Source organism: Alkalimonas sp. NCh-2, from assembly GCF_039631345.1.
GTDB classification, from domain to species: Bacteria; Pseudomonadota; Gammaproteobacteria; order Enterobacterales; family Alteromonadaceae; genus Alkalimonas; species Alkalimonas mucilaginosa.
The window spans coordinates 747,382-805,052 of record NZ_JBDIUV010000002.1 but is presented as its reverse complement, the minus strand read 5'-3'; the positions used below and the strand labels follow the sequence as shown (position 1 = coordinate 805,052).

Below are 57,671 nucleotides of genomic sequence, written 5' to 3'. Positions count from 1 at the left end.
TTGTTCATATTGCTCATATCGTTTCAACGCCGCTATATCTACCTCAAGCTTGGTAGGACTCCACGATAAACAAGCATCAAGCGATTCACATAAATACACTCGGCCATCACTGTTTAAACTTAACACACCTATCATATCGACATTTATATTATCAAGCGTTTCTGCACTCATCTGCAACTGGCTAAATGTTAGCCGGTTCATATAAATTGGTTCAAGAGACGCGGTAGCCGTTGCCGCATAGCAAAACAACACTGCAAATATGGCTTTTTTCATAAACAAAACCCCTGTATACATTTTACATACTTGATGGCTATCGACTCTGGCAATTCCACCGCTGGTGATGGCGTGCCACCAAATTCATCCCAAGCTGCTATACCGTCATAATACTTCAATGATGTGCCATATAGCGCAAAAGGCCCTCGCTGGTAACTGACAAATCGATGTAAATTATATTGATAGTCTCCAAGAGAAAAACCATCAGAGCCTACATTTGGGTGAGTATGCCAGTCTGCATGAAGCACAGCATCAGGAGGTGACTTGAAAGGCAATGAACCAAGCTGATCATGCCCTTTTACTTTGGCGGTATGATAGCTGGTAACTACCTTGCCGATGGAAAATTTGGTGTTGCTATCATGCTGAAAAATCCGCGCTGATATTTCTGCACCATGCCTTTGCGTTAAAAACCAGCCATGCTCATGCAACCACTTGGCCGCATCTTCTGCGGTATCAAAATAGTCCAGTTCACTTACCAGCTGGTTAAAGTGATCTAACTCCTGCTTTAACGCTGCTTTTTCTTCATCGTTAAGCTCTCTGTTCTCCCATTCTGGTGGGTCGAGGCTTGGCGGCTTGTTATCACAAACATCATCCAAGGTTTGCGCCGCCCAAACATACATAGTCCCCGAAGCCTTTTGGGTGGCACTGGCCGGGCTGATTGGGCAACTGCCGCCACCTCCGCCAGGTGGTAAAAACCAACCACCGCCAGCTCCTCCACCGGGACCACTGCCCCAGCCCCCTCCTACAGCGCCACCACCTGAACCATCTCCGCCACCTGAGCCCCCTCCACTTCCACCGCCTGAGCCTACGCCCGGGCCACTGCCCCAGCCTCCCCCTGGTATTCCAGGCTCTGCACTGTTGTAATTGCCTAAGCCTCTTGGCTCTGCCGCGGCAATCACTGCATTGTCTGCAGCCTAAGGTATCCCCACAAATGAGCTAGAGAAAACAAAAAGTTAGGCGAGAAGGGAACATTCATGGCCGTTCACGATCTGATCGTTCGCCAAAACTAAACCAAGCCACTAACAGCCATGAATGTGAAAACTATGCTCGCTCATTTTCTCTCTTTTGTCACCCCTGAAAGGATGCATAAGACCAGATTTTCATCACTACTTGCAGCAACACAAAGCTTGCTGCAGCATCAGCGTTGTACGGTTACCGCAATTGGCCGGGGCATAGACAGCGATACCTGCGAAAAACACAGCATCAAACGGGCAGACCGGCTGCTCAGCAACAACAAACTCCTGGCTGAAATGCCTTGCATCTATGCATTGATGACCAGAGCCATTCTGGCAAACAGCAAGCACCCTATCATCCTGGTGGACTGGAGCAATGCCGACACCAGGAAGCAGAACCACATATTAAGAGCCAGTCTTGCCTTGGAAGGTCGCTCACTGACCTTGCTGCAAATGGTCGCCCCCACCGATGATTACAACAGTCCACGGGTACACCGTCAGTTCCTGAAGCGCCTGAAACTTATGCTTCCTAGTGACTGCAAGCCAGTGATTGTCACCGATGCAGGCTTTAAAGTCCCGTGGTTCAAAGAGGTGCGCAAGCACAGTTGGCACTTCATCGGCCGGGTTCGCGGCAATCAGCATGTGAAATTGCCAGAGCACGATGAATTTATCAGTGTGCAGGAGCTGTACAAAAAAGCCCGCTGCAATCCGAATCACCTGGGGTGCATTGAGCTCACCAAAGCCAAGTGCTATCAAGCTCAGGCGGTACTGGTTGGCACCGGCTGGAAACTCAGAAAACGGGACAAAAAGCGCAAATACAAAGAACCTTGGCTGCTGGTGTCATCCCTGCCAAAGTGCATGAACTATGCCGATAAAGTCGCAACCTGTTACGGCAAGCGCATGCAAATCGAAGCCAGCTTCCGGGACCAGAAAAGCAGTATTTATGGGCTGGGCAGCAATGCGCATGGCACCACGGAGCCAACGCGTTTGGCGCTCCTTATTTTACTGGCCGCTCTGGCGAACTGGCTGCATTACATGCCGGGAGTTGCTACAGAGATGGCGGGCCTACACCGGCAGTTTCAGGCCAATACGGTGCGAGACAGGAGGGTGCTATCCTTCAATTATCTGGGCATGCGGCAATGCAAGTTCGAGCGGCTCCGGCTAAGTGCTGCACAGATAGCCGCCGCCATAGAGCAAATCATGCTCTGGGTTGGCGAGTTGGATTGGGCTGTGATCAAATTGGAAAAGAGCTGATACTATGGGCTTTAAATTCGTGGGGATCCCTCAGATTAATCTCACTCTGCCACCTAAATCGGTTATCTATAGCCAAACCAAGTTGCTTCCGGTAATTGATGTCATAAACATGAACGATTTCATGACCAACAATTGAGGCCAAATGACGTGCTTCTAATAAGTTATCTGGCCCAGTTAACATATCAACATTTACAAGGATTGTATCCGGATCTGTTGATGTCACTTGCATTGAACCTGAGATGCTGTTATCTACTTTAAAACGAATCGTTTTACCATCAGGGAAGTAACTTTCAAACATCTGCAGAACGCCAAAATCTTCAACCACTGTTTTAATAAAGTCCAGCTCATCACTTAGATAAACAGCCTTGACTAGCGGTTCTTCAGGCTCAGTGCAATCAGCTGCGCCATCGCTAACCGCCCACACATAGTTCGTTCCCGAAGCCTTTTTGGCGGCTCTGGCCGGGCTGATTGGGCACATGCCGCCACCGCCGAAGCTACCACCACCGGCGTAGTAATCACCCAGTCCCAAATCCCGGCCGGCCGCATTGCGTGCCCGGCTGGCGTAGCTTTGCGCCAAAGCCAGTGTACCGCCACTTTCCTGGCCCGCCCATTCCTGCGTTATCGCCGCTACCAGGCTGCGCTGTACACCACCAAAATACTTAAAAGCGGTTATCGCGCTTATCGCCACCACCGCCACGATAATCGCATATTCCGTCATGCCCCTGGCCTAAAACCAATGCACGCCCTCTTAATCCCTGCACCCAGCCCCAAAAAAGAAACATGTCATTAGTGCTTGATATAATAATAAAAACCAAACGCAAATAAAAATTGAATTTATCGCGCATCAGCCATCATCCAAAATGGCATGGCCCACCAGCAATGCTGTGAACATATGCTACTCCCTACTATTGAATTGTACGTGTTGGTTGGTTGCCGTTTAGAAAAGCACCTTTCTCAAGCAGACTTTTATTCACATAAAAGAAGATAGATACTTTAATCAGACAGCACCGACCAAACACGGAATGCATTTGGCCGCATGCTGTATGCGCTGTGGGGCATGCTTAGCAGCCCTGTGGCAGATACACCCAGTTCGACTGAATATCCTGCTCTATCAGAGTCCGGGGTGTTTGTACCCGCACACCAAATAAATCAAACTTGATACGCTTCAGCTTGTCTGGCTGAATATCAAAGTAATCGTATAAATTCACCCGAATAGTCACCGATTCAGCCGGTGCCAGTTCCAGCATGTCCATGGCTTTATTCCAGCTATACAGGTATTTTTGCTGGCCAGTAAACAGCGCCAGACTGTCGTCCTGGTTCTGCACAATAAAATGGTTTACGACATAGCGGCCATCTTCGGCAAACTTATGGGCCGGTAGCCATAAGCTAGAAATAAACTGCGGATGCTCTTTAGCTTCAATATGGGTGGCATTCATCACCTCTACCTCGGCAATCAGTCGCTTGCCTGGCTCCTCGCACTGCACGCTCAGTGTCGATGGCAGGTAATAAGCATAAATCAACGTTCGCTCTGCTGTTGTAGATGCAGATGCAGAGCCAAACACCAAACACAGTATCCATATCAGCTTCATTGGTTTTGCTCCCTGATGCAGTAGTCTTCAAACTTCATGAAATCTGACTCCAATCTTATCCAACGCGTACTACCATCCGCAAATTGGACATCCTCCCAATAGCTACTAAACCGAATACCGCTAAACCCATCTTTTGGGATAATAAATTGCTCATCCAGGTTAATAATGCTTTGTAAAACCCCGCCCGCTGGCAGCACTACGTAAATATCCTCCAGCACCCGGTTTTCATAATGGATACTATTAACCCTATCCCGCCTCGCACGTCCGTTATGTGTGTCAATCTTAAATTCATAAGAATTCCAATAACCTGCTGGGTCAACTCGTATAAGTCGCCCCCGTAGCGGTTCATGAATGCGGTTGTAAAAACGTACAGTCGCTACATAAGGCCGCTGGCAGGTGAACTCCAGCTCCACAGCAACAATATTATCCAGTGCTGGCGCAACGTCATTATTGGCCGCCACCAAAGGCGCAAACACCAGCAGTAATAGATACCAAAGTCGCATCTGACCTCCTACCATTCCCGAGCTAACAACTCTTCTAAAAAATAGAGTTCGTCAATATTATCTTTCAATGCAGCCTTACGCCCAGGATCCCCAAAACCCATATAAAACACCAAAACCCGATCTCTCTCAACATGAGCTCGTGTGAACCCCTCTTTGTGATCCATCCCCACCTTATGCGCATACTCATGCACTATGGTTAATGCTTGCTCTTTAGGGTTATCTTTCCAAAAGTCTTCTGTCAGATAAATATTGCCATTCAGTCTATAATAACCACCCTTAATATTTTTTGCGCTGGCCCTGAATACCTTGGAGGAATCCTCCCTTGCATGTTTCAACTCTGCTTCAATCGCCCGCATATTGGGTAACAAGGTACTTTGCAAAAAACCAAAAAGCGGATCACTACTTCCATGCAAACCGTAGAGTAATGCTATCCTGTCTCGTAAGGCTCTTTGTTCAGCAGTTAAGGTCGCGGCATCAGCCGATAGCGCGGTAATCAGCTCAGCCAATCGCGGCAGTGCTGTTGTAATTCTATCATCAAACAACGTTTTTTCGCTGCTGATCAAAGGGGATACCTGAATTCGAAGGCTAAACTCTTCGTGAATGCCCCACTCCCGACACTCCTCTTCACTTTGCGCCGCCCACACATACTGGGTCACAGGCTCTTTGGGAGCTGCCCACACATAGTTCGTCCCCGAAGCCTTTTGGGTGGCACTGGCCGGGCTGATTGGGCAACTGCCGCCACCTCCGCCAGGTGGTAAAAACCAACCACCGCCAGCTCCTCCACCGGGACCACTGCCCCAGCCCCCTCCTACAGCGCCACCACCTGAACCATCTCCGCCACCTGAGCCCCCTCCACTTCCACCGCCTGAGCCTACGCCCGGGCCACTGCCCCAGCCTCCCCCTGGTATTCCAGGCTCTGCACTGTTGTAATTGCCTAAGCCTCTTGGCTCTGCCGCGGCAATCACTGCATTGTCTGCAGCTCTTCTCGCCCTGGCTATGGAAGATGCGGAGCCTTGACCCGCGACCTCATGGCTTAATGCAGCAACCTGATGCCGTTGAGTACCACCAAAAAAACTAAATACTGTCAATGCTGCTACCGCTAATAGCGTTACAATAATGACGTACTCTGTGATGCTCTGCCCCCGAATCCGTCTCCCTTGCATCAATACCATCATCCATTCGCCCTGTATTTTTATTGTTGGCCACTTAGAAACATTCAAAGCCAAATAGTAACAAGAGCCCCAGGTGCAGACAACTTATTTTACAGCAATGAAACAGAGAAGATGGAATGAATTCAAGCCTAATAACACCCAATTCAACCCTTAGCAGCCCTATTGCAGATACACCCAGTTCGACTGAATATCAATTGCCCGAACGCCACGATTAGACAGCAGCATCACATCAAACATATTAAACTTGATACGCTTCAATTTCTCAGGCTTGATATCAAAGAAATCGTATACATTGTTACGAAAAGCTGCACCGGCTCAGCCGTCGGCCGGCCAATTAGGGCCAGCGTTCAAGAAACGCTTGGTATTCTTGAAGCAACTCACATAACGGCTTAATGCTCAGATCATCTGGCCTTGCGGGGCAAATTTCTTTCAGTATTTTCATGCTCTGTTCGAAAAAGCCATCTAAACCACACAGTTCTTTAACAGACGAAATGCATTGATCTTCTTCATCGTAAATTAAAACCAATAGCTTCCAAAAAATCTCTCCACGTTCTTCATTCTTTTGCAGGCGCTTTGCCTCCGCTTCTTGCTCGGCTACAGTGCGGAACGCAACTGGTGTTATATCTGTGATATGACGACCATTTGCTTTTAACTCTCCCCAGATAAAAGTACTTTGAGCTGGCTGGTGCTGCCGCCATGATGTAAAGTCGCCGGATACCTCAATAAATCGAGGCTGGCCCCAGGCGTCTAACTCTCGTATTCGTCTTGCAGAATGTTCTAACCGAATAGCATTGTCTACATTACCTGCCAGGCAATCTGAGCGGGTTAAAAACAATCCTCCCTCACCATTGGTAAGGCAATACCAGCCTTGTACAAAAATCTCATAGCTTTCAACCTGACCTCCTTGGATCAAAAACAACAAGTTGCGGCTTTTACTGGGTAGCGAGGTAAAAGGCAATTCCTGCGCCAGACTTTTTGTAGCCGATAACATGACAAGGAAAATACATAACCAGCGCATAGGTTATTCCTTTTCCTTAATTGGCCCGAAAGCTCCCTGAAAGCGTTGGTTGCCCGCAGCCATGTCTTTGACAAGCATCTCCCCGGATTTAAAAGGTGACTCCATGGATATCACATTGTGCCAGGAAAAATAATCACCTCTTAACGTCACCAACTGGCCTGAGAGCTCCCGCAGTTGCGCTACCTGCTCCCGGTTAATTTTTAATGTAATGCCATTGCTGTAGTTGAATTCACGATCTTCCTTTTCATTTATTTCCACAACAGGGCAGTCTTCCTTGGTAAGAAATAAACCTTTAGTGAACAAGTTCAAGGTAATAAAGTTCTCAAGATCGTGCGTGCTGTCGTTAAACTCAAACGTATAAGCCTCTTGTTCTTTTATTGAGGCAGTACACAGCCACCCCACCACCACAATATTTTCCATAAATCTTGGCTCGTCAAAATAAGCCAGTAACTCCGTTAAGTGCCGTTGTGTTGGCGCCACAACCGATGGTGTGCTCACGTCAGCAGCAGCTAATTTAAACGTCACGGCAAGAGTAAATAGCGCCGCTATTGTAAAATGCAATTTCATACATATCCCCTTGAGCATTGCCTGTTAGTTTGTTCTGCGTCGTCGGTTAGCTTTATGTAGTGTACAGCGCCACCACCTGAGCCACCGTAATAACGGCTATCGCTGGCATAGTCATAACGCTGCGCCTTATATCTCGGACAATCGTATTGCATGCCCGGCTAGCGTAGCTTTGAGCCTGGGTTACCTATCGTTTTATGGACACCAAAAACCTGCCAATGCCCAATCATCAGCGCTAAAATAGCACTATCCAAGAGCAACAAAGGAGCCAAACGGCCCCGTTGTTGCTTACAGTCCATCATGTTGACACTCTATGGATTAACTTCGCGCACCAGGCGAATGGCGCTCCTATCTTTATTTCTGCTATCTGCAATAAACCCAGTATCAAAAAATACCGTCCAGTATGTTCTATCACTGTTGCGCCACAAGCTACTGCTCCAAAACGGCATCAATTGAGTACCGCCCCAGGCTACATCCTTATCAAAGGCTTCCAGCATTAAGGTTGGCACCTGATAGTCCCCCAGGCATTCACCACCATAGCCGCTTGGATAAATCCGGTTACGCTGCCCGCTGCTACAGTACACCAAGCCGGCAAGCTCTTCTATCTGCGGTAACCGCCAGTCGCTGTAGCCTGCTACGCTGTTATGGTTGGCCCACTTTACTTGCACTTCCGCCTCCTGGTAGGGTACGACCAGGGCTTCACCTTCGCACCGGCCTTCGCGCCATTCCCTTCCTACTGCACATCGTTGCCACATTAAACCCGTGGTTCTATCCGTTACCGTACCATCGTTGTTGTCCTGATAACGGCTGGCTTCTGCGACCGGCAACACTAAACCAGCATGGGCTGGGGGTAATTCGTCGAGACCCGCTAAGCTGTGATAGCCATTTAGAATCACATCGCTTGGACGGACCCTTTTAAAGTAAACACCAATTCCTTGTTGACTGTAACGGCGACTACCCAGAAATCGACGCACTCCCTGTTTTACATGAAACTCAACCACATCAAACTCTGTGTTTAAATCAGACACAACACGCTTATAGTTAGCTGAGTCTGGCATAATAAATGGTGCTTCACCATTACGTCCCAATGCGTAAATCTCTTCGGTGCGATTCTCCAGCTCACAAACCCAGCTCAGCTCATATCCCCCGGCCGGTTCTCTTGTTACTAACCCTAAATCACCTTGAACAAAACCGATACTGCTATGCTTTCCACCTACCCAAACTGAAATATGGTCTACTTCAACAGGCAATGGCTCTTGGCTATACTCCATATAAGCCGACTCACACACATCAATGTAACGCTCAATTTGCGGAAGCTGAGGCCATACGCCTGCTACAGTTGCCAACAATGCAATTAACATACCCCCTCCTAACTATTGAACTTCGCGTGTTGCTTCATTGCCAAATCGTCCTATGCCTCTCATGCAAGCAGAGCTGTGTTCACATATGCCTATCTTAACATCCCCTCCTTGCAGTGCACCGACATACAAATGATTATTGGAGTCAGCAACCCATTCTGCATCAGAGCCTGTGGGGTTGGTAATCGTATTCGAAAACAGCAGGGTACCAGTCGGATGCGTATGGTAGCCAATCTGGCCAGTTACAGGCAGAGCCACACTTCGCCTCTCACCCACCATCGGCTTGGTATACTGATAATAAGCCGTACCGTTAGGTGCTGTCAGTTTGTTGATATAACCACCTATCTCTAACTGCGCCTGATGGGCCAAAGCGGTTAACGCATTCAAGACTTCTTTGGCTGCATTATCTGCGCCATTTGGGCCGGAGAATATATTTGTTTCCTTTAACACTGGCTCACACTTGGGTTTCTCTGGTTGATTATGGCAAAACAGCAAATCTATTTGTGCTTGTAGCCAGGCTTTATCCTGCTCTAGCTTTTCTCGTTCAGCTTTCTCCGCATCACAACCTTCATCCGAGGTTTGTGCTGCCCACACATAGTTCGTCCCCGACGCTTTTTGTGCGGCACTAGCCGGGCTGATTGGGCAACTGCCGCCACCGCCACCAGGTGGTAAAAACCAACCACCGCCAGCTCCTCCACCTGGACCACTGCCCCAGCCGCCTCCTACAGCGCCACCACCTGAGCCCCCTCCACTTCCACCGCCAGAGCCAGAGCCAGAGCCTCCGCCCGGGCCACTGCCCCAGCCTCCCCCTGGTATTCCAGGCTCTGCACTGTTGTAATTGCCTAAGCCTCTTGGCTCTGCCGCGGCAATCACTGCATTGTCTGCAGCTCTTCTCGCCCTGGCTATGGAAGATGCGGAGCCTTGACCCGCGACCTCATGGTTTAATGGGCAACCTGTTGCCAACCTCTCCTGCTGGCAAAACCTTACAATTTACTTACAGCAAGCAATGAAATACGTTATCATCTTTGGCCAGAAAAGGCTGGCCAGGCGCTTCGCAAGTAAAGCCACATTGCCGGCATGAAAAACCCCAAGCTTACGAGCTGCCATAAAAGCCCGATATGACTGAACCAACAGATATCCCCAAAAATCATCTGCCAGCTACAGAGCGTGCTCAGCGCTGGAGGCAGCTACAACGCATTTCAGCCAATAATGGCCATGACCACGGGGAGCCCTAAATGCCCCAAGCAAACAGTGTGGATGATCCTCTGGAACAGGCTTTTCGGCGAAATAACGACCAAAGCCTGACCAATGCGCTGCTGAAAACAGAATACAAACGATTCTTTGGCAAACTGCGCTTTAAAAAAGCTCGGTCAAACGCCGACGCCACGTTAACAGAGCAACTGCCCGCTATTTGCAGTAAAGACATAACCCGGCTGGAGCAGCAGCGCCAACAGCTGCTACTTTCAACCCGCCCTCTTCGCATGTTTTGTTTCCCAGGCTTGCTGATCATCAGCCTGACACTTGCCGTAGTGGCTTTTCAAAGCACAAGCCCACTCCCGACCACGCTGCTGGTCTTACTGGCGGCCTGGATTTTCATACCACGCCAAGTGGTGAAAGAAACACTGCTGGACGACTATCAAGCACTTGATAATGACTACCGCAGCACCTTGCTACCGGCAGTGCTGCACAACTTCGGGGATATTCGGTATCAACGCCAAGGAGCTATGGCGCTGGACCATCTGAAAAAACAGCTGCATTTTGGCACCAGCCATATTCAAGTGTCTCAAGTTATTCGCAGAATAGAGCAAAGCGATCATTTTTATGGGCACTATCGTGACTGCCCCTGGGTGCTGCAACAAGTGCGATTTTACAATCACAAACAGCAAACTTTATTCCGTGGTCATATACTGCTGGTGCAGTTACCGCAAAGCTTTGCCGGTACCACCACCTTAAATATGTTTTGCACCGCGCCCGGTGCATCCAGGGTGCACCTGGAGAAAAGCCATTTCAGTGAAACAACCCGGGTTGAAAGCACCGATCAGATTGCTGCCAGAGCCTGGCTTACCCCTGCCGTGATGGAGCGGCTGACACACATTCGAACCTTGTGCCCCGGTATCATGCGAGCCCATTTAACAGGCTCAACTTTATTGCTGTTGCTGCCAGGCATGGCTTTTGCCAGCCCTTTGGACATCAATACCCCCATCACCCACAACCTGGCCGATGTTCCCCTGTTAAAAGAAGTACAGCAGCTGTATTTGCTGCTGGACGCCATGTTAAAACAATTTCCTACAAGGCCGGAGCAACCTAGATGAAAACCTTGTCTCAACCCAGTGTATTCAATGCCAGAACTGCACTTAGCACCATCTTGCTGTTGCTTACCATACTCTGCTGGAACATGACGATGAAACAGCTTGCATCCAGCCTAGCGGATGTTCGAGATACCGAAGTCAGCCTAGGTGTGATTATTGATGTCCAGATTGAGGGCAGTGCCGTCTATCGACGAAACAGAAAGCTAACCAGCAAACCAGTGATCCGCTACAGCACAGCTAATGGTCAACACATTGAGCAAGCATTCGATCGACGACGGTTTACCAGTATCTGGGATAAAGGTAACACCATTCAGGTACGCTATAAAACACAGCAACCGGAACAGGCCGTAGTACAGGAGTTCAGTACCCTCTGGGCGGAAGGCGTTGCTTCATTACTTTTTGCTATTGGCTTGACCCTGCTTTGCATCCGGCGATTTTGGCAAGAACCAGCCCAATCATCCCGGCAAGTCAAAGAAAATAAAAGCCTTTGCCTGATAGCGGGTGTTTTGCTGTTGCTGGCAGGATTTTTGGTGATGATGCTGTAAGTTTTTCTGATAACTTGGAAATAAACAAAGTACCATGAGCAATCCGATGGAAACAACACAATGCCAACCGATGGCTGCAGAGTTAAAACTATCGCGCGCTCAGCGCTGGAGATTTTTAGCAGCCCTGTATGCCGGAGAGCTTCAGTGGCTATACCGTGCCCTGGCCCGCCGCCCGGCTTTGAAGCCCACCAGCAGCGAACTCTCACCAGAGCAAGAACAGTACCTGGCTCAGAACCATCAGGAGGTATTGCAGCAACTGGAACAGCAGCGCCAGCAACTGGTACGCAACTGCTGGCCCATCCGCAAGGTCGCCTTTCCCGTGTTAGCCATCTTTAGCCTGGTGTGCATGCTTTTGTTCGCTCATGGCGCGGGGACAGTGGTTATTGTCATTTTGCTGCTCTGGTGCTGGTTTCATTTGCCAAAACATATGTTAGATGAAGGGATCCTGCCCGGCTATGCCCGCTTAAATCATCAGTTTCTTACCTACTTATTGCCTGCCATTGGCAGCAAATATGGCAGTTTTCATTACCAGGCCGGGCAAAGCATTGCGCTAAGCCGCTTTCAAACCCGGCTGTACTTTGGTACCCGCCACCTTAACCTGAGAATCCGCCAGACCGAGCAAGCCAACTACTTTCATGGGAACTACCGCGGCTGCGACTGGGAGCTGGAACAGGTTAAGTTGTATGGCCCCCATAAACAAAAAGGAACTACGGTGCACTTTGAGGGCCATATGCTAATCCTACAGCTGCCCCAAAGCTTTAAAGGCATCACCACTTTAAACCTGGCCTGCCCTTTAGCCAGTGCAGCTAGGGTGCATTTGGAGCAAAGCCGGTTTAGTGACCGCTTTCGGGTCGAAAGTACCGACCAGGTAGCTGCCAGAGCCTGGCTGACACCTGCGGTGATGGAACGACTTAGCACCATCAGCCCAAACAGCTTAAGCCCTGTGCATGCACATTTGGAAGGATCCAGCCTGATACTGCTGATCCCAGGGCTGCGCTTTGCCAGCCCTTTGGCGCTCGATACGCCCATTGCCAGCTGTTTGGCAGGCCAACCTTGCATCCAGGAGCTGGAGCAGCTTTTTGCCTTACTGGATACCTTGCTGGGACAGTTTTCGAGCTTGCCCGCCCCGAGGAAATAAAATGAAGCGTATCCTGTTGTTTCTGATGCTGGCGATCCCTTTTTGGTATGCTGCGCTGTCGACAGCAAAAAGCTCGGTCAGCTTTCTTACCCAAGGCGAAACTGCTAGCGGAGTGATTACCAGCAGGGTGCTGGAAAGCGGTTGTCGTAGCCCTAGCGGCAAAGGTTGTACTATTGAATTGACCGTGGCCTTTGAAACAGCGGACGGGCAAAGACTGCAACAAAGGTTTAGCAGTCAAGCTGCCTATTACAGGGATTATCAAACAGGCGACCCACTGCCTATACGCTATAACACCTCGGAGCCAACGCAAGCCATGATCATAAACTGGCAGAGGATTTTGAGGGACATACTTTTCTATGGCAGTGCAGTGATAAGTTTTTCGCTGATCTTAATCCGGCGACTGATGCCGTCAGCAAAAAAATGCAGCCAGGCGACCCTGGATACCAGGCTGCTGCTACTTATTCCGACTTACCTTTTTGGTTTACTGGCACTTTTTATCCTTATGACAACTTAGGGCCTGCAAACAGCATAAGAATGATAACGGCAAAGAAACCTTAATGCCGCAACAGCGCGATTGATACCTTGGAACAAGCTTTATCATTCTTCTTTTTTACATAACTGGTTCGTTAAACAACCAATTACCAAGACCATCAAAGTCGAAAAATGAACAACCTGTATGAATTACTTTTGTTGGAGTTTCAGTACTGTGACTTACATAACTTAAAACAGCATAACGCTTCGTATTGTACATGCTCACATAATCTGGAACATCAGCTTTTTCAAAAATACGCACCTCGCTAAGCTCATAGCTCATATGACCATAACTTGCCCAATTCCGCTGATGCCTTTTTGTAAAGTCTCCCAACCATTGCTCCAGCGCGGCAGTTTTTTGTTCTTCTGACCAGTCTGTTGGTGCTCTCTGCTCAAGATGTTGCTGATAGAAAGAGCGAAGTAAGTTAATATCCTGGTTGTTGTAAGCTGCCCAACTAACTTCACACATCTCAACCAATCTTGCCTGCTCCTCTGCCAATGCTGGTATGGCGGTCAGTAACATGGCTGCGTATACAAATTGTTTCATAGTGCTCCCGGAATGCAACCCACAGCAGATTACTGCTGTGGGTGGTTGAAATTAATGCATGGTCTCAGACTGAAGGTTCTCAAGATACCATTGCACCTGGTTTTGATCAGGCTCACCAGCAGGACCAACCTCGATGTAGTAGGTTTTAATATCTGTTGGCAACAGATCACGCCCTTCCAGCTCATCACCACTCACTGAAACAACATCTCCGCCAAAATCAATGTAGTAGGTACCAACACCATCGTCAGCTTCAACACCCACCAACTGCACAATATGCTGACCAGCAGTTAACGCTACTTCAATAGGGCCTATCTTTCGCTGTGGTGATGGGTCATTACGGATAATCTGGCCATTTAATCGTAACTGGAACACATCATCCAGCAAGTTGCCATTATCACCATAAGTGATATACACCAGATAAGGCACCGTAAAGTTTACCGCATTACTGAGCTCTCCATATACCTCCACCATCACATCACCTGTACGAACTCCGTTAGGTACAATTACCTCCAGGCTTTGCGCTGAAGCACTTAGTACGCCGGCGCTAATTCGCTCGCCATGAGCACCGGCAAAAGTGACAATATTATCGGACGCCTTTGCAGCAAAGCCGATGCCTTCAAGCAAAATCACATCGCCAGGCTTACCTTCCTCAGGAGTAATGTCACTGATAACAACCCCATCAGCAACTACTATATCCTTCGCTGATCTTACCTCTTCACCATCGTAACTCAGATAGACTTCGATGGTACCTTCGGTACTTTCAATAAAGCTGCCAGGTAAAGTCACAACCGCTTGAGTGCCTTCAAAGTTCACGCTTATTTTATCTATAGTATTGAAAATGACATTATGTCCAGGGTTGGCTGAATCCACAAATTTAATGTGGGGAATTAAATCACTTCCCCAAAAGCGAGAAACGCGAGGAAAACCAGAACCATACACAGTAATTTGTACATCGCCCTGCTCTCTTGACACTACACCTGGACGTACATCAGCAATTTGCAAACCCCACGTTATGGTAAAGTCGACTTTTGGTGGAACTTGAGCAAACTCGTAAATAACTATACCAATTGAAGCGACAGCATCAATTACTTTTGCAGCTTCATAAGCTGTTTTTATTTGCCCCCAAACAGGTACAATTTTCTGTGCATGATTAGTGACTAATTTAGTCATTGCATCTTCAATTTCTATATCATGAAGCTCAAGTATATCCCGTGTTATTGGGCCTATTGAAGGGGTTGGAGATAACAAAGGCTGCACCTCCATATCCCATACAATTCCACCTAAGGTATGTATAGAACGATATATATCATCAAGCGTTATATTCTCATCACCAACTATTTTTTCAGCAATTTCATCCAAATGCGTGATGGATTCAACGATGAGCTTCGACATAATAGTCATTATGGCTTGGTCATAGGCTTTAATACCCATTTGGTCAAAAATCAGCATAAACTTACGAATAACAATTCCATCCACAATCGCACGAATTGCTAAGTGTTTTTTTGCATCTCTGGCTTGCTTATTGTAGTCTTCTGAACCATGTGGATTATATGGACTTATTCCAATATCAACATTTCTTACACCGGGCGTAATGATCTGATAAAGGCAATTTCTATAGATACACTGGGTTGGATCAAACAACGTATCATTAGACCAGACCGGGATACCGAGGAAGGTTGACGCTACAGGACCAATGATGTCTTTATGATACGATCTCGTGATATGGTTACGTATTGGATTATTAAGCCCGTCCAATGACAGATCTAGCTCTCCCTTTGCATCAAGAGGATAAATGCGAGCGCTTAGATATAATTGAGTTCTATTTTGCAACTCAGCGCAGCCGTTATAGCTTAAAAGCCCCCAAAAACCACCACTCTTACAATTGTGCGATATGTTTGAATAGCCTGCCATCTGCCAATTCTTCAAGGCTTGCATCGTCATAGTGAAGTAACCATCCAGATAGTCAATAACAATTGGCTCAGCCGTGTTGTTTGCTTCTTCTGCCTGTATAGAAACCTGACCAGACTGCTGCAAAATCTGATATATTTGTTTACTTACAGCTGAGTAGTCAACTGCTGCAGCTTTGGAGTAATCAGCATAAGATACTGCAGCCTGCGGGTTGGAAGATAACTCTTGCCATTGTTCGTAGCTAATACTAAACAACCCCTGCTGGATCAAATCCTGGTACACCTGAGTTGTTTCTGTCGAAATCTCAACGCTCTGCTGACCAGCAAATCGAATAGCTGAAGCCAACTGCTGCAGCTCTCCATTGCTATCATACTGATACAAATGCAACGATTTATTTTGCGCAGAAGATAAAGGCACTACCATATGTTGGCTGAATGGTTGTAATGTATCGGTTCGAACACCACTGCCGATATAAAGTTCTCCGCCAAACTCTGCTGTCGCCGATACACTCACCGTGCTGTTGATATCGTAACTGATTTTATTGCTGACGCCATTTGGCCCGGCAACATGAAATTCACCGGCATCAAGATCCTGGGGTACCCGAACACGAATCATATCTGGGCGTACACTAACAACCGGGTAAGCTTTACCATCAAAAATAACTTCAGAACCTGTTGTAAAACCAGCACCATAAATAGTCAGCTCTTCGCCTGCTACCAGGGTACGGAAAGTACTGCCGACAATCACTGGTGAATCGGCCGGCTGAATGTTCAAGCTATAATGCTCTGTTCTTTTATTATCAATCACCACAAACAGATGCGAATGCTCAACTTCTGGCATTCTGAACAGCAAGCCATCATTCAGAATCAGCTCTGGCCGCAGGTTGATAGGAGTTCCGCCTCCGGCTAAAGCAATAATGATATCATTTTGAGCACCTTGTAACCCCCGTCCAGTGATCTTGACCATATCGCCAGCACGATAATGAAATGGAGCCACTCCACGATCGTAAAAACCGGATAAGCTAAGAATAAACCTGGCATCTGGCCCACTAAAAGGAGCTTCCGCAATAGGGGTAAGGCGATCATTATCCCAGGTATCCAGCAAACCATCGCCATCATCGTCCAGATCTAAAAAGTCCGGAATACCATTGCGGTTGGTATCCACTGGTCGCAGCGGGTCCGGCCCAACCTCAATGCTATCTGGTATACCATTGCCATCACTGTCAAAGTCCAGGAAGTTAGGCACCCCATCGCCATCAGCATCGCCAATGCCTTTGATCCGATCAGGAATACCATCGCCATTGCTGTCGGTATCCAGAATATTTGGAATGCCATCACCATCGAAGTCCAGTTCATCACAGGTGGTAGCAAAAGCGACTTTCCACAAATCCAGAATGCCGTCGCCACTGGAGCTTTGCACACTGGGCTCTACCCCCATGGCCCGCATTTGCTGGTCATCCACACCATTGGAATTAGAGTCCAGAAATACCTTCACGCTATAGCCAAAGTCCGGGCCACCCTTAGAGTTTTGATCGGCAATAAGCAAAAACAACTCCCGATCTTCGCGAACAACGTAATTAATCACCACAATCCCATAATGCGCCGGAGCGCCTCGGCTAAGGGGAACGAAGTTCAAGGCATTACCATCTAAGCCGGCAAAGCTCAGCAAAGGCTCAAAGGCTGAATCCAGATCAGTTTTCCGAAGTACCGCTGTAACCGATTGCCCTTGCCTGGCGGCAAAACGGAACATATCAGCATTGTCCGAATCTGATGAGATAGCCCCGGAGATCCTAAAACCCGGATTTGCCAGACTTAACTGATGGTTGGTATTAACCGCCAAAGCCGGGTTATCATTGGGTTCTGTATCGGCATACTCCGGATAACGACTACGGGTAGGGTCAAATGGAAAATCATCCATGCAATCCGGTACGCCATCACCATCCTCATCTTTATTCAGCCAGGTACCAAGAATGATCTCTGGATCAGCTGGCTCGCCGGGGTTGACCGGATTTGGGTTGCCAGGATTTGGAGTACCCACATCGTTCTCGTTTAACTCGCTGTTACAGGCTGTCATTGATAACACTGCTGTTAACAGTAAAGCCATGCTGAACGGTTTAAGTTTCATGTTTAAATCCCTGCCATGATTTACAAACTAAATTACATTCTGGGTCAATCGTGCATCTGTTCGAATACTTAAACATTCGTTTGGAATGGTAAGCACTCCCTTTTGCTTCAGCACCTTAAGGAATCAACTGCCAGTTTCCAGAATCCTTGCGCTCAAAGCCACAGCTGATGCCTATATGGCCATTTTCAAAGGTATAATCGACATTCACATTTGCGATATGCTCTGCTGTTACACCAGGCTTCGATAACGCTACTTGCCGGGAGACCAAGCCAGCTGTTGAAGTAATTCGCTGCTGCCGACTTACCATGTCATCGAGCAAAGCTTCCAATGCTTGAGAGTGCTGTTTTACTACTTGGGGATCAAAAAAACCGAGTAATTGCTCCCTGTCATTTTGTTCCAATGCCAACAACCACACTTTGCATTTTTCTACAAATATCTCCTGGCTGTTATCCTGTGCATGAAATTGGAAGTTGGGTTCGGATGCCATTGCCAATGAGCTACTAAACAAGAACAAACACACAATTTTTCTATATAAACCTGACATTATTTATACCCCACTTTGTCTTGCCATAACTCAATAGACTGCCCGGTGTTGCTATCGAAAAACTCGCAATTTAACACCCCTTGATTTGGCTCTGCTTTCACATGAATCAGCAGGTGCGTGCTAAACTGATCACCTTCATCAAAATCAACACTGGCTGATGGCTCCCCTCGAACAACCTCAACATTCGACGACAAACAAATGTAGTAAGTGGCACGGTTATCAGGAACCGTGATTCCAATAAGACTTAGTTCTCGTTGGCCTGGCTCAGTCGGCACAGTAACCCTATGGTTACGCCTGCTGGTATCAGACTCACTGACAACCCGGCCATCTAAAACAACCTGGAAACTATCATCGAGCAGGTTACCATTGTCACCATAGCTTATGGTGATCTCAACCCGGGCAACTTCCACATCAAACTCAGCTAAAGAGCCATCGACCTCCAGTCTCAATATGCCGCTGGCTGCATTATCCGGAACAATGACCGTCAATTGCTGCGAGGTAGCACGCCTTACCAAAGCGCTGACCCTACCACCATTTTCTGCAACAAAAGTTACATTGTTATCCGAGGGAATTGCAGAAAAACCATTGCCATTTAGCACCAACTCTTGGCCTGTAAACACAGGATCAGGAGTCACGTTATCAATACTTAAGCCCTGACCAACAGTGATGTAATTAGGAGAAGTATCATGCTCCACAGAGTTAGCACTTTGATGAGAGCCAAAAATTAAATCAACCGAAACCCTGGAGTCAGGCTGTAAACTCAACCAAAACTGTCCTGGAATATAAACGGATGCTTCATTGCAGGCTGCATTGTATGAGTAATGCCTGAAAAGCTCGCCACGATTATTCATTTCATGTTCGTAACGGGCCCCGTGAACAATGTCGGTTAGGACGACAGTAGGATAAGTATCACGGAAGACTCCTTTAATAGGGCATAAGCCAGTTCCTTTAAACTCAAGACTAACCGTATGATTTGATATTTCTACAACTGGTGGCGTCATTTCAAGCAAACGCAAACCCCAGGTGACTTTAAAATGATAGTACTGTTCCAGATGCCACAATTCATACCAGGAACGACCGATATTAGCCCCCCGGCTAATTGCTTCTAACACCTGAATGCTGTTCAGAATGACATTCAGCCCAGGCACAAACGAGCTGGCAACACGCTGAACTACAGCAATACCTACTGCACGCAAATATCCTGCAATATCAAATCCCATGGCTGCGTAAATCGCACGCACTAAGGGTCCTGGATTTAATGTTAAAATGCCTTGCCGTTCATTTTCCAGAATGTTTTCCAGCTCTTGCATAATATCTGTCATTTCAGCTTCCGATACATACCCATCTTCGAAAGCCACTTCTATCGCATTAAACAGAGGTGGTAATGCAGAAATTACTAAGTCTGTAATATGCATCCCTGTTTCAAAACCATTTCGGTCTTTAATATAACCCCGCGGCGAAAAGCCTCCTTGAGTAGGCCCTAAACCACCAGTCAGTGCATCATGGGTCAATTGAATGGTTGGCCAGATTGCCCGGTCAATCAAATTTCGGATAAAAAGCTTTTTCCGCACAGCTATCTTTTCGCTGTCCGTCAACTCAAGGCCTTTGTTGCCGGGAGTTATTACTTCGACTAAGCAATCGCTATATGGGCAGACCTTTAGCAGCTTATCGGACGACCAGATAGGAAATGAAAATGCAGCAAAAGATACTGGTGAATTCATGTCTCGATCGACATAAGAGTTGATATGGCGATAAACCTTTTGTTGACCTTCAATATTAGGCTCAAAACCAACCGCCGGAGAGCTGCTGATGCGCTCAATAGCATTATCATATTCAATATCATACACAGCTGTACTCAAATACATCTGTGTACTATTTTTTAGTTCGGTATAGCCGTCATATCGGAATAAACCCATTATGCCGCTTCTGGTAGGTTCAAGGTTGATGCGATCTTGTGAATCACCGGGAGTGATGATTGGACGCTGACTATCAGGATCTGCGGCTACTCTCACACGCTCAACTTTCATTTGTTGCAAACGGCCCAGTTGCTGCCGGCTCAATTGAGATTTAGACGACGCAAAAGCATTGATACTTTGTGTTAAAGCCTGTTCTAACTGTTGTTGTAACTGAAAAACCTGCTGTCGTAACGCCACATTAGAAAAAGACGAAAAACTTGGGTCGTTCAAGACGCCAGTAGAAAAATATTCTTTAAAATCTGTATACTCTTCAAGCGCGGCGAGCGCAGCTCGTAACTCGTTTCCTTTCACTAAAGACAACGACTGAAACAAGCCATGCAACACAACCGTTTCGGCCGTGGTTTCAAGATCCAGAGTCAATTCACTGTTTTGCTCATCGTAAATACCAGACAATATCTCGATAAGTTCCGCACCGGACCACCAGTACACTGAAACTGCTCCTAACTGACCGGCTTTAACCTGCAATGTGACACTTGCATCGAGCTGTGTTGGGCTTAAAGGAATTTCTTCATCAGATGCATCACTGACCAACAGTAAAACATCATCAGCAAAAACAGCCTGTAATGCTGGCGGCAGCGCAACCGATACATCCAAGCTACGCCGCGCGGCTATCTGGAGCTCGTTACTCTGACCAAATTCGTTCGCCAGGTAAATGGCACCAGAAGCAACATCACTTGGCGCAACAAAAGAAGCCTCGGATGAACTCAAGCGGTTAAGGCGAACTCGACTATTACTAAATACAATATAAGTAGTACTGCTTATGTTCCGACCGGTGACATAGACTGTTTCGCCACTTAAAATGCTCGTTCTGTCCAGCTCAAATAGCTCAGGTGCTTTACGATCAAGAAGATTTAACTCAATGGTTCGCGTAGCTTTTCCGTCGACTACAATAAATGCCAGTAACTTTGTGCCGCCCACTGGGATATGGATATAATCAGGCACAGTAAACTCAGCCGTATTTTCTGAAAGGACGTTCAATGGAATATTGATCAGGTTTTCAGATAAGATATCGCCCGCTTTTCTTAGTACTAACACGGTGTTGTCCGGAACAAAACCTTGCCCTTCAACGCGCGCTGCAGTAGCGGGCGAAACACTAAAAGCTAGCTCAATACCATTTTCTAGAGTCTTGTAAACTCTATCAAAGCGTACAGCATTTGGAGCTCCCTCGTCATGAGTTAATAATACGCTAAGTGGTTCACTGTCATAGATATCCAGTAAACCATCACCATCATCATCAATATCAGCATAATCTGGGATGCCATTACCACTGGTATCAAGCAAATGAGTGCCGGCAGCCAGGTGCTGACTATCGGGCACTCCATCACCATCACTATCTAGATCAACAAAGTTAGGGAGCCCATCACCATCCATATCAAGCAGCCCCTCAATAGCATCGGCAATACCATCGCCGTCGCTATCCAGATCCAACCAATTTGGAACTCCGTCTGAGTCTACATCATGGTTCAAAACACCATTGATAAAAACCCAGTATTCATTACCATCCACAATACCATCACCGTCCATATCAGGATTTGTGGGGTCCATGCCTAAAGCTAACTCTTTGATGTCATCAACACCATCCATGTCGTTGTCAACAAAGGCTTCGAGTGTATAACTGAAGTCAGCAGAAAAGTTATTATATTTGTCAGCAACACTGATATTGTAATGCCCAGGCGCATCAGGTTTAAAAGATAATGTTTCCGCTACCCTACCAACAGGAGTCATTAAAGTAGGTACCGTCTGGATAACCTGGCCGCCATTCGTCAGCAAAGTCAAACGAGGCATAAATCGCACAGAGTCCCTGAAAATAATAAACGTAAAGCGCTTGTTTTCTGCAATATCGTCGGCAGTTATTTCAAATCTGAAAGTGTCAATATCCAACTCAGTATCAATAGCACCAGCTATACGGACAGGTAAGGTGCCAACAAAATTGGCTTGTGCGATATTGTTGTTAAACTCTTCCTCTACAAAAGTCACCAATGCCGATCTGTCTGGGTCGAAAGGGAAATCATCATAAATATCCGGAACGCCATCACCATCTTCATCTTTATTTTCCCAGGTACCTACCCATGTATCGGGCTCTTCATCCGGCTCATCTGGTTCGCTTGGTGGTGGCACTGGATTAACCGGGCTTACAGGGTTAGTAGGCGTTGAGTCGTTACTTTCGAGCTCACTATTACAGGCTGTGAGACCAACAAAAGCAGTTACCAAAATTGCCAGGCTTAGATATTTAAACTTCACGCTTAGATCCCTGTAGTGATATTCAATCATAAAATTACATTCTAAAAGGGGTTTGCATTCGCATGGTTGCTTCCGAAACCACAGCCAGATAGACATTGCCATCTGCCTGGCCAATGGCATTGCATGCCAGTTGTTCTGGTGATGGGTTCAGCTGAAAGGTTGTTAAAATACCTCTCATAATATGGTTAGCAATTGGCACTATTAATCTGGCACACCAACGAACTTCGATATGCAATAAGTTCGCATCTTGCAGATTCATCGCTCTGCCATCGCCCAAGCTCTTTAACTGCGGGCTGCGATACATCAAGTTGTTGTTTGGGATTTCAAAAACCTGTGCACCATCGTAAATAACCCGGTGTTTAAAGGCATCGAATACCTCAGTGTTCGGATTCAAGACCCTAATTTGACTTAACAATGCAGTATCCGCCATTGACCGGGCTAACGAACTAGCAGCATCCGTAGCAGTGGTGTTTCGACTGTATAAAGGACGCATCGCATGGGCCAGTGATTCCTGCATTTGTGGCATACCGCCATGGTGCAGTGCCCCTGTGCGTACCGCCTGGACAGTGGCCGCATCCAGAGTACTCTTAGTGATAAAGATAAAGCCCCACTGCACCACCAGCATCACCCCAAGCAACACAAGGGGCACCATAAAAGGCAGAGCCAGATTAAACTCAACCATGCTTTGGCCACGCTGCAGCTTTATCATAACTAGTTGGAATCCGTCGGGGTATGTTGCTGTAACCGAAGTAAAGCCTGATAAAGACCATCTATCTGACGCTGTACTTGCGGGTCCACACCATTTTGGCGCCTTGCCAAACTAATAATCTGGTGCGACTGCTTCAAACGCACCAACGCCATGTTGTATAGAGCTTTTTGATTCTCTGGCTCCAACTCGACACAGCGCTCAAAGGCCAGGATAGCGGCATCAAGTCGACCGGTACGGCTGTAGATGTTCCCAAGCCGAAACCAGGCTGGGGCATAGTTTGGTATCGAGCGCAGTATTTCCAGATACAGGGTCTCTGCCTGATCCAATAAAGCCAGCTGGTATGCATATTCGGCTTCAGCTTGCAGATTAAGTATTTCGGAGTTGCCCTGGGGCTCTGGTGCACTGGCACAACCAGCCAAAGCAACCAGCAAAGCAACTAGGGTACACATACGACTTAGATGGACCATTTAATTGTTTCTCCGGGGTAAATCTGATAGCGCTGCACAGCTCCAGCACTAAGCTCTATGGTATAGCGCGCACCTTTGCAGGCACTGAAGCGACCTGGGTGCAAGTTCTCCACCACTTTCAAAACCTGGTAATCTTTATTCAGATACACCACATCGATTGAATAACGCATACCAAGAGTGTGCACCGAATGACAGGGTGCAATTAACATTGCCTGCTGGCTGGTAAGCGCAGGTCTCCCCAGCAGGCCACGCAAACGAAGCCACCAGTTATCGGCCATAAATAGCTGCAGTGTCGCTTTGTTGGATGCCAACTCAGCTTTGGCTGTTCTCATGCTAGAGCTCGTACATAAACTTCATGGCAATAGGAAATGCCAGAATCATAAAAGTAACCGGGAAAATAAAGACGATGAGTGGAAAAACCAGCTTCACTGGTGCTTCCAACGCTTTTTTTTCTGCGCGCTGGAAGCGCTCTACCCGACGCTGATCCGCCTGGATCCTTAATGTTGAACCTAAACTGGCGCCCGTTTTTTCAGCCTGGGCCAAAGCACTGACTAAACTATTTACTTCGGTAATTTGCAGTCTATCAGCCAAAGCACGAAATGCCTGTACCCGTGACATGCCCGCACGCATATCCCGAATTACTTTTTCAAACTCAATTTGTAAAGGCCCTTTAGGGCCGCGCTCTACTGCTTGTGTAATAGCTCCCGCCATGTTCAGGCCAGCCTCAACCGACATGGTAAGAAAGTCCAGATACACCGGCAATGCCCTGACAATTTGCTGCTGCCGCTTGTTACGAATATCGTTTAAGGTAATCATCGGTAAGAAATAGCCAAATACCGTCAGCAAAAAAAGATATAAAAAATTAACGCCACCTAGTAAGGCACCGCAAAACCAACCAACTAATAAAAAGAAAGTTGCACTTAATAACCGCACAGCAAAATATTGCTCAGCCGTGAGAATATAAGCCAGGCCAGATAAACGCAGCTTGCGGGTCAATCGCTCCAGGTAGTCCACATTCAAGTTTTCACTAACATAAAAAGCAACGACACGTACCAAAGGCCAAATTAACTTCAAGCCAGGCGTTAAAGGATCCATGTAGTCCCGGTTTTCTTTCGGCACTTTGCGGTAAATTTGCGTCAGGCTGATAATGCCCAAAAAAATTGCACCGGCAAAAAAGGAAATAATAATCAGATCCATGTCGAGCCCCTATACATCTATACTGACAATTTTACGGATTGCCATGTATCCACAGGTGAGCATCAGAACAATCAACGCGATAGATGCCCAGCCAAGTGGTTCAGTGAAAATTCTTCCCATCGACTCTGGCTCCATATGCAACAATACCAGGCCTATAAATACCGGAAGTAAAGTCATTACAATGCCTTGCAGCTTTCCTTGCGATGTCAGTGCATCAATTTTGCCTTCCATCTCTATTTTACGCCGTAGCGTATCCGACAAGCGCAATAGCACCTCAGCCAAATTACCACCGACATCCCGGGATATTTGCATGCCGGCGACCACCAATTGAAACTCAGCCTCCGGCATCCGTGTCAGCATATGGTCGAGTGCATTGTTGAAATCAACCCCTAGTCGTTGCTCACGTAAAAACAGACTGAACTCCTGGCTGATTGGTGCGGAAGACTCTTCCACCATAAACTCTATTGCCGCGCTAATGCTGGTACCAGACTGCATAGAGACAGCAACCATATTTAAAGCATCCGGCAATTGGTGGACAAACTTACGGCGACGTTTGGTATGCAGATATTTGTAGGCAAAACGGGGTAATACTGCCAGAACGATACTCAGCAAGATACCTAGTACCCAGCTACCAAAAAGTATCCTGGCAAATAAGGGCACCAGCACTAAAGTGGCTATGTTGATCCAAAACAGTTGTCTTGGTTCGATAAACAAAAACATATCGAACAAGTTGGCGCGCGCCGAAGACATAAAGGTGTCCTGATAACGCTGTGCCAAACTGGAACCAAGACTTTTTACCGCAAATACCAGCAGTAAAACGGCTACGAACACCAACAGAGCGACCAGACCGGCATCAATCATCTTTGTGCTGCTCCTTGGTAAATATATCCAGCCGACTGCTAATACCTCGTTGCTTCAGCTGCTCATAAAACTCAGGGATAGCTCCTGTAGCGGTGAAATACCCAAGCACTTTGCCATCTTCATCAAAACCGGTTTGCTGGTATTTAAAGATTTCATTAAGCTGAACAATACTCCCTTCCATACCAGTCACTTCAGAAATAGAGGTAATGCGACGTGAACCATCAGAAAAGCGCGATTGCTGCACAATCAGCTGTACTGCAGAAGCAATTTGCTCCCGAATCGCCATAATCGGCAAATCCATACCAGCCATCATGACCATCACTTCCAGACGGGAAATACAGTCTCTGGGTGAGTTGGCATGCGCTGTGGTTAAAGAGCCATCATGGCCGGTGTTCATCGCTTGCAGCATATCCAGGGCTTCCCCGCCACGACACTCACCAACCACAACGCGATCCGGCCGCATCCGCAAACAGTTTTTTACTAAATCGCGGATTTCAACAGCCCCTTTTCCTTCCTGGTTTGCTGGGCGCGCTTCGAGCGACACCAGATTTGGCTGGGTCAATTTTAACTCTGCGGCATCTTCGACCGTAATAATGCGCTCCCCTTTGGGAATAAAGCCTGACAACACATTCAACAAGGTTGTCTTACCAGAACCGGTACCACCAGAAATAACAATATTACGCTTTTGGATAACGGCAACCGACAAAAACTCAGCCATCGCGCTATTCATGGCACCAAACCGGATAAGATCGTCAACCTCAAGCCGATTTTGCATAAACTTCCGGATAGTGATGCAGGGACCTTTTAACGCAAGCGGAGGGATCACGGCATTAACCCGGGAGCCGTCTCTTAAACGGGCATCCACCATTGGCGAACTTTCGTCTATCCGGCGACCAATTGGTGTAACAATTCGTTCAATGGCACCAAGCACGGCCTGATCGTCCGAAAAAACCACATCCGACAGAAACAAACGCCCTGCTTTTTCATAAAAAATCTGATCATGGCTGTTTACCATAATTTCAGAGACATCAGGATCGGATAGCAATGATTCTAAAGGCCCCAGGCCAACCGTCTCGTCCAGAACCTCCCGGACTAAATCGGCGGTATTAATTTCGGCAGGCAACCTGAGTTGACTGACTATCTGCTCCAATAGTGCCTTGCTTTGCTCTCGCAATTGATCGTCCGACATGTCATTGACATTCAGCCGGCGTAGATCCATTTGTTTTAATAAATCAATATGCAAACGTCGGCGCCATTCATTTTGTAATCGAATACGCTCTTTGTCTTCTGCAGAAAGCTTTGGCCCTTCAACACTTTCTGCCGATACATCCTTTTCTGGTGCCTTTACCGGCTCGGCTGGCGCTGCTGCATGAGTAGTAGCAAGTGCAGGTGAAGATGAAGCAGCGGCAATACTGCGGCCATCACCATTACTTTTTACCGTTAACAGATAATCACCAATCTGAATTCTGTCGCTGGCCATCACCGGGCCATACTCCGACACCTTGGAACCATTGACTCTGGTACCACTAAAGCTATCTCGATCGGTTAAAAATAAGCCATCCGGTCTTTTTTCCAGAACAGCATGCAGCTTTGCAACCTTAAAGCCACGCAGTACAACCAGGTTGTCACCATCTTTACCAATGGTGCAACGGTTCTGAATGCACTCAAACTGACCAACGTCGGTACCTTTTGCTGTAACTACATTAATACTAAACATGTGATCCCTTTAATCCAGAATTGAAAACAGTTTCATATCCTGCGATTGCTCAACCATTTCGCGGGCACGCTCAAGACTGCGTTGATGGCTCGCCTCTTCAGGGAAAACGATGGTTGGTGTCACAAAAATCATCAGCTCGGTTTTTTCATCACGAAAATCACGCGATTTAAACAACTCACCCAGTATTGGAATATCCCCTAACAACGGGAACTTAGAGACCGCCTTTGACATTTGAGAGTTGACTAAACCAGAAATCACGATGGTCTCGCCATTGTGCACATTGACAACCGACTCCGTTCGACGAGTTAGCATGCCGGGGACCCCAGCAATAGAGACGGATGGATCCAGCGAACTGACTTCTGCCATAATTTTGCTGGTAATGTTGTTTGCTGAATCCACCACTGGCTCAATTTCTAAACGTATTCCGTATTCTTTAAACTCAACGGCCGGCGATCCCAACGCCGATACCACACTGATCGGGAATTCACCACCGGCCAGGAAGCTGGCAGTCTGACCACTTCGAGTCATCAAATTAGGCTGTGCCAGCATGCGGGCATCACCTTTTTCTGATAACAACTGAATTTGTGAGCCGATACCAGTCACAATTCCAAAAGAAGTCCAGCTGCGATGATCTAGCACACCGATACGGTTGGTGATGGCCGAGTTGATACCGTCGAGATATTCACCTGGAGAGCTGACATGAAAAATCTGGTTGGCGGAAAAAGACTTGGCTGCACCAAATGCAGGGCCTGCCATACCACTTTCCCAGCGTACGCCAATATTGTTGATATTGCTCTTACTGAATTCTACGATCTTGACATCCATCCGCACCATAGGTGTTAAACCCGGGCCAAAATGAGTGTAATTAATCATATTCACAACACTTTCAGAGGCGTCAAGTGCAGCTTCAATTTGACTCTGAGCTTCCAGCGGGGCATGGCCGCTAACAATGATCAGGCCTTCTAATTCCTGTATCGCCAATTGCGGAAAGGCACTTAGCATATGCTTTACCCGGGCAACACCACGAAGTGAGTTATTGACAGTGACATAAACACTTAATTTGATCAGGCGACCATCTTTCAGCCATAGCTGTAAATCGGACTCACCGACCGAATCCCCAAATAATAACACTCCTTTTTCATCAACAACTTTAGCGCTAAGCACCGAGCCATTACCAATCACAATGCGCTCGACATCAGGTGCCGCATACAGCTCCACAGAGCCAACATACATTTTAAATGGTTGATTGTAATGCGCATAACCGTAAAAAGACGCTAAACATAACAACACCCACAACAAACTAAGCTGTACAGACTTCATAGCATTCTTCTTCTAGTTTTCTAATGTGTTTAAAAAGTTTTGAAGTTCTTCAGGCAAATACGTCTGAACTTCAGATTTTTTCCCACCAATGATAATTTCAACCTCACGAACCGGAGATGCCCCACTCTCAGACAAAGCACTGGCAAATAGCTCGGCTTCATCCAAAGAGCGTCGCTGCACTGCGAGCTCTTCTTTGCTGTTGCGCAGTAAAGTCACAAAACGCCCTTTCTCCTCAGCCATTCGCACCCGTAACGCATCTTCAATCGACAAATCCAGAGTTACTGTGCTGTAACGAGCAACCTGATCCAAGAAGTCATAGGTTTCATAGGGCAAATGCTCTGTTGTCCGGGTACCGGTAGCCAGAACAACAGCCCCCTCCAATACCAGCTCCAAGCGCCTTTGCGCGGATGTGCGATCACCGGCGTTAAAAAGCAGGAATAAATCAATGTTGTCATTTGGTTGCAGCATACCAGCAGAGGAATTCACCTCATCAATCCGTACAGTAACAGCTCTGCGCCCTTCAGCCAGTAAATCAGAGAAGCGATCAGCCTTACTCTCCGGTAGATAGCTTCTTAGCAGCGGACGCCCCGGAGCCATAGGTTGCAGCAGATGCAAACCATCTGCAGCCTGAAATTGTGACGGATGTATTGCATCTAACGGTACCAGATCGGCTTCTATGCGCCGAACCGTCATATTTGCCGGGCTGACCAGATCACCCACTCCAAGATTCTGCGAAGCTACCACCACCTCAGCCATAACTACATTGCTTCTGGACAATCGCTCGACCAGCTCGTGTTCCTTTACAACGAAGTAGTTTTTTGTCGCCCAGGCAGCAACACCAGCCAAAACAATGGCTACCGCAAGTAAAACCCAATTGAAATCAAATTTACGTTTATACATCATATTCACTTAATAAGTTCTTGGTAATTCAGGTTGAGATTTACTAAATGCAAAGGCCTGGTACCAATCAGTTACCGCTGTGGTACTTCGCTCCAACACATTCTGATTTTCATCGCCAAAAGGAGTTAACAAAGCAAGTACCAACATAGCAGTAACAATCAGGTACTCTACGGATGCCTGTCCATTATTTTTCTTCATTAACGTTTCCCCCAAATTTCATTGGCCACTATCATGACCCCTTCAGCTTGTTGATCAAATGTCATGCTTATCTGTTGTCTTGCTGAGTTTAATAGCAGGATAGCCACGCCCTCGGTTGGATCCAGCACAGCAAACTCTGCATTCCAGCCACTGCGTTGAAAGTGCTGTAGGTAAAAGTCGTAGTTAAAACTAAGGCTATTCCGGCTATGCAACACCTGAGTGCGGGCATAACCAATTGGCTCGTTATGCTCAGTGACAGAAAGCACCGTATTCCCTGCCAGAGCAGGCAAGAGCTGGGAGCGGCTAAGACGCGCATTGGTTTCCAGGCTACTCACAGCAATTAATGCTGTAGTCGCTGCGAACGTTGAGCTGTGAATCCGGGCAGTGTATACATATGGCTTGTGCACACTGTTAATGATCACATCACCGCCAAATTCCTGTTCATCAAAATGGTCACTACCGGCCTGCCACTGCTGCCGGTAAAAGGCTGCCAGTTCCTGCTGCGATAATCCGGTTTGCAAGGTCCAGGCCGTGGTGGGCAAACCATTAATCAACATATTTTCGGCCACGATTTCAACAAAGCTATTTTCAGGAAAATCAGGGCGCGTTTTCCCATAAGCAACGGATTGCAGCAGTAATAAAAGAACAACACAGCCTACCAACCAGTAACGATACATCTTAACCTCCACAGTTGGTGGTGCCATAAGTACACAAAAGCGAAGGTGGCAGCACATCAGGCTCTACATACCCTAACCTCAGGCGATTGGTTCGAATATCACGATAGTAAGGCAAGCTGCCTATGGTGTTTCTTAAAGTATTTAAAAAAGGAACATTCAGATTTGCCAATGGCAATGTCAGGGGCTTATCCTGAATTCGCCGGACCACATGTTGTGGACCAGCTGCATTCCACCCCGCAGTTAACAGGGCCGCATTGCCAGACACCGTCAGCTCCAGCGCATCAAAAGGTGCAATCTGGATGCTTTCCATTTGCGTGCGAACCCGGCTACTGAAGTAATGCCGGTTTTCCAGGTCGATAAAAGCTCTGGCAATGGGTTCTATCGCCAACATGCTGCTGCCACTAGCGCTGGCCACTACGCGATCTTCCATGCTGCTATCGTTTGCCTCCCCATTCAGGGAAGCCAGCAAAGGTGTATTGCTGCCATCACGTTGCGACTGGAACCTTAAAAAAGGATGTATATCGGTTTGCCAATTCCAGTCTGCGGTATTGCTATCCACTAAGCGCCCTTGTTCACCATAAAATCGTGGTGCTACCGTAGCTGCAATTTGCGCATCAGAACGAATAGGGATACCTGCAGCGGATAACTTTGACGGTGTTTGCTGATGCCAGACGGTACGTTCCCAGGCGGTGTACTGCGCAGCCTGATCCGCCCGGTGCTGCATATTGGTGACCTTCGCCATCAATGGCAACAAGATAAGCAAAGGAACAATAACGAAAGTCAGAGTAATCGCCGTTTCGATGGCTGCCTGACCTTGCTGACGACACAAAGCTCCTGTCTGCATTACAGCGCTCCTGTGAGTCCCCGTATCTGGATACGGGCCTGATTGGTGGTTTCATTCAGTTTGGGTTGCCAATACGGATTGTACATATTGCCAAATTCATGCTGGTTACCGCCACGTGGCCATAAATCCCTGGGTCTCGAGTAATGCACATTGGCAGAGGCTATCGTCGTCATCCGGTTTCCGAAGAATTGCTCATTGATTGCCGGATCGATACGATCATTCCCCCATTCAGACTGGCGGCTGGTGCGAATATTTTGTGTCGGCTTGGAAACCACTACGGTAATATTGGCTGTTTCATTGATGCCAATTTGCTGACGGTCGCTAAAGTCATAAAACTTACGAATGCCATTGTAGCCGGGAGTTCCACTCATTGATTTCTGGCTGCTGGCTGCAAGGTGAGAGGCTCTTGGGTTGCGACTACGACTGCCACCCCACATGGAGTTACTGTTAATATGATGCAGCTGCGCTCTGTTATCTGACACTGTGCCACCCCAGCCTACAGGCACCTCTGTTGTGCGCCAGCGCCAGCGCCAGCCACTCCGTCGCCATCGGGATATATGCGCACTGACCGTATCCATTGAGGTCCAACTTTCAGGCGCATTACTATTGAGATAGAGATCAGAGCCTCCACGCTGATATGTGTTAAGACGGACTACTAAAGGAATGCTCATGCGAAATGGGACGGGCCAGTCATTATTTCTGGCCGTACTAAATTGATCTCTGGAATTCATAATCACATTGATATGTTCGTTGTACTGCTGGCCTGGTTGGTCACGATCATAGCGCTCTTGCAGCAACCACCAGTGCTCATTGATTTGCGGTAAAAGCATAATGTTCTGCGCCATATCCAGTCGGGCATTGACATCGTTATCGGTGATTACCGATGCCGGCAAAGACAAAGATTGCGCCAAGCCTGCCATGTGTAACAGCTGCTGTGACCCTGATAGCGCTTCTAACGCCATGCTTTCTGCAGGCAGCAGCACATGCTCCAGCAGCGGCTGAGCAACCTGGTTTACCCCGGACATCACTTGGGACATCCCAGAAATAACTTGCCCAACATAGGGGACCCAGCCAAGCGCGGCTTCCGCATTATTCAAAAAGACCGTATGCATTTCCAGGTAAGAGGATAGACCCACCGTTTGAGCCACCGAGATCTGGTTAGCCACCATAGCCCTGTTGGTGTAGGCCTTGTAATTTAAATCACGCGCAGCCAGTACCGCCATACTGTAAGCCGCATTGTCGGCCGTATGCTGTAACTTGTTACTGTTAAGATTTAATTGGGAAGCGTTGAAGCTAAACAATACGACCATAAGCACCAGAGTCATAAATACCAACCCTAATACCAATGCCTGACCTCTTTGGTACTTCATTATTCAGACACCCCATCTACAATCATTTGTAAAGCTAGCGTAACTTAGTCTTGCAGAAACAATTCAGGTGCTTCAGTACTGAAGCACCTGACAAAATATGCAGTACCGGCAGATTAATTAATCGCCACCACCGCCGCCGCCTTGGTTTGCACCTTCATTGTAAGTGCCAAGATTGTAGTTCTGATTGGCAACACCGTCAGCATTGTTAGCGGCATTTTGCGCTTGCTGAATTTGAGTTGCAGAGTTCTGACCAGAAACCTCAGCGGATAAACCTGCAACCTGGTTACGGATGGTTTCACCAAAAAAGCTGTATACACCGATTGCAGCAACTGCAATTAATGCCACAATGATGATGTACTCCGTCATCCCCTGACCTTTAACGCGTTTGTTCATTACTTTCATAATTTACTCCAGTTTCACTAAAAGCACACACAGAATGCTAAAGTGTATATCAGTAAAAAAAAATACGCCATACGGAGCAATTGTGATTTTTCTATCAAAAGCTTGCTCCTTACGGTGTAGAATACGGGGCAATTATTAACGTTGCATTACAAAATTGCAAGGCTTACTGGTCAACGTAAACAGTTACCTGAACAAACACTGCTCTGCTAAAAACTTCTGTCCACAGCTTCAGTCAGCCCCCTGTGAAATCGCAACGCAGTGACCTTCCCAGAGCCCGTCATGGGCAAAGTGGTGCAGGCGTTGCTGCTGTTTATTTTTCCTGCAAAATGTATTATTAAAGTATCAAGTAGTTGATTTAACTGCTAGCATAGGTCATGGTGAATGGCGCTTATCATCAGGTCATGCCATTTAAAAAAACAAAAGTACAGCCAGAGCAGCATTAAGAGAGTATTACTGGATGGATGTATTATTAATTTCAGACACCGCGTGTAACAACAGATTACTTATTGACTGTTTTACTTTGCTGTCACTTGAAAGTACTTCGATGGCTGCCTCCGAGCTTGGCAATTTAAGTCATGTTACCCATTCGCCTTCGTGGGTTGTCCTGCTGGTTACCGAAGTAGAAAGCGCCAAAAGACTGTGGCCCTGTTTATGCCAACACTTTCCGGATCAAAAAGTGGTGTTAGTGGTAGAGGATGCATTGGCAGAAGCCGAGCTTTTTGCATTGGATAAAGGCTGTGTTGGAGCCCTCAAAGCCAACTATGATACTGCATTGCTGGTTAAAGCATTTCACACTCTGTTTCGCGGTGGGCTTTGGTATTCCCGAAAAGCAATCGATTCGATTTTAACTCAGCATTTACATAACAGACGACTACAAGGTGCCACGGTTTCCCTGGATGCGCTTACTCCAAAAGAATTACAAATCGCAACATTAAGCTGTCAAGGTTTAGCCAACAAAGAAATTGCCAACCAGTTGTACTTATCACCCAACACGGTTAAAACCCATATGCAACGTATCCTTAAAAAAATGGCGGTCAGTAACCGCACCCAGTTAGCGAATTTACTGCAGCTCAGATAACCTGAAGTTATCTTTTCTCATACATAGGTTGCTTTGGTTCTGCTTACGCTGCCATCAGGTTCAACACAGCCGATGTTTGGCATTTTTTGCCCGCGTTTTCTATATCAGGGAACCAGATCAGGGCGACTGTCTGCCATCCACTAAGATGACCTCTTTGGACGAAAGTAATCCTGATTCTGGTAAAATGCCACCTGACAGTTATCCGCACACCAAGCCGGAACGCCAAGCAAAGGCAACGGGGTCAGTTGAAGCTTTTGCAGTAACAGCTCTGGTCGCAGACTGATTTGCTGGCACAACTGTTGATCCAAATAAGCATAGCTTTTAGCAAGCGGCCAGCTAAAATAATCATCCGGCACCTCAATAAACCAACATTTGGCCGTTAAACCAATAAAAGGCTGCGTTGCCATTTCATAAATGGCATGGCCAAACACCACAGGCCGGATTTGCTGCCACCAAAGCGAACGCTGCTGCCAAAACACCTGCTGCCATTGATGCTGCTGCAGTTGTTGTACCATGGATTGCTGTGCCGATGTATGCGCAATCAGCACGCCGCATTCATCCAGCAAGGTGATTTTATTGCGTAGTGGTGTGCGGGGGCTAAGCCCTGCCCGCTTTATCTCCTGAATATGCAGCTGATTTAGCAGCGCTTTGGTGCGGGGAAACAAGCACCAGATAAAAGCGCCGAATAGATCGTGCCAGTTTTCAGCCCGGGTTGGGATCTGCTGTGTTGCATAAATATAGTCTTCGTAATAACGGCCGTCTTGCTCCAACAGTTCATTGGCAACAAAGCAAAAGTCAGTGTTGCTTCGCCGTGAGTTCAACCAATCAGGCGTGGGCCAGTCGCTGCAACTGGCAGGTTGAAACATCTGTTGTAGCTCGTGGAATATGGGGTTGTTTTGAAACAGCTCCGCTTGCCAGTTGGCTGGCGGGCTAAAGCGGGGTTTTAGTCGGGTCGGTTGCATAAGCTCACTTTGTTGTTCTTACCATTGAAAACTTTCCAGTGTCAAAAGCTGTAAAAAGCACTTGCTTTTTCTACTGGGCATGGCACATTCAGGGGGTACGGATAGCCGTACATACTGCCAAACGAAATTCAATTAATTCTACAGAGGTGAACATGTGTTCGATATTTGGGGTGCTTGACATCAAAACTGATGTGAAAGCATTGCGCCAGCAGGCGCTGCAGTTATCTAAGTTATTACGTCATCGTGGTCCGGACTGGTCTGGGATCTGGAATGACAATAATGCCATCCTCGCGCACGAGCGTCTGGCTATCGTAGATACTGAAAATGGTGCCCAACCTCTGATTAATGATCAGCGAAATCACATTCTGGCAGTGAATGGTGAGATCTACAATCATAAACAGCTGGAAAAAGAGCTGGTATCACCGTATCCGTTCAAAACCAAGTCGGATTGCGAGGTCATTCTGCCATTGTATTTAGAGCATGGCGTCAATTTTGTGGATAAGCTGCACGGCATGTTCGCCTTTGTGTTGTACGATGCCGAGCAAGAGCGCTACCTGATCGCCCGCGATCACATTGGCATTATCCCGCTGTATTACGGCTACGATGAACATGGCCAGTTGTTTGTATCTTCCGAGCTAAAAGCTTTGGTACCGGTGTGTAAGCAAATTAAAGAGTTCCCGCCAGGGCATATTTTTGACAGCAAGGTCGGTAAGCTTGAATCCTACTACCAGCGTGACTGGCAAAGCTTCGATGCAGTAAAAGATAATCCGGCCAATGAAGCTGAGCTGCGTAAAGCGCTGGAGCAAAGCGTGAAAAGCCACCTGATGTCGGACGTACCTTATGGTGTGTTGTTATCTGGCGGCCTGGACTCCTCACTGATTTCCGCCATTGCCCAGCAATTTGCCAAGCGCCGGGTGGAAGACGATGATCAGACCGAAGCCTGGTGGCCTCGTTTGCATTCTTTTGCTGTTGGTTTGCCTGGCTCACCGGATCTGGTGGCCGCGCAAAAAGTGGCTGATGCCATTGGTACCGTGCATCACAATGTGCATTTTACCGTGCAGGAAGGCATGGATGCGATCCGAGATGTGATCTATTTTCTGGAAACCTACGATGTTACCACCATTCGGGCCTCTACCCCAATGTATCTGATGGCCCGCAAAATCAAAGCCATGGGTATTAAGATGGTACTGTCAGGTGAAGGCTCGGATGAAATCTTTGGCGGTTACCTGTACTTCCATAAAGCGCCGAATGCCAAAGAATTCCATGAAGAAACCTTGCGCAAAATCAGCCGGCTGCATATGTTTGACTGCAACCGCGCCAACAAGGCGATGTCAGCCTGGGGTATTGAGGCTCGGGTACCATTTTTAGACAAAACCTTTATGGATGTGGCGATGCGGCTAAACCCGGAAGCCAAGATGTGCGGCAACGGCAAAATGGAAAAACACATTTTGCGTCAGGCCTTTGATGGCTTGCTGCCAGATGAAATCTTATGGCGGCAAAAAGAGCAGTTCTCCGATGGGGTTGGCTACAGCTGGATTGACAGTTTGAAAGCCCATGCCGAGCGCGAAATCAGTGATCAGCAAATGGCCACCGCCAGCTTCCGTTTCCCGGTCAATACGCCGGATACCAAAGAAGGCTATTACTACCGGGTGATCTTTGAAGAGCATTTCCCACATGCCGGTGCTATTGCCTGTGTGCCTGGTGGCAAGTCCGTTGCCTGCTCCACGCCTGAAGCATTGGCCTGGGATGCCAAAATGGCAGAAATGACCGATCCATCTGGCCGTGCGGTGCGTGATGTGCATACCGAGGCTTACTAGCCATTGATTGACACAGGCTGTGGCTACTGGCATAGCCTGTTTTTTCACATCAAACCTCTGAAAATAAAATATTTTTAATTTTCTGCTTAGCAACGCTGGCAGTTTCGCATGTCAGCTTGCTTTACATAAGTCCCTACTAAAATTCCCCGTGCTGTCAATATCTCTATCAAAAGCAATTGGTTGCCAATTTGGCTCGTTTGATGCTTATTAGCAACTGCTGTAATTACCTGCATATTCAGCATTAATGCGGGTTTCTGCTTTGTTAAAAGGAGAAACTTAGCGATGAAACCTAAACACAACTTTCAAATAAGTATGGGCTGCATCAAGCCCTTAGCCATCGTCATCAGCTGTGTATTCAGCAGCCTGGTGCTGGCGACAACCCCAACTTTATCAGGCCCATCTCATGCTGTTGCTGGTGATATCGTCCAGCTAAAAGGCCACCACCTCCCACTCAACAGCTCGCTGAGGATTGAAGTGCAATCCGGCAACAGCTCACACAGCGAGTTGATTGAGGTCAGCGCGGATGGCAGCAGCAACTTCCAGTTGTACACCAGCGTGGAAGGGACTTACCGGGTGCTGCTGTTTGATGAGCAGCAACAACTTATCACTTCCACTCTGGTGCTGGTGCGGCCGACAGGAGACTAACCATGCTTCGTTACTTCGTGTTCCTGTCACTTTCGGCAGGGCTGATGCCTTGTTGTGCTCTGAGTTCAGAAGTCCCTGCTTTAGAGCATCCGGTTGCCTTCATCTCACTGCGGCACGAGCATGTGCAGATCTTTACCACCCAGGGTATAGGTAAAGAGCAAGCATTAACCAAAGGGCAATACAATGACATGCAACCCGTGTGGTCGCCTGATGGCAGCCACATCGCCTTTAGTTCGGTACGGGATGGTGTGTCGGCTATTTATCTGCTGGATCTGGCACAGCAAGCCACTTCGCGCTTGCATGCGACCTTGGATTGGCAAAGCTCCCCTTCCTGGTCCCCCGATGGCCGTACCATCGCCTTTATTGCCAGCGCGCCAGATCAGCCTGGTGCAGCTATCCATGCCGTAGACGTTGCTAGTGGTCGTCTCACCGTGCTGGCACAAGATGGGTACGACAAAGGGCCAGGAGCACCCGTATGGTCAAACGATGGCAAATACCTGGCCTTTGTTGGGGGCCACCAGGATAGCCGTTCCAGCGAGATCTGGCTGGTTGCCAGCGACGGTTCAGGCTTAACCTCAATCAGTACCACAGTATCGTCACGCAAGAAAGCACAGCCAGCACTGTCACCCGATGGGCGTTATCTGGCTTTTATTGCTGATATGCGAGGCTACTCTGCACTGATCAAAGCCGATCTGGTAACTGGGGACGTCATCAACCTGACATTCGAGTATCCGGCGGCCTATGAAACACCGCGCTGGTCTTCCGATGGGTCGATGTTGGCTTTTGCCAGTTCACGCGATGATCCAGACAAAACACGCATGGACATTTTCGTGATGAACGCCGATGGCACGGCAGTTCGCAACCTGACCCAGCACCCCGGGGAAGACTTTAATCCGCAATGGATGCCAGACAATCAGACCATTGTTTTTATGAGTCTGAGAACCGGCAAAGCTCAGCTCTGGGCGGTTCATCTACCCAGCCAGCAAAGCGTACGGCTAACTAACAACCAATTCCACGATATGGATCAGGTACCACAGCCTGCATCGGTGCTGTTCCTGCATACTGCGGCATCTGACTTACACGGAGTGATGCGTCATGAAACCGACTAACCACACAACAGGGACTGTACCTTTGGCCCGGCATCTGGCGCTTGCCATGGTGCTGGCTTGCTCCAGTGCCGCTGTTGCCAGCAGTAAAACTTATACTCTGGATGCCGACTTTGCCTTAGGTATTTTAGATGGTGTTAATTACAATGCCCCCAACAGCAATCAATTGCAGCTGAATGAGGTCGGTACCACCTTCCCGATTGCCTGGATTGCCAATGCGGGGGAAGATACGGTGTCCAAGTTTGATACCAACAGCAACCGGGAAATCGCCCGTTACCGGACCTGGTTTGGTCCTGCCGGCCAAGCTGGTCACTTTAACCATTTAGGCAATGCCTACGCCGGTGCGGCACCTTCGCGCACAGCGGTCGATATTCAGGGCAATGCCTATGTGTTAAACCGGCATTTTAGCCAGGGCACGCAAAGCGCTGCTGTGCTGATTAAAATTCTGGCGGAAGGCTTTATCGATCGCAATGGCAATGGCGTCATGGATACCTCCTTCGATGCCAATGACGATGGCATCATCGATGCCAGTGAGATGATGCCGCTGGCAGATCTAAACGGCAATGGCATTATTGATGACAATGAGATCCTCGATGAACGCATTGCCTGGGTAAAACGCGTCCCAGATGGCATTGGTGCGCCACTGCGGCCAACCGGTGTGCTTGGCCGGGCGCTCTGTATTGGCACCGATGGCAACCTCTGGGTCGGTTTATTTAGTGACCGTACCTACTACAAAGTAAGTGCGGTGGATGGATCCACCCTGGCTGGCCCCATCTCTACAGTCCCAACGGCGGGCCAGCCAAGTGCCGGCTCCTGGACCCCTTATGGCTGCCTGATTGACAGCAATGGTACTCTCTGGAGCGCTTCACTCAGTGGTATTCTGGGGAAAATTACCAATACTCAGAGCAATACCGGCCCCTATCAGGTGGCCTCATTCGCTGGAAACTCGAACTATGGCATAGCTCTGGCCAACAACAAAGTGTATCTGGGTAGCAGCAATCAGGTATTTGATCCTGCCACCAATACCTTTCAGGCGATCCCGAACATGGCCGTAGGTTCAGCGGGTATTGTTGCCGATGGCAGTGGCAATATCATTGCCGGTTCAACCACCATCCGCAAAGTAGCGCCCGACGGAACCTTGCTTTGGCAAGCACCGTTGCAGGCGGGTGGCAGTTCATCCGTTGGGATCCAGGTGGATGCTAACAACGATGTGTTGCAAATTGGCTTTACCAGTGCCGGGCGTATCCAAAAGTACCGGGGCTCTGATGGGGCACCACTTGGCGTCTTTCCCGTTGGCAACATGCCCTATACCTACAGCGACGCGACCGGCCTGGTGGCGAGAAATGTGACCAGCCCAACCGGGACCTGGACTGTGATTTATGACAGCAACACTGCGGGCATGGAATGGGATGCTATCAGTTGGACAGAGTCGGTGCCGGCAGGCACTTCCATTACGGTGTCTGTCAGGGCTTCCGACTCAGCCGCAAACCTGTCAGCACTGCCTTACGTTCCAACAGCCAATGCCGCACCGCTTGGGATCTCAGGCCGCTATGTACAGATACAGACTCGGTTGAATGGAAATGACTCCGGCAACTCACCAATCCTGTTCGATCTGACCATTGCCGGCGCCGTGATGGGTTGTGACATCAATGGCGATGGCGTTACCGATTCACTGGATGTTGCCCTGGTTCGCGCTGCAGTTGGTCAGGCAGCTTTGCCAGGAGATGTGCGAGATCAGAACAACGATGGGCTTATTACCGTGAATGATGTGCGCTTATGCACTCTGAAATGTGATCTGCCTCGCTGTGCCACACCATAGCCTGAGCTGAAAATTGAGGATACTGTGATGAAAACAATATTATCGATGATGTCCCTGCTGCTGGTACTGGCGTTATCGCCGGTACAGGCAGGTCTGTTGTACCTGTCTCCATCCAGCCAACATGTTAATGTTGGTGAGCTGGTGTCGATTGATGTGCTGGTCGATGGCCTGAGCGATAGCAATGAAATTGTGTCAGGCTGGGATATTCAGTTACTTTTTAGTGGCTTGATCCTGCAAGCAAATAATCTTGAGTTTGCTCTGCCTTACTATACCTTTGATCCAGACTGGGATGCGCTATACGACAGTGAATTGCAGGCCAATTCGGTCAACAGCTTTATGACCTCATTCTTACTGGATGATGAGCTGTTTGACTTACAAACCGAGCCATTGATCTTGTTTACACTCACCTTTGAAGCCTTGACCGATGGCTTTAGCTGGGTGACCTTTGGTGCAGATCCAAACTTTGAACGCAATGTGGTAGGTCGTGATGGCCTTAGTTTGGATCTCAGTGTGCAAGGTGCTTGCATTAGTGTTGGCCAAGGAAATTGCAGTGTCAGAGTACCCGAGCCCGCCAGCCTGGCTCTGTTCACACCACTGTTCCTGCTGCTGTTCAGAAGAAAGCTATTCTGAGCCCTCCGGCTGAGCCATGCTTTCAACGCTGGCTCAGCCTGAAGTTTACACCTTAAACTGTGCCACCGAACGCCCTAACTGGTTTGCAAGCCCCAACAAGTCACGGGTGCTCCCCGCTACCTGACTGATCGCTGTGCTGTTTTCTTCCGCAGAGGCACTTAACCGGCTAATGCCTTCCGCTAAGGTCGCCGATACTGTGGTTTGCTCCTCTGCAGCACTGGCTGTTTGCCCCATCAGCTCTTTTAAAGTCGCTAAACGTTGATCGATCTCTGCGGCAGAGCCTTCCATCAGGGTTGCATCCTGTGCTGTTTTTGCCGATTCATGCGCACAAACCTCGCTGTGCCTGGCCAAGCCAACCGACTGCTTCTGAATACCATGCAACACAGCCGATATTTCCTGAACTGCCTCTTGCACCTTACTGGCTAGTTGGCGGACTTCATCCGAAACTACCGCAAAGCCCCTGCCATGCTCTCCTGCCCTGGCGGCTTCAATGGCAGCATTTAAGGCCAGCAAGTTGGTTTGCTCTGCAATGGTGTTGATCACATCCAATACCTGGCTGACTTTTTGGCTATCCTGCTCCAATGCCCGCACTTCCTGATGAATTTCAGCAAAACTGTCCAGTGTTTTTTTCAAACTCAGTTGGCTGCTGGTTAAATTCTGTTGTAAATGCTCAGAAGAGCCTTTGCACGATTGCAGTTCAAACAAAGCCTTGCTGGTATTCTGGCCAATTTCTGCTGCCGCATAGCTCATCTGTTCTATCGCCGTGGCCAGCATATCGGTTTCTTTTGCCTGTAATTGAATACTGCCATCTGCTTGCGTAATGGCGGCAGAGTTTTGCTCGGCTGTCATTTCCAGTTGCTGACCAACGCCAACCAATTGCTGCACCAACTGGCGCAAACTCTGCTGCATCCGTGCCAGCCAACTCATCAGATGCTTATCGCTGTCGCGTCGCTCCAGCGGCGTAGTGAGATCCCCGGCAGCAATCACACTGGTTAACTGACACATGGCCTCAGGTTCTCCGCCAAGCGGTTCCAGTACAAATCGGCACACCAACTGAGCTGCGGCAAAAGCAAGCCCGATGGCAGCCAGACAAATCACAACCCCTATCCACAGCATACGCCGGGCTGGCGCTAATACTTCCGCCCGGTCAATTTCCGCCAATAAGGCCCAACGCACACCGAACACATCGAGTGGTGCATAGGCCGAAACCACCCAGTTACCATTGTAATCAATGACCGGCTGTACCCCCTGTTGCCCCGCCAAGGCCTGGCGAACCACCGCAGTATCAGCACCATTGTTTGCGATGGTGCCGGCAAACGAAGCTTGCACACTGCGCTTAACCGGATCTAGAAATGAATCCGACCGCATGCGTAAATCACTGCCAACCAGATAGGTTTCGCCACTTTGGCCCATGCCTTCACGGACTTGCATCACCTGATTGATTTTTTCTATTGATAATTGCACCGCTACTGTGACCATACCGTCTGCCAGCTGCAATTGCCGGCCCAGAAAAGCTGCGGCTTCATTGCCAGAAGGTGCATATGGTGAGAAGTCTTCCAGTACAATCTGCCCAGCTTGCTGCTGAGTACGTTGCATTAAACGGGCTAAACCAGAGTTGCTGTATGGGCCATGACGCAAATTGCTACGATAATCCGATTCCCGCTCTACGGTGTAAGCGACAGTACCGTCACTTTGAATAATAAAAATATCGTAAAAACCCAGCTGTTGATTCAGTTGCTGAAACAAGTCATGTTGCCGTTCGACCTCAGAGATACTTTGCATGGCTTGCACTGCAGCAGTAACCACTTCAAGAGCATTGGCAAACTCACTCAACATAGAGCCGATTTGCTGTTGCTTAATTTCCCGCACCGCAGTCAGGCTATCTTCTGCTTGTTGGTACAGTGCACTCTGCGCCATATAGGTTACCACTGCCGTAGCAATGATCATCGGAAAGAGTACAATGAAAATGCTGATCCATTTTACTTTAGCCGCAAATGACATCATTCCTCCCTGAGCCCACAATTGGCAACTCATTAAGCGTATTGAATGAGCGTATCTGAGTTTGTATCTATTGCATGAAGGATATCGTGATATTTTTATGATATTGTTGTGCGACAGGAGTAAATTGTCAGCAACGATGAAGTGAATCAATGCAAGGTTCAGGGGCGCCATGCAGCGCCCCTGACAACGATTATTCAGCAGTAAAGCGTTTCATCCAGTCGAACACTTCGTTGTACCAGCGTACCCGGTTCTCTGGTTTTTGGATCCAGTGATTCTCGTCCGGGAAAATCACCAGCCGCGACTCGATACCTTTACGCTGCAGATTGGTAAAGGCTCCCAAGCCCTGGGCGTATGGCACCCGATAGTCTTTTAAGCCGTGGATCACCAACATCGGCGTTTGCCAGTTGTCGGCATAAGCCGCCGGGTTAAATTTGGCGTAATCCGAATCCTCGTCCCAGGCGGTGCCGCCCAGATCAAATTCCGGGAAAAACAACTCTTCGGTGCTGCCGTAAAAGCTTGGCATATCGTACAAACCAGCGTGGTTGACCAGGCAGCGGAACGCATCCGGCCATTTGCCGGCAAACCAGTTCATCATGTAACCGCCATAGGAAGCCCCCAAGGCACAGGCTCGGTTGCCATCAATCCATGGGTAAGCTTTTTGAATGTACTCAAAGCCTTTTTGCAAATCAACCAGCGGCTTTCCGCCCCAGTCGCGGCTGATGGAGTCGGTAAAGGCCTGGCCATAGCCGGTAGAACCATGAAAATCGACCATCACCACCGCATAGCCCTGCGCTGCCCACAGCTGGGCATTCCAGCGGTAATGGAACATATTGCCAAAGCTGCCTTGCGGGCCTCCATGCACCAGATAGGCCAGTGGGTAGCGTCGGTTGGCGTTGAAGTTGACCGGTTTCACCAGATAGCCATAGACGGTATTGCCATCCCAGCCGGAGAAACTAAACTGCTCAAACTCACCAAAGGCAATGCCTTCCAGCAAGGGACCATTGACATTGGTCAGCTGCTGCAGCCGGTTGCCATCGGTCTGGATTTGGTAAATCTCTGTTGGCTGGTTTAGCCGGTGATTGCTAAATACAATGCGCTCGCCAGCCACATTCAGGTGGCCAGCGGTGCCATCGCCATAAACTTTCCGTACATCACCAAAACTGGTGTTGATGGCATAAATGCTGACCTGTCCTACATCTTGTGTTGTCACATAAATGGTGCGGTTGTCCGGACCAAACTGGTAGGAATAAATGGAGCGGTCCCAGTCCTCCGTCAGTACCGTGCGCTGATTAGTCACCTGATCGAGCAGCACCAGCCGACGCCGGTCGGATTCGGCTTGCGGTGTTTGCATCGCCAGATACGCCATAAAACGTCCATCCGGTGAGAAGGATGGGTGCGAGTCCCAGGCCGGGTTGTCGGCGGTGAGGTTTTTCTTCTCGCCCCCTTCAATACTGACTTCAAAAATATCAAAATTGGTGTGCCAGCTTTCGTCCACGCCAGGCATTTTGGCGCTGAACACCAAATGCTGTTGATCCGGCGTAAAGGCTACTTCGTTGATGCCGGCAATATCGCTGTTCCAGTCTGGCATCAGGTTTAGTGCATCGGTGACCGGCTTATCAGCAAGATTTGCCACAAACAAATGGCTGCGGTAGCCATCAAGCCAACGATCCCAATGGCGTACCATTAACTGATCGTACACCATGGCGGTATCTTTGCGGGCGGCATCGTCCGCTTTCGCTTTCACTGTGCAGGCAATATCACCACAGCCCGGTTTGTGTTGTAGCGCCAGCGCCAGCTTCTGGCCGTTGTTTGATACCTGAAAGCCCTGCACCGGCAGCGGCAAGTCGGTGAGCTGCATGGCTTCACCACCGCTGAGATTTAAGCGCCATACCTGATTGGAGCCAGTACGGTCGGCCAAAAAGTAAATGGCACTGCCATCGGCAGCCCAGCGTACCTGATGTTCGCGGCTGCTGTTTTGCGTTAAGCGGCGGAGAGTATTGTTGTTGCTTAAATCCATTAAGTACAGATCGTGGCTGCTATCAGCAGGCTTCACGCCGCCATTTTTTTGTGCAAACACCAACTGATTACCGCCCGGTGCCAATACAATATCGCTAAGCTGATTAAGTTGGGCTAAATGCTCGACCTGCAGCGGCGTTTTGGCGCTAGCGTGAACCCCTAGCCCAGCTACCAGCAGTGCTGAGACTGTCAAGAAACTAATTTTCATAGCATGCTTCCCCTGGTTAAAAAAAACCTGCAAGCAGAGCTTACAGGTTTGGATGCTTCGCTGCGTTTTATTTTGCGCCAGCCATTTCTTCGATTTTTACTTTCCAGATGGCCGGGCCTTGTTTGTGCACATTGTTGCCCTGACTATCTACCGCGACGGTGACCGGCATGTCTTCGACGTCAAACTCGTAGATGGCTTCCATCCCTAAGTCTTCAAACGCAACGACCCGGGCTTTTTTGATGGCTTTGGATACCAGGTAAGCGGCACCACCAACAGCCATCAGATACACCGCTTTATGCTGCTTGATGCTTTCCACCGTGGCATCACCACGCTCGGATTTACCAATCATACCAAGCAGACCGGTTTGCGACAGCATCATCTCGGTGAATTTATCCATTCGGGTGGCCGTAGTAGGGCCAGCCGGGCCGACCACTTCATCACCCACCGCATCGACCGGGCCAACGTAGTAGATAAACTTATTTGTCAAATCGACGCCTTCCGGCAGGCCTTCGCCTTTATTCAGGCGATCGGCAATGCGCTTGTGGGCGGCATCTCGGCCGGTCAGCATCTTACCGCTTAACAGCACAGTTTCACCAGCCTGCCAGCTTTGTACCTCTTCCGGCGTGACGGTATCCAGATTCACCCGGCGCACATTGCTGCCAAGCTCCCAGGTCACTTCTGGCCAGTCTTCCAGTTTGGGTGGCTTGATATCGGCCGGGCCACTGCCATCCAGATGAAAATGCACATGGCGGGTGGCAGCGCAGTTTGGGATCATCACTACCGGCAAAGAAGCGGCATGGGTGGGCACACTTTTGATTTTGATATCCACCACTGTCGTCAGGCCGCCGAGGCCCTGAGCACCTATGCCCAGCTGGTTGACTTTCTCGTACAGCTCCAGTCGCAGCTTTTCTTCGGCGGTTTCGGCGCCTTTGTCGATCAGTTGCTGAATATCGACCGGGTCCATCAGCGACTCTTTGGCCAACACCGCCGCTTTTTCGGCAGTACCGCCAATGCCAATGCCGAGCATTCCCGGCGGGCACCAGCCAGCGCCCATTTTAGGCAAGGACTCCAGCACCCAGTCGACGATGGAGTCGGACGGGTTTAACATCGCCATTTTGGTTTTATTCTCAGAGCCACCGCCTTTGGCGGCAATCATCACTTCCACTTCGGCACCTGCCACCAAATCCAGGTGCACCACCGCCGGGGTATTATCACGGGTATTTTTGCGGGCACCGGCCGGATCGGCCACAATGGATGCGCGCAGCGGGTTATCCGGGTTATTGTAGGCACGGCGGGTACCTTCATCCACCATCTGCTGCACCGTCAAGTCGGTTTTATCCCACTTGACGTCCATGCCGACTTTAACAAAGCAGGTAACAATGCCGGTATCCTGGCAGATCGGCCGGTGACCTTCGGCCGACATCCGCGAGTTAATCAGAATTTGTGCAATGGCGTCTTTGGCCGCTTTGTTCTGCTCTTTGTGATAAGCTTTTTCCAGTGCCTGGATAAAATCCAACGGGTGGTAATAGGAGATGTACTGCAATGCATCTTCAATGCTGTCGATAAAATCTTGCTGGCGGATGACGGTCATCTGAAATCTGTCCTCTGTCGTAATCACTGCATTAGAGTACGCCCTAAGCAGTCGTTCAATCTTTGTTGTCCGGCTGGTATCATACAACGCATCAAAAACAGCGGCCAGAGTTTCGTACATACAACCTTGGTCGTGCAATTGGATATTGGCATGCAGCACTATCATATTATTGGCGACGCCCCGATCGACTTGCTGGATTTTTTTGCCCCGCTGGCAGAGCAGCCCTGGGCGATTTTATTGGACTCAGCCGGCCCGGTTAGTAAGAACAACCGTTTTGATATCTTAGCAGCCGAACCTGTTTGTACCATTGAAGCCAAGGATGGCCATACGGTGCTGACCGATGATCAAGGTGCACATCATTACCAGCAACATCCGTTAGCCGTGGTAAAGGCCGCCTTAAAATGCTACTTCCCAGAGCCTGCACCCAAGCTAGACTTGCCTTTTCAGGGCGGTGCTTTGGGTTATTTCGGCTATGATCTTGGCCGCTACAGCGAGCAGATACCGGCTACGGCAAGCAAAGATCTGCCACTGCCGGATATGGCCATCGGCATTTATCTCTGGGCTTTGGTGCTGGATAAAGAAAAGCAGCAGCTGTGGTATCTGGATTATCGCGGCGATGCCGAACAAAACTGGACCAAACTAAATGAACGGCTACGTCAGTACCGGCAAGCGTCCAGCCCCTTTGCTCTGACCAGTGATTGGCAGGCCAATATGGACAAAGCCGGCTACCAGACCCGCTTTGAACAGGTGCATGAACACCTGCTGGCCGGTAACTGCTACCAGATTAACCTGGCGCAGCGTTTTAGCGCCAGCTACAGCGGCAGCGAATGGCAAGCCTATCAGAAGCTGCGCGCCGCCAATGCCGCGCCGTTCTCTGCTTTTATGCGCCTGCCCGAAGGCTGCGTGCTCAGTATTTCACCCGAGCGCTTTTTGCAGCTGCATGACCGCGAGATAGAAACCAAGCCTATTAAAGGCACCAAACCGCGCCATAGCGATGCCAAACTGGATGCTGAGACGGCTGAGGCCCTGCGTAACTCGCCAAAAGATCGGGCTGAAAACGTGATGATTGTCGATTTGCTGCGCAATGACTTAGGCCGGGTGGCTGAGCCAGGCAGTGTAAGGGTACCGGATCTCTTTGCCATTGAAAGCTACCCGGCGGTACACCATTTGGTCAGCACCGTCACCGCCACTTTGCGCACCGAACTCGATGCCACCGACTTGCTGCAAGCGGCTTTCCCGGGTGGTTCCATTACCGGCGCACCCAAAATCAGTGCCATGACCATTATTGAGCAACTGGAGCCACACCGGCGCTCGGTATACTGCGGCGCCATCGGTTACATCGACCAAAGCGGTGCTATGGACACCAACATCGCCATCCGCACCCTGGTCGCCTGCAACGGCCAACTACACTGCTGGGCCGGCGGCGGCATTGTCGCCGACTCCGAAGTCAACAGCGAGTACCAGGAAACGCTGGATAAAGTGCATAAAATTCTGCCGATACTGCAAAATACAACTGAAGACTTAACATGAGTTGGGATACCGACTGGCTGCTAGCCCGCTTTAACACCCAGTTGCCGCCAACAGCGGCGCGAACCTTGCAAAACCAGAGCGGAGCACAACGCGCTGCGGTGCTACTGCCGTTTTTGCAAGGCCCTCAGGGTTTGGAATTGGTGCTGACCAAACGGGCCGCGCATTTAAAGCATCACCCCGGCCAAATCAGTTTCCCCGGTGGCCGTATTGAAAGCGGTGAAAGCAGTAAAATGGCGGCGCTGCGAGAAGCAGAAGAAGAAGTGGGACTATCACCTGCTGATGTCGCCATTGTGGGCCAGCTACCGCCGCAAGCCACCAGCACCGGCTTTGTGATAGAACCCTGGCTGGGGCTGGTGCACGCCCCACCCCGCTGGCAATTGCAACTGGATGAAGTAGCCGATATCTTTCATGCACCTTTGGCAGAGTTATGGCAAGAAGAGCGCTGGCAGCAATGGGACTGGCAGCATCAGGGCCGACAGTACCCGGTGTATTTTTTGCACTGGCGCCAGCAACTGATATGGGGCGCTACCGCAGCCATCTTGCATCGGTTAAAGCAGCAGCTTGGCAAACCTTAGCCTGTCATAGCTAAGCCCGACAAACCAAAACAGCGATCGAGCTGTACAAGGAACCAAGTTGCTGTAGCAGGTTCAAATCTGGCAGCTTATCCACCTTTTACCTGAGGAAACAGCATGGAAAAATTACTGCAAAGCAGTCGCATTCTGGTGATTCTGACCATTATCGTCTGCGCGGCTTCGGCTTGCCTGCTCTATGCCGCCAGTGTGTCCATTGTCTATGGCATTATTGTCGATACCGTGCTGGCCATTCCGGTGAAAGCGGACGAAGGAAAACGATTGGCGGTAAAGTTACTAAAAGTACTGGATACCTTGCTAATCGCCCTGACGTTTCAAATCATCGCGTCAGCGCTGTACCGGCTATTTTTAACCAAAGAAGAGAGCAAAGACAAAGGCTTGCTGAAAGCATTGGATATTAAAAATTTTCATGATCTGAAAATCACTCTGATGCAGGTAGCATCGGTGATTCTGGTGATCCTGTTTCTGGAGCAGGCGGTGGAAATTGGTGCCACTTTAGAAACTCTCTACTTTGGTTTGGCTGTTGGCTTTGTCATTTTGGCGGTAACTTTCGCTGCCCGGCAAATGAATCACTAGCTTAATGCCCTGTTTCTAAGGACAAATAGGATGGTACTTTCGGCTCAGGATCGTTATCCTGTTGGCGAACTTATACTAAAAAATACTTCAGGAACAGGAGCATTCTATGTCAAAACTTTTCAGCGCCTTAGCAGCCAGTACCTTGCTGCTAATGGGCTCAGCCCTGGCCGAGCGCCAGCCGCGCGATGTCAGCGAGCGTGAGGCCTGGGAGCTGCACTCCCGCGTGATCACGCTGGATACCCATGTCGATATCGCCCGTGGTTACGCTACGCATCAAATGGATCCGGGCGTGATGACAAGAGCCCAGGTCGATTTGCCCAAAATGCGTGCCGGTGGCCTGGATGCCGCTTTTTTCATTGTTTATGTGGGTCAGGGCTCGATGACGGAGCAAGGCTATGCTACTGCCAGAGCCCGTGCTGAGGAGAGCTATCAGGCCATTAAACGCATGACCAGGGCTTACCGCGATCAAATTGGTCTGGCCCGCACTGCCGATGAGGTAGAAGCCTTGCATGCGCAAGGTAAGCTGGTGGCCTTGATTGGCATGGAAAACGCCTATCCGCTTGGCACCAGCGTCGATGAAATTCCGCTTTGGGCTGAGCGCGGTGTGCGCTATGTCGGCATTACCCATATGGGCAATAATCAATTTGGTGGCAGCTCCAATCCGCGGTTGGATCAGGGTGATAAACCCGATCAGGGCTTAACCGATTTGGGCCGTGAGCTGGTTAAAAAGCTGAACGATTACGGCATTATGGTCGATATTTCGCACGTTGGTAAGCGCAGCTCACTGGAGGCCATCGCCCTGTCGCGCGCGCCAGTGATTGCCTCACACTCCGGTGTTTCCGGCGTGCACCCCAACCTGCGGAATCTGGATGATGAGCAGCTGGATGCCATTAAAGCCAATGGCGGTGTCGCTCAGATGGTGGCCTTTCGTAGCTACGTAGCCAACGTGGATCCCCGCATTCAGCGTGGCCAAGATGAACTGCGCCAGCAGTACTTGCCGGCCGGTTGGGGCGGTGCCAGCGATGCAGAAGTCAAAGCCTATATGGATGGCCTGGCCGAGCTGCGCCGTACCTACCAGGATGTGACCTTAGCCCAATTTGTCGATCACATTGACTATGCGGTCAATCGCATTGGCATTGAGCATGTTGGCATTGTATCCGATTTTGACGGCGGCGGCGGCGTAGAAGGCTGGGACGATGCCACTGAAACCATCAATGTGACCTGGGAGTTGATGCGTCGGGGCTATACGGAAGATGACATCCGTGCGCTCTGGTCGGGTAACGTCCTGCGTGTCATGCGCGCGGTCGAGGCAGCAGCCAAGCACTAGCAGCGTCCCTATCTACCAACTGCCGCGTCAGCGCGGGCTGGGCGGCAGTCATTTCCCTTAGAAAATTTCATGTAAATCTCTGCAAGCAGCACTGACAAGGGCTGGAGGTTGTAACCAGACCTGACCAGTTACAACGGGACTTACCGGCTGACTACCTTTGGTATACAATCACAGGATGTTTCTTCAGGTTGTTTTGTTTTACTTATGATTATCAGCGCTTTTGATATGTTTAGCATCGGCATTGGTCCCTCCAGTTCGCATACCGTTGGGCCGATGCGGGCAGCCCACCAATTTACCGAACAGCTGAAGCAGTTGGGCACACTTGGATCCGTCAGCCGGATAAAAGTAGAGCTGTATGGCTCTCTTGGGCAGACTGGTATTGGCCATGGTACCGGTAAAGCCGTGATTCTGGGGCTAAGTGGCTACCTGCCAGAAAGCATAGACCCGGATCTGATCCCGGAGTTACTGCATCAGGTACACACTGAACAAAAGCTGCAACTGGCACAACAACAGCCGGTGAAGTTTCCACGTGAAGGTGCCATTACTTTTCATCGGCGCAAAACCTTGAAAGAACACTCCAATGGTATGGAGCTGGTAGCCTGGGACGGAGAAACCGAGCTGCTGCGTGAAGTGTATTTTTCCATTGGTGGGGGCTTTATTGTTAAAGCAGAAGATTTTGCCAAAGAAAAAGAAGCCGCCAGTCAGTTTGCCGCTGATAACCCGCCGCCCTACCCGTTTGAAAGCGCTACAGAACTGTTGGCCCTTTGCAAAGAACATGGCCTGTCGATTTCCAGTTTGATGCTGGAGAACGAGAAAGTACTGCGTAAGCCCAATCAAATAAAAGACGAGCTGTTTCATATCTGGCAGGCCATGCATGATTGCATCGATCGGGGCATTCGCACTGAAGGGGTTTTACCTGGTGGTCTGAAAGTAAAGCGGCGGGCTCCTTCGTTGTATCGACGCCTTAGTGTAGAAAAAAGCTCAGATCCCTTGCAGGTGATGGATTGGGTGAACTTGTTTGCGCTGGCAGTCAATGAAGAAAATGCCGCCGGTGGCCGGGTAGTCACCGCTCCCACCAATGGCGCTGCCGGTATTATCCCTGCAGTACTGATGTACTACGACAAGTTTATTCAACCAGTAACACCCGATATTGCCATGCGTTATCTGTTAACGGCTGCCGCAATCGGCATTTTGTACAAAAAGAATGCGTCCATTTCTGGTGCCGAAGTCGGTTGCCAGGGGGAGGTGGGCGTCGCTTGCTCGATGGCCGCCGGTGCTTTAACGGAAATTCTTGGTGGCTCAGCCAGCCATGTAGAAAATGCAGCAGAAATTGGCATGGAACACAATTTAGGCCTGACCTGCGATCCGGTCGGTGGCCTGGTGCAGGTGCCCTGCATCGAGCGCAATGCCATGGGAGCCGTCAAAGCCATCAATGCATCACGACTGGCACTGCGGGGCAGTGGTGATCACAAGGTGTCACTGGATAAAGTGATTAAAACCATGTGGGACACCGGCAAAGACATGCAAACCAAGTACAAAGAAACCTCACGCGGTGGTCTGGCCGTAAACATTATTGAGTGTTAATGCAAAAGCCCCTGAATTCAGGGGCTTTTTTTTACTACCTCTACTCAGCTAATCTCCCTGAACCGGGTATCGATTTTTTGCTCCTTGCTGCGAAACAAATTCTTAAAGTCTTCCAGAATCACATAAAGCGCAGGGATCAGGATCAAGGTGATCACGGTGGCAAACAAAATACCAAAGGCCAGCGATACTGCCATCGGCACCACGATTTGTGCCTGCAAACTGCGCTCCAGCACGATGGGCGTTAAGCCCAAGAAGGTAGTCATGGAGGTGAGGACAATAGCGCGAAAACGCATGGTACCCGCCTCCTCCACCGCCTGACGAATGCTGTGCCCGGCCGCTCTGGCTTTATTGACAAAATCCACCATAATCAAACTGTCATTCACCACCACACCGGCCAGCGCAATCAGACCAAACACCGACATAATGCTCATGCTAAGCCCCAGTACCATATGGCCAACCACAGCACCAATCAGGCCAAAGGGGATCACGCTCATAATAATCAGCGGCTGGCTGTAGGATTTCAGCGGAATGGCCATTAAGGCATAGATAAGAAACAGCGCCAGCACGGCGGCTTTTAGCATATCGCGCTGCGCATCCATTTCATCCTGGCTGCTACCTTCCAGCGCCGTAGTAACGCCAGGGTAACGCTGTGGCAGTTCTTTCATAATGCCTTGCCGCACTTCCCGTACCACCCGGCCCGGCTCGATGCGATCTTTATCCGCTGCTGCGGTAATGGTTACCGCCCGCTCGCCATTGACCCGATTAATGGCATTAAAGGCTGGCTGCAACTGATAGCTGGCAACCATGTTAAAAGGCACCTCACCACCATCGGCTGTGCGGATGCGCATCTGCTCTAAATTGCCCAATGAGTTGCGTTCCTCTTTCGGGTAACGCACCATCACTTTCACTTCTTCGCCATCGCGCTGCACCCGCTGTGCTTCGGCGCCATAGAAGCCATACCGCACCTGGCGCGCCAGATCCGATAATGTCAGCCCCAATAAATCCGCTTCCGGTTTTAAACTCAGCACTACCTCATCATTGCCGCCACTCAGGTTGTCCTGAATATCGTACACCCCTTCGTATTGCTCCAATGCCCGTTTTAGCTCTTCGGCAGCGGCTTCGAGCATCTGCAAATTATCGCCGCGAATTTGCAGTGCTATATCAGCACCACCTCCACCAGCGCCGGTAGAGGCATTGATATTAAATGAACGCATTCCGGCGATCTCTGGCATTTCTTCACGCCAAATGCGGGCAATTTCAAAGCCATCAATTTCGCGGCCTTCGCTTTTCTCCAGCTCCAGTACCATCTGTCCACGGGTATCACTGTTCAAAAAGACCAGCCGGTGCTGAATCACATCGGCATTGTATTCGGATTTCAGCCGCTCATTGGCGCGCATTAATGCGGCTTCCATTTCATCCAGGGCTTGCTGGGTTTGCTGGCTTGACGAGCCCTCTTCCATCAAGATACTGGCCTGAATAAAGTCACTTGGGATATCCGGGAAAAACACCCAACGGACAAAACCACCACCCAGCAAACCTATCATCAGCAGCATCAGTGAAAAAAAGCTAACCAGGGTCAGATAGCGAAACTCTATGCAGCGACTGATAAAAGGCCGGTAGTGTTGGTGGATAACATGCTGCAGCTTATCGGCGACCCATTGACGGATCCCACGTAAAAAATTGCTGGCACCACGGCCTGTCGCGTAAAACAAACCATGCCGGTCCGGATCCCAGGGTTTGGTATCGATATGGGCAATGTGGGTAGGCAAAATCAGTTTGGATTCCACGATGGAAAAAGCCAGACACAAAATAACCACCCAGGCAATCGACTCCCAAATAGGCCCCATCGAGCCGCCAACCATCAGCATGGGTAAAAAAGCAGCAATGGTCGTCAGTACCCCAAAAGTAGCTGGCATGGCCACTTTCTTGGCTCCGGCGATCACCGAGTCCATCGACTTGCCTTTTTTCTCGATTTCGCTAAAAGCACTCTCACCAATAATGATGGCATCGTCCACCACGATACCCAGCACCAGTATGAAGCCAAACAGACTAATCATGTTGATGGAAACACCGAACATCGGCAACGGCATCAATGCAAGGGCACCAAGAAAACAAACCGGGATCCCGACCATGACCCAGAAGGCAATCCGAAACTCCAGAAACAAGGTGAGCGCCAGCAGCACCAGCAGGACACCGTACAGCAGATTGCTGGTCATCAGCTCGATGCGCCCCTGCAGGTAGTAACTGCTGTCGCCCCAATGATCCAGATAAATTCCCGCAGGTAGCATCTCGCGCTGCTCTTCGACATAACGCTTCACGTTTTGCGAGATTTGCAGGCTGTTATCATCACCGACAGCATCCACCCGGATGGAGATCGAGGGCATACCATCGAAGGTAGCTTCACCATCGCGCTCGATAAAACCATCATTGATGTACGCAATATCGCCCAGCCTGAGCCGGGTACCGTCGTTAAAACGCAGCAGGATGATATCGGCAAACTCATGGCCACGGTACGCCTGGCCTTTGGTGCGCAATAAAATATTGCCCGAATCAGAGCGAATGGAGCCACCGGGAATATCGACCGAGCTGGCGCGAATGGCCTGTACCACCTGCTCAAACGTCAGTTGATACTCCCGCAGCACCGCTTCGGATAACTCGATGGAGATTTCATAGTCGCGGGCTCCAACCACCTCAACCTGGCTGATGCTGTAACGTTTTTTTAAGTCATCACGAATGTGCTTGGCCAGCTCTTTCATACTGCGCTCGTCGGCATTGCCGTAGAGCGAGAGCCAGATCACTGTACTTTGAAACCGCTGCCGATACACCACAGGGCGTTCAGCCTGCTCCGGGAAGGTAGCAATAGCAGCCACCTGAGTTTTGATTTCGTCCATGACTTCCATAATGTCGTAACTGGATGAAATCTCGGCCCGTACCGTGCCCAAGCCTTCCACTGCGGTAGAGCGAATACGCTTGATACCATTGATCGAACGCAGTCGCTCTTCAATCTTATCAATGACCGCACTTTCCACTTCCTGCGGCGCAGCGCCCAGGTAAGGCACCCGGATGGTCACTTCATCCAGCGCAATTTCAGGAAAGATTTGTTTCTTGATGGTCATCAAAGAAGCAGCGCCAGCAATAATCAGCACCACCATCAGCAGGTTGGCTGCTACACTGTTGCGGGCGAACCAGGCAATAATCCCTTTTTGTGTATCCATGCTCAGTCTCCCGCCGCTTCAGTGTCTGAAACGGCAGGACTGTCCAGCCACTCACCATCCACCCGACCAAGGCGAACCTGCATGCCAGCCAGAGGATTGGGTAAAGCTGACACCACTAAATGCTCGCCGGCAGCAAGCCCCTCCATCACATAGGCATAACGCTCATCGGTGCGTTGAACCTGGACAGGCCTGAACTCCAGCTGGCTATCAGCATTCACCAGCAATACCTGGTTGCCTGGTCGTACCAAGTTACGAGGCAACCGAATAACCTGACCAGACGAGCTGCCTTCAATAGCTGCATGGACAAAACGGCCAAACCGCAGTGGCTGCTTGCCATCGGTTTGTAAACGATAGGGATCATCCACCTGCACTACGGCGTAAATCACCCGGCTTCGCTCATCCAGCACTCCTTCGGTACGTGTCAGCCTGCCCTGCCAATGCTGCTGCTGGCCTGCAACCAGAGCCGTCAACTCAACGAGCGGATAGCTTGACTGCTCACCACCAGGTAGTTGCATAAAGGCCAGATCATGATCAGTCAGTGGTAATCGCACTTCTGCCAAGTCAGTACCGAAAATACTGCCAAGCACAGTCCCCCGGCTGATAAACTGACCGATATTCACCGTTTTGCTCTGCAGTAATCCGGCGTATGGTGCCCGTAATTCGGTACGGCTAAGATCCCTGACTGCCCGCTCCAGTTCAGCTTCAGCAGAACGTACATTGGCCAACTCACGCGCCAGCTGAGGCCGGCGCAAACCAAGTTCGGGTGCCTCCCCTTCGGTGAAAGAAGCCCACTCTTCCTCGGCAACCCGCACCCGGGCAAGCTCTTCCTGCAAGGCCGCAGTAGCCCGTGCCAGATTAGCTTCCGCCGCTTTCACCGCCGTTAAATAGTCATCCTGCTCGACTTTTACCAATAGCTCACCGGCAGCAAAAAAACCACCCTCAACAAAGTTGGGAGATACTTCAATGATGCGGCCGTTCACCTCAGAGACCAGGCTGGTCATCAACCTGGGGCGAACAGTCCCTTGAGAGCTTATCCGGTAAATCAACTCTTCAGGTTGTGCTGATATCACATCCACCAGCACTCCTACTGCAACATCTTCGCGTTGTTCCGCAGGTTGACGGCCTTTCATCAGCACAATCATCAACAAGACTGCAATCAACAGGATCACTACAGGCAAGATAATTTTTAATTTTTGCTTTGCCATGGAACTCACTAACTTGTCTTTATAAGTACTAGCTATACTAACGAAAAAAAGCCCGATCTGGTTGCATTAAATGTTACAAGGCTAAAAACACCTTCAGCGCGACCGAGCATAAAAATAAATCAAAATGATTGAAAATCAGTCAGTTGCAATTTTACAGCCTGCTAGTATTTGCAGCGGACTGGAGAAAAACCAACTCAGCAGACATACTTTGTTACAAAGCAGCCTGCAACACTCACCGTCAGGAGCCTTTCCTGCCATGCGAAAACATGTGCACCTTCTACTTTTTACTCTGCTGTGGCCAGGCCTGCTGCTGGCTGCCGAGCCTGACTGGTATACAGAGCTTATGCAACAGAGTAAAGCTGAGCCAGGCGCTGCTTACAACAACACTATGGAATTACTGGCACAAACGGATGCTTTGGATTGGCAGCGCCGTTACCATTTGACCAATGCACTGGCATACCAGTTGTTGATTCTCTCCAACAGCAGCCAGGGAGAGGCTTTGATCAAGGAGTGGTTGCAGCAGGTTCCGCCAGAGCGAACCGAGTGGCAAATTCGTAGTTAT

The 57,671-nt window shown here is 49.2% G+C and carries 50 protein-coding genes (2 of these 50 only partly in view); 17 read left to right on the top strand and 33 right to left on the bottom strand.

The window, feature by feature from the left end:
• Positions 1 to 273: the 5' portion of a hypothetical protein gene (locus ABC502_RS09090; RefSeq protein ID WP_330089415.1), read on the bottom strand. The gene continues 270 nt to the left of window position 1, outside the view; the window shows 273 of its 543 coding nt (coding positions 1-273); the start codon lies at positions 271 to 273; its stop codon lies off the left edge, out of view.
• Positions 270 to 893 (bottom strand): hypothetical protein, encoded by a 624-nt coding sequence (locus tag ABC502_RS09085; protein ID WP_345915646.1) that lies wholly within the window; start codon positions 891 to 893, stop codon positions 270 to 272. Before ABC502_RS09085 ends, ABC502_RS09090 begins: the two co-directional genes overlap by 4 nt.
• 408 nt (positions 894 to 1,301) lie before the next feature.
• On the opposite strand from ABC502_RS09085, the gene ABC502_RS09080 reads away from it, so the two are divergent.
• Positions 1,302 to 2,480: an IS4 family transposase gene (locus tag ABC502_RS09080; protein WP_345915645.1), complete on the top strand. Its 1,179-nt coding sequence runs from the start codon at positions 1,302 to 1,304 to the stop codon at positions 2,478 to 2,480.
• On the opposite strand, the gene ABC502_RS09075 is transcribed toward ABC502_RS09080, so the two are convergent.
• The 8 genes from ABC502_RS09075 to ABC502_RS09040 all read right to left on the bottom strand — a co-directional run bounded on the left by ABC502_RS09075 (position 2,461) and on the right by ABC502_RS09040 (position 9,647).
• Complete coding sequence (locus ABC502_RS09075) at positions 2,461 to 3,198, bottom strand: hypothetical protein (protein WP_345915644.1); 738 nt, start codon at positions 3,196 to 3,198, stop codon at positions 2,461 to 2,463. The genes ABC502_RS09080 and ABC502_RS09075 overlap by 20 nt on opposite strands.
• Before the next feature lie 343 nt (positions 3,199 to 3,541).
• Entirely contained in the window at positions 3,542 to 4,069 is a 528-nt protein-coding gene (locus tag ABC502_RS09070; protein WP_330089405.1) for a hypothetical protein, read from the bottom strand.
• On the bottom strand, positions 4,066 to 4,572 hold the full coding sequence (locus ABC502_RS09065; RefSeq protein ID WP_330089404.1) for a hypothetical protein: 507 nt from the start codon (positions 4,570 to 4,572) through the stop codon (positions 4,066 to 4,068). The genes ABC502_RS09070 and ABC502_RS09065 overlap by 4 nt, the downstream gene beginning before the upstream one ends.
• A gap of 8 nt (positions 4,573 to 4,580) precedes the next feature.
• Positions 4,581 to 5,747: a hypothetical protein gene (locus ABC502_RS09060; RefSeq protein ID WP_345915643.1), complete on the bottom strand. Its 1,167-nt coding sequence runs from the start codon at positions 5,745 to 5,747 to the stop codon at positions 4,581 to 4,583.
• A gap of 331 nt (positions 5,748 to 6,078) precedes the next feature.
• A complete protein-coding gene (locus ABC502_RS09055) occupies positions 6,079 to 6,762 on the bottom strand; it encodes a hypothetical protein (protein ID WP_345915642.1) in 684 nt (227 codons plus the stop codon).
• 3 nt (positions 6,763 to 6,765) lie between these two features.
• The gene (locus tag ABC502_RS09050; protein ID WP_345915641.1) at positions 6,766 to 7,329 is read right to left on the bottom strand and encodes a hypothetical protein; all 564 of its coding nucleotides are present in this window, start codon (positions 7,327 to 7,329) and stop codon (positions 6,766 to 6,768) included.
• A 308-nt stretch (positions 7,330 to 7,637) separates the two neighbouring features.
• Positions 7,638 to 8,687, bottom strand: a complete 1,050-nt coding sequence (locus ABC502_RS09045; protein WP_345915640.1) for a DUF1566 domain-containing protein — start codon at positions 8,685 to 8,687, stop codon at positions 7,638 to 7,640.
• 12 nt (positions 8,688 to 8,699) lie between these two features.
• Positions 8,700 to 9,647 (bottom strand): hypothetical protein, encoded by a 948-nt coding sequence (locus ABC502_RS09040; protein ID WP_345915639.1) that lies wholly within the window; start codon positions 9,645 to 9,647, stop codon positions 8,700 to 8,702.
• A 272-nt stretch (positions 9,648 to 9,919) separates the two neighbouring features.
• On the opposite strand from ABC502_RS09040, the gene ABC502_RS09035 reads away from it, so the two are divergent.
• The 4 genes from ABC502_RS09035 to ABC502_RS09020 are packed head-to-tail and all read left to right on the top strand — an operon-like array spanning position 9,920 to position 13,190.
• A complete protein-coding gene (locus ABC502_RS09035) occupies positions 9,920 to 10,996 on the top strand; it encodes a DUF3137 domain-containing protein (protein WP_345915638.1) in 1,077 nt (358 codons plus the stop codon).
• Complete coding sequence (locus ABC502_RS09030) at positions 10,993 to 11,538, top strand: DUF3592 domain-containing protein (RefSeq protein ID WP_345915637.1); 546 nt, start codon at positions 10,993 to 10,995, stop codon at positions 11,536 to 11,538. Before ABC502_RS09035 ends, ABC502_RS09030 begins: the two co-directional genes overlap by 4 nt.
• A 46-nt stretch (positions 11,539 to 11,584) precedes the next feature.
• A complete protein-coding gene (locus ABC502_RS09025) occupies positions 11,585 to 12,676 on the top strand; it encodes a DUF3137 domain-containing protein (protein ID WP_345915636.1) in 1,092 nt (363 codons plus the stop codon).
• Position 12,677: 1 nt separating this feature from the next.
• Positions 12,678 to 13,190, top strand: coding sequence for a DUF3592 domain-containing protein (locus ABC502_RS09020; RefSeq protein ID WP_345915635.1), 513 nt, complete (start codon positions 12,678 to 12,680; stop codon positions 13,188 to 13,190).
• Positions 13,191 to 13,286: 96 nt separating this feature from the next.
• Here the strand turns inward: ABC502_RS09020 and ABC502_RS09015 are convergent, their stop codons facing one another.
• From ABC502_RS09015 to ABC502_RS08935, 17 genes are all read right to left on the bottom strand, one after another.
• On the bottom strand, positions 13,287 to 13,754 hold the full coding sequence (locus ABC502_RS09015; protein ID WP_345915634.1) for a hypothetical protein: 468 nt from the start codon (positions 13,752 to 13,754) through the stop codon (positions 13,287 to 13,289).
• Between the two features lie 51 nt (positions 13,755 to 13,805).
• Positions 13,806 to 17,786 carry a hypothetical protein gene (locus tag ABC502_RS09010; RefSeq protein ID WP_345915633.1) on the bottom strand — a complete coding sequence of 1,327 codons (3,981 nt, stop codon included), beginning with the start codon at positions 17,784 to 17,786 and terminating at the stop codon, positions 13,806 to 13,808.
• 115 nt (positions 17,787 to 17,901) lie between these two features.
• Positions 17,902 to 18,330: a hypothetical protein gene (locus ABC502_RS09005; protein ID WP_345915632.1), complete on the bottom strand. Its 429-nt coding sequence runs from the start codon at positions 18,328 to 18,330 to the stop codon at positions 17,902 to 17,904.
• Positions 18,330 to 22,547 (bottom strand): hypothetical protein, encoded by a 4,218-nt coding sequence (locus ABC502_RS09000; RefSeq protein WP_345915631.1) that lies wholly within the window; start codon positions 22,545 to 22,547, stop codon positions 18,330 to 18,332. The genes ABC502_RS09005 and ABC502_RS09000 overlap by 1 nt, the downstream gene beginning before the upstream one ends.
• Positions 22,548 to 22,581: 34 nt before the next feature.
• Entirely contained in the window at positions 22,582 to 23,256 is a 675-nt protein-coding gene (locus ABC502_RS08995) for a TadE/TadG family type IV pilus assembly protein (protein WP_330089082.1), read from the bottom strand.
• Positions 23,257 to 23,258: 2 nt separating this feature from the next.
• Entirely contained in the window at positions 23,259 to 23,723 is a 465-nt protein-coding gene (locus ABC502_RS08990; protein ID WP_330089081.1) for a tetratricopeptide repeat protein, read from the bottom strand.
• Positions 23,711 to 24,055 carry a DUF192 domain-containing protein gene (locus ABC502_RS08985; protein WP_330089080.1) on the bottom strand — a complete coding sequence of 115 codons (345 nt, stop codon included), beginning with the start codon at positions 24,053 to 24,055 and terminating at the stop codon, positions 23,711 to 23,713. Before ABC502_RS08985 ends, ABC502_RS08990 begins: the two co-directional genes overlap by 13 nt.
• Before the next feature lies 1 nt (position 24,056).
• The gene (locus tag ABC502_RS08980; protein ID WP_330089079.1) at positions 24,057 to 24,920 is read right to left on the bottom strand and encodes a type II secretion system F family protein; all 864 of its coding nucleotides are present in this window, start codon (positions 24,918 to 24,920) and stop codon (positions 24,057 to 24,059) included.
• Between the two features lie 9 nt (positions 24,921 to 24,929).
• A complete protein-coding gene (locus tag ABC502_RS08975; protein ID WP_330089078.1) occupies positions 24,930 to 25,781 on the bottom strand; it encodes a type II secretion system F family protein in 852 nt (283 codons plus the stop codon).
• On the bottom strand, positions 25,774 to 27,498 hold the full coding sequence (locus ABC502_RS08970; RefSeq protein ID WP_345915630.1) for an ATPase, T2SS/T4P/T4SS family: 1,725 nt from the start codon (positions 27,496 to 27,498) through the stop codon (positions 25,774 to 25,776). Before ABC502_RS08970 ends, ABC502_RS08975 begins: the two co-directional genes overlap by 8 nt.
• 9 nt (positions 27,499 to 27,507) lie before the next feature.
• Entirely contained in the window at positions 27,508 to 28,818 is a 1,311-nt protein-coding gene (locus tag ABC502_RS08965) for a pilus assembly protein N-terminal domain-containing protein (RefSeq protein ID WP_345915629.1), read from the bottom strand.
• Between the two features lie 12 nt (positions 28,819 to 28,830).
• Positions 28,831 to 29,718, bottom strand: a complete 888-nt coding sequence (cpaB, locus tag ABC502_RS08960) for a Flp pilus assembly protein CpaB (RefSeq protein ID WP_345915628.1) — start codon at positions 29,716 to 29,718, stop codon at positions 28,831 to 28,833.
• Between the two features lie 9 nt (positions 29,719 to 29,727).
• Positions 29,728 to 29,916, bottom strand: a complete 189-nt coding sequence (locus ABC502_RS08955) for a hypothetical protein (RefSeq protein ID WP_345915627.1) — start codon at positions 29,914 to 29,916, stop codon at positions 29,728 to 29,730.
• Complete coding sequence (locus tag ABC502_RS08950) at positions 29,916 to 30,593, bottom strand: hypothetical protein (RefSeq protein ID WP_330089073.1); 678 nt, start codon at positions 30,591 to 30,593, stop codon at positions 29,916 to 29,918. Before ABC502_RS08950 ends, ABC502_RS08955 begins: the two co-directional genes overlap by 1 nt.
• A gap of 1 nt (position 30,594) precedes the next feature.
• Positions 30,595 to 31,437: a hypothetical protein gene (locus ABC502_RS08945; protein ID WP_345915626.1), complete on the bottom strand. Its 843-nt coding sequence runs from the start codon at positions 31,435 to 31,437 to the stop codon at positions 30,595 to 30,597.
• Entirely contained in the window at positions 31,437 to 32,807 is a 1,371-nt protein-coding gene (locus ABC502_RS08940; RefSeq protein WP_345915625.1) for a Tad domain-containing protein, read from the bottom strand. The genes ABC502_RS08945 and ABC502_RS08940 overlap by 1 nt, the downstream gene beginning before the upstream one ends.
• A gap of 117 nt (positions 32,808 to 32,924) precedes the next feature.
• Entirely contained in the window at positions 32,925 to 33,209 is a 285-nt protein-coding gene (locus tag ABC502_RS08935; protein ID WP_345915624.1) for a pilus assembly protein, read from the bottom strand.
• 457 nt (positions 33,210 to 33,666) lie between these two features.
• Between ABC502_RS08935 and ABC502_RS08930 the strand changes: the two genes are divergently transcribed.
• The gene (locus ABC502_RS08930; protein ID WP_345915623.1) at positions 33,667 to 34,287 is read left to right on the top strand and encodes a response regulator transcription factor; all 621 of its coding nucleotides are present in this window, start codon (positions 33,667 to 33,669) and stop codon (positions 34,285 to 34,287) included.
• A 140-nt stretch (positions 34,288 to 34,427) separates the two neighbouring features.
• Here ABC502_RS08930 and ABC502_RS08925 read toward each other — a convergent pair whose 3' ends face one another.
• A complete protein-coding gene (locus ABC502_RS08925) occupies positions 34,428 to 35,249 on the bottom strand; it encodes a DUF3025 domain-containing protein (RefSeq protein WP_345915622.1) in 822 nt (273 codons plus the stop codon).
• A gap of 152 nt (positions 35,250 to 35,401) precedes the next feature.
• On the opposite strand from ABC502_RS08925, the gene asnB reads away from it, so the two are divergent.
• The 5 genes from asnB to ABC502_RS08900 all read left to right on the top strand — a co-directional run bounded on the left by asnB (position 35,402) and on the right by ABC502_RS08900 (position 41,266).
• Positions 35,402 to 37,066, top strand: coding sequence for an asparagine synthase B (gene asnB / locus ABC502_RS08920; protein ID WP_330089067.1), 1,665 nt, complete (start codon positions 35,402 to 35,404; stop codon positions 37,064 to 37,066).
• Between the two features lie 282 nt (positions 37,067 to 37,348).
• Entirely contained in the window at positions 37,349 to 37,711 is a 363-nt protein-coding gene (locus ABC502_RS08915) for a hypothetical protein (RefSeq protein WP_330089066.1), read from the top strand.
• Between the two features lie 2 nt (positions 37,712 to 37,713).
• The gene (locus ABC502_RS08910) at positions 37,714 to 38,820 is read left to right on the top strand and encodes a hypothetical protein (RefSeq protein WP_345915621.1); all 1,107 of its coding nucleotides are present in this window, start codon (positions 37,714 to 37,716) and stop codon (positions 38,818 to 38,820) included.
• Entirely contained in the window at positions 38,807 to 40,636 is a 1,830-nt protein-coding gene (locus tag ABC502_RS08905) for a hypothetical protein (RefSeq protein ID WP_345915620.1), read from the top strand. The genes ABC502_RS08910 and ABC502_RS08905 overlap by 14 nt, the downstream gene beginning before the upstream one ends.
• Before the next feature lie 27 nt (positions 40,637 to 40,663).
• Positions 40,664 to 41,266, top strand: a complete 603-nt coding sequence (locus ABC502_RS08900; RefSeq protein ID WP_345915619.1) for a hypothetical protein — start codon at positions 40,664 to 40,666, stop codon at positions 41,264 to 41,266.
• A 45-nt stretch (positions 41,267 to 41,311) separates the two neighbouring features.
• Here the strand turns inward: ABC502_RS08900 and ABC502_RS08895 are convergent, their stop codons facing one another.
• The 3 genes from ABC502_RS08895 to ABC502_RS08885 all read right to left on the bottom strand — a co-directional run bounded on the left by ABC502_RS08895 (position 41,312) and on the right by ABC502_RS08885 (position 47,082).
• Entirely contained in the window at positions 41,312 to 43,267 is a 1,956-nt protein-coding gene (locus ABC502_RS08895; protein ID WP_345915618.1) for a methyl-accepting chemotaxis protein, read from the bottom strand.
• 190 nt (positions 43,268 to 43,457) lie between these two features.
• Positions 43,458 to 45,491, bottom strand: a complete 2,034-nt coding sequence (locus ABC502_RS08890) for a S9 family peptidase (protein ID WP_345915617.1) — start codon at positions 45,489 to 45,491, stop codon at positions 43,458 to 43,460.
• 67 nt (positions 45,492 to 45,558) lie between these two features.
• A complete protein-coding gene (locus ABC502_RS08885; RefSeq protein WP_345915658.1) occupies positions 45,559 to 47,082 on the bottom strand; it encodes a fumarate hydratase in 1,524 nt (507 codons plus the stop codon).
• A gap of 150 nt (positions 47,083 to 47,232) precedes the next feature.
• Between ABC502_RS08885 and pabB the strand changes: the two genes are divergently transcribed.
• The 5 genes from pabB (at position 47,233) to ABC502_RS08860 (ending at position 52,689) form a co-directional block, all read left to right on the top strand.
• Positions 47,233 to 48,612: an aminodeoxychorismate synthase component I gene (gene pabB / locus ABC502_RS08880; RefSeq protein WP_345915616.1), complete on the top strand. Its 1,380-nt coding sequence runs from the start codon at positions 47,233 to 47,235 to the stop codon at positions 48,610 to 48,612.
• Positions 48,609 to 49,187, top strand: a complete 579-nt coding sequence (locus tag ABC502_RS08875; protein WP_345915615.1) for a CoA pyrophosphatase — start codon at positions 48,609 to 48,611, stop codon at positions 49,185 to 49,187. The genes pabB and ABC502_RS08875 overlap by 4 nt, the downstream gene beginning before the upstream one ends.
• 114 nt (positions 49,188 to 49,301) lie before the next feature.
• Entirely contained in the window at positions 49,302 to 49,778 is a 477-nt protein-coding gene (locus ABC502_RS08870) for a YqhA family protein (protein WP_330089055.1), read from the top strand.
• Between the two features lie 106 nt (positions 49,779 to 49,884).
• Complete coding sequence (locus ABC502_RS08865) at positions 49,885 to 51,105, top strand: dipeptidase (RefSeq protein WP_345915614.1); 1,221 nt, start codon at positions 49,885 to 49,887, stop codon at positions 51,103 to 51,105.
• A gap of 207 nt (positions 51,106 to 51,312) precedes the next feature.
• Positions 51,313 to 52,689, top strand: a complete 1,377-nt coding sequence (locus ABC502_RS08860; RefSeq protein WP_330089097.1) for an L-serine ammonia-lyase — start codon at positions 51,313 to 51,315, stop codon at positions 52,687 to 52,689.
• Positions 52,690 to 52,733: 44 nt separating this feature from the next.
• Here ABC502_RS08860 and ABC502_RS08855 read toward each other — a convergent pair whose 3' ends face one another.
• Positions 52,734 to 55,904, bottom strand: coding sequence for an efflux RND transporter permease subunit (locus tag ABC502_RS08855; protein ID WP_345915613.1), 3,171 nt, complete (start codon positions 55,902 to 55,904; stop codon positions 52,734 to 52,736).
• Positions 55,905 to 55,906: 2 nt separating this feature from the next.
• Positions 55,907 to 57,109, bottom strand: coding sequence for an efflux RND transporter periplasmic adaptor subunit (locus ABC502_RS08850; RefSeq protein ID WP_345915611.1), 1,203 nt, complete (start codon positions 57,107 to 57,109; stop codon positions 55,907 to 55,909).
• A gap of 256 nt (positions 57,110 to 57,365) precedes the next feature.
• Between ABC502_RS08850 and ABC502_RS08845 the strand changes: the two genes are divergently transcribed.
• Positions 57,366 to 57,671, top strand: partial view of an ATP-binding protein gene (locus ABC502_RS08845; RefSeq protein WP_345915610.1) — the start only. The gene runs 1,749 nt beyond the window's last position; the window shows 306 of its 2,055 coding nt (coding positions 1-306); the start codon lies at positions 57,366 to 57,368; the stop codon falls past the right edge of the window.

Bases quoted from the DNA above. Each gene is read 5' to 3' on its own strand.
- ABC502_RS08925 (WP_345915622.1), bottom strand. From the start codon at position 35,249: ATGCAACCGACCCGACTAAAACCCCGCTTTAGCCCGCCAGCCAACTGG.
- ABC502_RS09085 (WP_345915646.1), bottom strand. From the start codon at position 893: ATGTATGTTTGGGCGGCGCAAACCTTGGATGATGTTTGTGATAACAAG.
- ABC502_RS08895 (WP_345915618.1), bottom strand. From the start codon at position 43,267: ATGTCATTTGCGGCTAAAGTAAAATGGATCAGCATTTTCATTGTACTC.
- ABC502_RS08975 (WP_330089078.1), bottom strand. From the start codon at position 25,781: ATGATTGATGCCGGTCTGGTCGCTCTGTTGGTGTTCGTAGCCGTTTTA.
- ABC502_RS09035 (WP_345915638.1), top strand. From the start codon at position 9,920: ATGCCCCAAGCAAACAGTGTGGATGATCCTCTGGAACAGGCTTTTCGG.
- ABC502_RS08955 (WP_345915627.1), bottom strand. From the start codon at position 29,916: ATGAAGAAAAATAATGGACAGGCATCCGTAGAGTACCTGATTGTTACT.
- ABC502_RS08950 (WP_330089073.1), bottom strand. From the start codon at position 30,593: ATGTATCGTTACTGGTTGGTAGGCTGTGTTGTTCTTTTATTACTGCTG.
- ABC502_RS08945 (WP_345915626.1), bottom strand. From the start codon at position 31,437: ATGCAGACAGGAGCTTTGTGTCGTCAGCAAGGTCAGGCAGCCATCGAA.
- ABC502_RS08930 (WP_345915623.1), top strand. From the start codon at position 33,667: ATGGATGTATTATTAATTTCAGACACCGCGTGTAACAACAGATTACTT.
- ABC502_RS09015 (WP_345915634.1), bottom strand. From the start codon at position 13,754: ATGAAACAATTTGTATACGCAGCCATGTTACTGACCGCCATACCAGCA.
- ABC502_RS09030 (WP_345915637.1), top strand. From the start codon at position 10,993: ATGAAAACCTTGTCTCAACCCAGTGTATTCAATGCCAGAACTGCACTT.
- ABC502_RS09055 (WP_345915642.1), bottom strand. From the start codon at position 6,762: ATGCGCTGGTTATGTATTTTCCTTGTCATGTTATCGGCTACAAAAAGT.
- ABC502_RS08965 (WP_345915629.1), bottom strand. From the start codon at position 28,818: ATGAAGTCTGTACAGCTTAGTTTGTTGTGGGTGTTGTTATGTTTAGCG.
- ABC502_RS09045 (WP_345915640.1), bottom strand. From the start codon at position 8,687: ATGTTAATTGCATTGTTGGCAACTGTAGCAGGCGTATGGCCTCAGCTT.
- ABC502_RS09010 (WP_345915633.1), bottom strand. From the start codon at position 17,786: ATGAAACTTAAACCGTTCAGCATGGCTTTACTGTTAACAGCAGTGTTA.
- ABC502_RS08855 (WP_345915613.1), bottom strand. From the start codon at position 55,904: ATGGATACACAAAAAGGGATTATTGCCTGGTTCGCCCGCAACAGTGTA.
- ABC502_RS09065 (WP_330089404.1), bottom strand. From the start codon at position 4,572: ATGCGACTTTGGTATCTATTACTGCTGGTGTTTGCGCCTTTGGTGGCG.
- ABC502_RS08915 (WP_330089066.1), top strand. From the start codon at position 37,349: ATGAAACCTAAACACAACTTTCAAATAAGTATGGGCTGCATCAAGCCC.
- asnB (WP_330089067.1), top strand. From the start codon at position 35,402: ATGTGTTCGATATTTGGGGTGCTTGACATCAAAACTGATGTGAAAGCA.
- ABC502_RS09005 (WP_345915632.1), bottom strand. From the start codon at position 18,330: ATGTCAGGTTTATATAGAAAAATTGTGTGTTTGTTCTTGTTTAGTAGC.
- ABC502_RS08980 (WP_330089079.1), bottom strand. From the start codon at position 24,920: ATGGATCTGATTATTATTTCCTTTTTTGCCGGTGCAATTTTTTTGGGC.
- ABC502_RS08865 (WP_345915614.1), top strand. From the start codon at position 49,885: ATGTCAAAACTTTTCAGCGCCTTAGCAGCCAGTACCTTGCTGCTAATG.
- ABC502_RS08850 (WP_345915611.1), bottom strand. From the start codon at position 57,109: ATGGCAAAGCAAAAATTAAAAATTATCTTGCCTGTAGTGATCCTGTTG.
- ABC502_RS08995 (WP_330089082.1), bottom strand. From the start codon at position 23,256: ATGATAAAGCTGCAGCGTGGCCAAAGCATGGTTGAGTTTAATCTGGCT.
- ABC502_RS08905 (WP_345915620.1), top strand. From the start codon at position 38,807: ATGAAACCGACTAACCACACAACAGGGACTGTACCTTTGGCCCGGCAT.
- ABC502_RS08940 (WP_345915625.1), bottom strand. From the start codon at position 32,807: ATGAAGTACCAAAGAGGTCAGGCATTGGTATTAGGGTTGGTATTTATG.
- ABC502_RS09025 (WP_345915636.1), top strand. From the start codon at position 11,585: ATGGAAACAACACAATGCCAACCGATGGCTGCAGAGTTAAAACTATCG.
- ABC502_RS09020 (WP_345915635.1), top strand. From the start codon at position 12,678: ATGAAGCGTATCCTGTTGTTTCTGATGCTGGCGATCCCTTTTTGGTAT.
- ABC502_RS09070 (WP_330089405.1), bottom strand. From the start codon at position 4,069: ATGAAGCTGATATGGATACTGTGTTTGGTGTTTGGCTCTGCATCTGCA.
- ABC502_RS08875 (WP_345915615.1), top strand. From the start codon at position 48,609: ATGAGTTGGGATACCGACTGGCTGCTAGCCCGCTTTAACACCCAGTTG.
- ABC502_RS09050 (WP_345915641.1), bottom strand. From the start codon at position 7,329: ATGAAATTGCATTTTACAATAGCGGCGCTATTTACTCTTGCCGTGACG.
- ABC502_RS08910 (WP_345915621.1), top strand. From the start codon at position 37,714: ATGCTTCGTTACTTCGTGTTCCTGTCACTTTCGGCAGGGCTGATGCCT.
- ABC502_RS09075 (WP_345915644.1), bottom strand. From the start codon at position 3,198: ATGACGGAATATGCGATTATCGTGGCGGTGGTGGCGATAAGCGCGATA.
- pabB (WP_345915616.1), top strand. From the start codon at position 47,233: ATGCAGCACTATCATATTATTGGCGACGCCCCGATCGACTTGCTGGAT.
- ABC502_RS08885 (WP_345915658.1), bottom strand. From the start codon at position 47,082: ATGACCGTCATCCGCCAGCAAGATTTTATCGACAGCATTGAAGATGCA.
- ABC502_RS08990 (WP_330089081.1), bottom strand. From the start codon at position 23,723: ATGGTCCATCTAAGTCGTATGTGTACCCTAGTTGCTTTGCTGGTTGCT.
- ABC502_RS09060 (WP_345915643.1), bottom strand. From the start codon at position 5,747: ATGATGGTATTGATGCAAGGGAGACGGATTCGGGGGCAGAGCATCACA.
- ABC502_RS08970 (WP_345915630.1), bottom strand. From the start codon at position 27,498: ATGTTTAGTATTAATGTAGTTACAGCAAAAGGTACCGACGTTGGTCAG.
- ABC502_RS08890 (WP_345915617.1), bottom strand. From the start codon at position 45,491: ATGAAAATTAGTTTCTTGACAGTCTCAGCACTGCTGGTAGCTGGGCTA.
- ABC502_RS08985 (WP_330089080.1), bottom strand. From the start codon at position 24,055: ATGAGAACAGCCAAAGCTGAGTTGGCATCCAACAAAGCGACACTGCAG.
- ABC502_RS09080 (WP_345915645.1), top strand. From the start codon at position 1,302: ATGAATGTGAAAACTATGCTCGCTCATTTTCTCTCTTTTGTCACCCCT.
- cpaB (WP_345915628.1), bottom strand. From the start codon at position 29,718: ATGTATAAACGTAAATTTGATTTCAATTGGGTTTTACTTGCGGTAGCC.
- ABC502_RS08935 (WP_345915624.1), bottom strand. From the start codon at position 33,209: ATGAAAGTAATGAACAAACGCGTTAAAGGTCAGGGGATGACGGAGTAC.
- ABC502_RS08900 (WP_345915619.1), top strand. From the start codon at position 40,664: ATGAAAACAATATTATCGATGATGTCCCTGCTGCTGGTACTGGCGTTA.
- ABC502_RS08870 (WP_330089055.1), top strand. From the start codon at position 49,302: ATGGAAAAATTACTGCAAAGCAGTCGCATTCTGGTGATTCTGACCATT.